Raw genomic sequence first — 57,671 nt, forward strand, 5'->3', positions numbered from 1 at the left:
CGATGGACAGCCTTACACCCAGTTTCTTCAGCGCATTCAGCTTGTCCAGTGTGACACTGGCATCGCTGAACATGATGCTTTCAGTCAGTTCCAGTTCAAGCAGATCCGGGCGCAACCCGGAGTCCTCCAGAGCCTGGTGCACGCTGTCTGTAAAGGACTCACGGCTGAGTTGTGTGGCCGACACATTGACCGCAACGGAGCCCGGGTTGAGCCCCAGCCGGACCCATTCTCTGAGCTGGTTGCATGCCGTGCGCAACACCCATTCCCCCAGCGCGACGATGTGTCCGCTGTCTTCGGCGATCTGAATGAAGTCCTGGGGTGCCAGCAGGCCTCGCTTGGGATGACGCCAGCGGGCGAGCGCTTCCACACCGAGAATCTGCTGGGTGCGACAGGACATCTGAGGCTGGTAGTGCAGCAGGAACTGCCCCTCCTGAATGGCGTCGAAGATTTCGCTGCGCAGTACCAACTGGTAGTCCGGCTGTGAATCGATGTCCGGATGATAGAGTGTATGACTGTTGCGCCCCTCTCGCTTGGCCCGTTCGGCAGCCTGCTCGACGCGCCGCAGTACCTCGTCGGCAGTCAGTTCCGCGTTGGTGACCAGATGTGCGCCGATACTGGCCGAAAGGCGCAGATCCGGTTTTACTGCCAGCCGTTTCATGATCAGTTCATTCAGCGTCAGGCACCAGGCCGACAGGGCTGTTTCATCGGGCACGCCCGGGGCCACCAGCAGGAATTCATCACCGCCCTGGCGACCCAGCGTGGTGGCCGCTCCGAGGTGCTGTCGCAGCCGTTCGGCCAGCGCCAGCAGAATCTGATCGCCAATGACATAGCCCAGTTCGGCGTTGATGGCGCTGAACCGGTCGATGTGAATGTCGACCACGGCCAGGGGTTCTGCCGTCCGGTGGGCGTTGTCCAGTGCTGTCTGCAGCCGATCACGGAGCAGGTAGCGATTGGGCAGGCCGGTCAGGGTGTCATGGGTGGCGCGAAACTGCGCTTCGGAGCGCGCCACGGAGGCCCTGGTCTCGGCTACCTTCTGCAGTGTGATGTCCTCGCAGACGGCAATGAAATGCGAGATTGTTTCAGCCTCGGTCCGGATTGGGGATATGTAGATACGGTTCCAGAACAGATCTCCGTTCTGCCGGTAGTTGCGCAGAACAGCGCGGCAGGAGCAATGCTCTCTCAGGGCTTTCCGCACCAGATCCAGGCTTGGCTGGTCACGGTCATTGCCCTGCAGAAAGCGGCAGTTCCGCCCCAGAACCTGTTCCCGGTTGTAGCCGGTTATGCTCTCGAAGGCCGGATTGACATAGATGATCGGGTCATCCTGTTCCGCATCCGCCAGTGCAATGCAGACAGCAGTACTGGTGGCGTTCAGGGCCCCCTCATACAGTTGCATGCGCGCTTTGACCGACTGTGGCAGGGCGAACTTCCCGGTCGCGCTGTGTTTGCTTGCCTGGATGCGCTTCTTTGTTCCCATGGCTGACAAGGTCTGTGATGACAAAGGATGTCCGCCGGACAGACGCCGGCTCGATGCAGTGCGAAATGGAGCGGTATTATTCCCTGTACCGCTGTCCCATTATGGTCGAGGCGGGAGGGCTTTGCCACATTTGGGAAGTATCTGCAGCTCAGCCGGCGCTCTGGTTGCGTATGCGCCGACGGCGTTCGTCAATGGTGTCCAGATGCTGTTGCCATTGCGCCTCGGTGACAACCCCGCGCTCAACCATCAGGTCGCCATAGGCCTGATGGTTGCCGGCCATGCAGCTGTAGTCTTCCACCTCTTCCGCCCAGTCATCGGTATAGGCGAATTTGTGCAGATAGTTCCAGGACGCCTGATAGTCGCCCTGAGCCAGGTAGAGCTCGCACAGGGCCACCGAGACGAGCGGGTTGGTCGGGTGCTGGCTTTCCAGTTGCAGGTGCACCTGAATGGCGTCGTTCAGTGAAACCGGTGTGTTGTCTTCGTTGCCCCAGCGTCCGCGTCCGGTCAGAGCCAACTGGCGCACTTCCTGAATGGCGGTCAGATAACCGCGCTGGGCCAGATCCAGCAGCTGTGAACGCTGCTGCGCCGGGCTCTGCCGAGTGTCATTGAACTGTTCCGCCAGCCATTGGCTGAGCGGGTGCGCAGAGCTGTTCAGACGGGCGGCCAGACCGGCCATGACGGCATCATCGGTACCGGCTTCATTGAGGGTGGTGGCATTGACGCGGGTCAGGTTCTGCAGTTGCAGGTAGGGATTGCCGGCAAGGTTGCCCAGCAGTTCCTCCAGATTGCTGTCCAGCCCGGCCTGGCCCTGAAACCAGCCGGGCTGGCTGATCAGCAGTGTCTGGGCTGCATGATTACCGGCCAGGGCGCGGTCGAATGCTTCGGCCAACTGGTTGCTGCCCGGTTGCCAGGAAGGTTGCCAGTCGGCAAACAACCAGTGCAGCCAGTTCGGGCTTTCCCGATTTCGGCGCTCTTGGTTCAGATAGGGTTCTTCAACGAAGCCGTACTGCAGGAGGCTGTCATCCAGCACCAGAAAGTCGCGGAAGGCCAGGGTAAGATACTGGGCAAAGTTGTTGCCGCGTCCGGCCAGGGGCTCGATGTGCTGCCAGAAACGATTGAAGTCCATGGCATCGGCCAACACCAGCAGGGCCCTGACCGCCTCTATGTCGTCCGGGTCCTGCAGGCCATAGTACGGGTCCAGCCAGTCGCCCTGTGGTGGTGTCAGCGGCTCCGCAGACGGGTCTTCGGGGGCTGCCGGGGCAGTTGCGGGGGTTTCGGGCAGTGGCGCTGGCAAGAGTTCCGGTGTTGCCGTCGGTGCTGCGGAGCTGGTCGCGGGGGGCTCTGGCAGGGGTTCCGGCGCAGGCATGATGGCCGCAGGCTCGGTTGGTATGATGGTGCTTTGACTGAGCCAGACGGCACCAGCGCCGAGGACGCCAGCCAGGATAGCCAGGATCAGGATGGACCGGGATACCATGCTGCTACTCCTCAATGTGTGCCTGCTCGGACAGCTGGTGCGCAGGGTCACGCAGTGAGCACTAGTGTAAATCCTGCAGATGCAGGGTGCACGCAGGCGGGACACCTTTTACTATGTGCCTGTTGACTCAGTATTTGCAGTCCTTGTGTCAGCCAGCAATGGCGCCAACAGGCGAGAGCCAATTCAGAATTAAAAGAGTTGAACTCATCCGGAGAGTGCAATGATTGCCGGACATAATGACAACACGGTAGTGGAAATACCAACAGGCACCAGCCTGGGAGGCTGGCTTACCATGACAGCAGATGCGGATTCCCTGCCTGCAGGGTACCAGTTTCTGGAGCGGGTAGCCGACGCGGCCCCGGCCGAACAGGCTATCAGGCCTGACCTGCTACCGTTGTGCATGCACGCTGACGGACGTTATCTGTGCGCTCAACTGTCTCCCATGGGGCGAGCCATGTGCTATGGCGAGTGGTCCGAGGTTGCCGGCTGGTCACCCTGGACGCCACACTGGGAAGGTGTTCTGGTTACTCTGTGGGCGCTGGAAGCGTTGAAAGCCGGCGACAAGCCGGTTGATGCGCGCTTCCACTGGATCGGCAATGTATGGACCTCTGTACAGGAGCAGTCAGCAGGTTTGCCAGGCTGGTCGACGTTCTCCCGTCAGCGGGGGCCTGAACCCCTGATGACCCTGCTGGAACGGGGAGTGGCACCCTATCCGGCCATTCTGGCGCTGTCGGCCTGGTTTGATGGGCAGCCATCAGCGGCACCGGATAATCTGGAGCCCCTGCTGGTGCGCGAGCGCTGCCGCCTGTGGCGCAGCGTTGATCCGTCCGAGAATTCTCTGCAGCAGGTGGTTAAGGCGGTTTATGCCGTGCAGGCCATGCGCCGGGGTGAATTCGACTGTCGCCAGCCGGACTCGGACTATGCGCTGAATCTGTCCGCGGTGTTGCAGGACCACTGGCAGCACGTTCCCGAACCTCTGCGGGATGATCATCTGATCAAGGCGGCGCGTGATGGTCGGGCCTCCATTCTGGCCCGCACCTGGGCTGACGAGGCAGCTATCTGTCGGCAACGCCAGCATTATGCCGAGGCCTGTCGGGCCATGAGCCAGGTCTGGTGCGCCGAACCGACGCTGATGTCCGCCCGCCTGCGCGCCCGCTGGCTGCAGGATACCCGACACGCTGACAGCGAATGCTGGCAGACCCTGCTGACCTGGCACGGCTTTGTGCCACCGGAAGAGGCCGGGCAGAACGCCGGCAGTTTGCAGGCACTCACTCTCCAGCTGTAACCGCAGCTTGCACAGGCGCCAGCCAGCCTGGCGCCCGTTGATCATTAATCACCTTTCGCTCTTCTGCCTCCTGCCTGCCCGTATTGCTGTTCAGTCACCGGTTGTGGATGGCAGTTGCAGGCTGATCGGCAGGGTCAGCGTGATGCGCAGACCGCCACCCTCGACGTTTTCGGCTCTCACAGTGCCATTGTGCGCTTCCACGGCCTGGCGCGTGATGGACAGCCCCAGTCCCGAGCCGCCCTGCTGGGTATTGGTGGCACGGAAGAAGGGTTCGAACAGATGCGGCAGATCCTGTGCGGGGACGCCGGTACCGGCATCCTCGACCTGAATGATGACCCATTCGCCCTGCTGGGCGGTATCAATCACCACCTCCGATTCTTCCGGCGTGTATTTGACGGCATTGCGGACAACGTTCTCGATGGCCGAATTCAGCAGCATCTGATCCCCGATAACCCGGACCGGCAGCGCCGATTTCAGGGTGACCTCGCGGTTCTGGGCCCGGGCTTCAAAGTTGGCATCATCGGCGATGGTGCGCAGCATCTTGCCCAGATCGATGGGCTGCATGTCCATGTGCTGGAGCCGGTTTTCCAGCCGCGACAACTGCAGCAACTGGGCAATCATGGCTTCCAGCCGCTGGGCTTCCCGTTCAATGCGATCCAGTTGTGGCGCCGCGCTGTCATCCTCGACGCGCTGGCGGGCGATGCCGAGTGCAATCTGCAACCGGGTCAGCGGTGATCTGAGCTCATGGCTGATATTGGACAACAGCTTCTGCTGCGCCTCGATCAGGCTCTGCAGGCGCTCCGCCATATGGTCGAAGTCCTGGCCAAGCTGACCGATGTCATCGGCGCGTCGTGACACCACTGCCGGCACGCGGGATTCCAGTTTGCCACTGGCCAGTGACCGACTGGTGGTGCGCAGCAGCCGCAGGGGTCGGGACAGGGAATTGGCCAGCCACAGGCTGAGCATGCCGCTGACCAGCAGTGCCAGCAGGGTCCAGGTCAGCCGTTCGTTGATCACTTCCAGCAGGCGGTTGGCCGGAGTGTCGGTGATGGTCTTGATCAGGACACGGTAGGTCTCGCCGCGATGACGCAGCGGCATGGCGCCAATCCAGCGGATGTCTTCCCAGGTCGCTGCCAGGGGGTCACCGGACTCCACCATGGCGCCGATCATGTAGAGTTCGATCTGGTCGGGTTGCGGCGTGCCGAGCAGGCGGAAATTGGGGTCGACGAGATAGAGGTCCAAGCCGAAACGAATGCTGGCATAGCGAATGGCCTGCAGCGGTGTCATGCCCGCTTCAAGATAACCTTCCAGCTCATCGCGCTGGTACACCAACAACTGTTCTTCATCCGGCGTCAGGTCAGTCAGGTCATAGGGTCTGGCCCACTGCTGCAGCACCAGAAAGGACACCATGGAGATCAGCACCAGCGTCAGCCAGAACCAGATGAAGATGCGCCCCGTCAGGGACGCCAGGGGATTCAGCGAGCGGATCCAGGACAGGGGCAGTCTCATGCGGACAGCAGACCGCCTAGTTGGCTACAAACTGGTAGCCAACACCGCGCAAGGTCTTGATGGGCCTGTAGTCCTCTGACAGAGTCATGATCTTCTTGCGTACGTTACTGACGTGCATGTCGATGGAGCGGTCATAGGGCTCCAGCGGCCGACCCAGTACCGTCTGATACAGTTCGTTCTTGGTCACGACCTGGCCGGCACGTTCCATCAGCGTCTGCAATACCTTGAACTCGGTCTGGGTCAGTTCCAGATCCTGCTTGTCGATCAGGGCCTGATAGACCCGGGTGTCCAGGGTCACACGGCCCAGCGTCAGCACCGGTTGCACGGCGGGGCCAGGGCGCTGATGCTCCATTTCGATGCGGCGCAGCAGTGCTCGAATGCGAGCGACCAGTTCGCGGTGGCTGTAGGGCTTGGGCAGATAGTCGTCGGCACCGAGTTCCAATCCCAGCACCTTGTCGAGCTCATCGCCCTTGGCGGTCAGCATCAATACCGGCACCGTATTGGCGTTGCGCATTTCCCGCAGTACATCCAGGCCCGACATGCCGGGCATCATGACATCCAGCAGTATCAGGTCGTAGTCTTTCTCGGCGAGCTTCTGCAGCCCCTCTTCGCCGGAGTAGGCCAGTTCCAGAGAGAACCCTTCGCTGGCCAGAAATTCAACCAGCAGTTCACCTAACTCTTTGTCGTCATCAATGAGCAGGAGTTTGTCGGTCTTCATGCGTGCACACCTTCCAGATTTGCGGCCCAGGCCTGACATCAGGCAATCTTTACAATGGGCGACTGTGGCGATAGTGCAGCAGTGCCCGGTGAATTGTAAAGAGTGGGTTGTGTCAGTGACCCCAGACTTTCACACCCTATACGTAGAGTGGGGCCGGGGAGCCTGTGTATCAATGCAAAGCGGCAAGCGGTCCAGTAAACTGTAGGGCTGCTGTTGGAGTCTGATAATTGGAGCGGGACCGTGTCAGAACAGGATGAAGATGATCTGTTTGCGCAGGAGATGGCCGGCGTGCGGCGGCTGCGCGCAGAACCTACGGTGCGTCTGCAGCGCCAGCCGGCGCCGGAAACGGATGCCGCCCTGGCCCGGCGGCGGGCCGCGGCGGAACGGGATCAGCAGGTGACGGTGGATGGCCTGTCGGAAACGCATATCGAGTGGGTGCAGCCGACCGATGTGCTGAGCTGGCGGGCTGCCGGCGTGGCGCATGGCGTGTTTCGGCGCCTGAAGCAGGGCGACTATATTCTGGACGCCCGTCTGGACCTGCACCGGCATACCGTCGAGCAGGCCAGGCGTGCCTTGATTCGTTTCATTCTGGACTGCCAGACCTATGACGTGCGCGCCGCCATTGTGTTGCATGGCAAGGGCGAGCGCGGCGAACGCAAGGCGGTGATCAAGTCCTATACCCATCACTGGCTGCAGCGCATTCCGGAAGTACTGGCATTTCATTCGGCACAGCCCCGTCATGGCGGTGCCGGTGCACTCTATGTACTGATCAAGAAGAGCGAGAAAAAGAAGCAGGAGAATCGGGAGCGTTACAGAAACCAGTAGCAGGCCCGTGTCGGCAACGACAAGGCACGCCACCAATGGCGTGGTGATCGATACAAGGGCGCTGAAGCAGGGTATACAGAAAGGAAAGCGTACTGGGAAAGTGGTGCCTAGGAGAGGACTTGAACCTCCACGGCCGTAAGGCCACTAGCACCTGAAGCTAGCGTGTCTACCAATTCCACCACCTAGGCACTTCAGGCTGATCTGCCAGGTCACCCCGGCAAACGTGGGGCGTACTTTAGCCGAGGGCCCTGAGGCTGTCAAATATTTTTTTGCAGAAAAAACAACAGACTAAAGAGCTATCCAAGGCAACACCGCAGCAAGGAAGCGGCAGGTCGACAGCGAGGCGGGGTTGAGTAGTGCACTAACGGCCTCAGACCCTCTGCAAGGGCCGGTTCTGGCGCCTTCTGTGCCTGTCAACCGAATGTGCACAACTTTTGTCAGAAAAATCTTCAGGCGGTCGTTGACAACATCGGAAAAACTTACAGAGCCCTCTGTGGCGGGCCTTTCAGCGGGTTGGTCAATAATTCGACCTATCCACAGATTCTGTGGATAAGTCTGTTGGTAAAAATGGTAGAACCGGCTGTAGGCCAGCATCCATGCCGACCTGAACAGATACGCCAAAAATTACACAACGAAGCAATCTGACGGCTGTCGGGGGCCTGCACCAAACCCGTCGGGACTTGGTAACACGGGGCGTTGACCATACCGCAGCGCCTTGTTCTGTAGGCTGTGAGCCTTGCTCACGCATGCGTGGCCAAGGGCCACAGCCTACAAAGGGGAGGCATGAGGCGCCTGTTACCGGTTGAGACGGTGATCAATCAACTCATCCACCACCCCGGGGTCCGCCAGCGTCGAGGTATCGCCCAACTCGCCATAGTCATTGGCGGCGATCTTGCGCAGGATACGGCGCATGATCTTGCCCGAGCGTGTCTTCGGCAGCCCCGGTGTCCACTGGATCAGGTCCGGCGTGGCCAGCGGTCCGATCTCCTTGCGCACCCACTGGATCAGTTCCTTGCTCAGTTCATCGCTGGGCTCCACATCCGCCATTGGTGTGATGTAGACATAGATGCCCTGCCCCTTGAGGTCATGCGGGTAGCCAACCACGGCGGCCTCGGCGACGGACGGGTGGGCTACCAGCGCACTTTCGATCTCGGCCGTGCCCAGGCGGTGGCCGGAGACATTCAGCACATCATCGACGCGGCCGGTGATCCAGTAGTAGCCGTCCTCATCCCGTTTGGCGCCATCACCGGTGAAGTAGACACCGTCATAGGCGCTGAAGTAGGTATCGATAAAGCGCTGGTGGTCTCCGTAAACGGAGCGCATTTGCCCGGGCCAGGAGTCCTTGATCACCAGATTGCCGCTGTTGGCGCCCTTCAGTTCCTCGCCATCCGGCCCAAAGAGCGCCGGCATGATGCCGAAGAAGGGCCGTGTCGCGCTGCCCGGCTTGAGGTCGGTCGCGCCCGGCAGCGGCGTGATCATGATGCCGCCGGTCTCGGTCTGCCACCAGGTATCGACCACCTGGCACTGGCTGTTGCCGAATTCGGTGTAGTACCAGTTCCACGCCTCCGGGTTGATCGGCTCACCGACGCTGCCCAGAATGCGCAGACTGTTGCGTTGGGACGAGGCGGTGGCTTCGCTGCCCTTACCCATCAGGGCGCGGATGGCCGTTGGCGCCGTGTAGAGAATGTTGACCTGGTGCTTGTCCACCACCTCGCCCAGGCGGCCGGCGGTCGGGTAATTGGGCACGCCCTCGAACATCAGCGTGGTGGCTCCGTTGGCCAGCGGGCCATAGAGAATATAGCTGTGGCCGGTCACCCAGCCCACATCGGCGGCACACCAGTAGATGTCGCCGTCCCTGTAGTCAAAGACATACTGGTGGGTCAGCGAGGCATAGACGATATAACCGCCGGTGGTGTGCAGCACGCCCTTGGGCTTGCCGGTGGAGCCGGAGGTATAGAGGATGAACAGCGGGTCTTCGGCGTTCATGCGCTCCGGCTCACAACGGGTCGACTGGCTGTCGGTCAGCTCATGGTACCAGTGGTCGCGCTGGTCGTGCCAGTCGATGTCACCGCCGGTGCGACGGGTGACCACGACGTGCTCGACAATATCGGCGCCCTTGACGGCCAGAGACTTGTCGACATTGGCCTTCAGCGGAATCTTGCGCCCGCCACGCACGCCTTCATCGGCGGTGATCACAACACGGGAGTCGCAGTCGATAATGCGCTGGGCCAGAGCCTCGGGCGAGAAGCCGCCGAAGACCACCGAATGGACGGCGCCGATACGGGCACAGGCCAGCATGGCATAGGCGGCTTCGGGGATCATGGGCATGTAGATGGTCACGCGGTCGCCCTTGCTGACGCCCAGCGATTTCAGGCCGTTGGCCAGTTGGCAGACCCGGTCGTGCAGCGTCTGGTAGGAAATGGCCTGATGATCGCCCGGTTCGTCACCTTCCCAGAGGATGGCGGTCTGTTCGGCACGGTCTTGCAGGTGGCGGTCGATGCAGTTGTGCGCCACGTTGAGTTCGCCGTCGCCATACCAGCGGATATGCAGGTTGTGGCGGTCATAACTGACATCCCGAACCTCGGTAAACGGCTTGAACCAGTCAATGCGCTCGGCCTGCTCGCGCCAGAAATTCTCGTTGTCATCAATGGAACGCTGATACAGGGCTGCGTACTGTTCGTTGTTGATCAGGGCGTTCTGCCGGGCGGTGTCTGGCACCGGATAGACTTTCTGTTCCATCTGTCTCTCCCTACCGTAAGTGGGTCTCTTGTTGTTATCGCCGTACCTGCAGGCCGCGTGGTCAGAAGGCATGCCACAGGCCTGCGGCGACGGAGCGGTCAGTGTAGGGTGACTTGCCGGTATTTAACAGGTCACCTTTTGCTGCTGTCCTCCTCTTCGCTCAGCCGGTCATGCATGGACCTCAGGTTCTGCCGCGCCTCATCGTGGATCAGCAGCGCATCCTGGCCGAGCAGCAGGGTCAGCACATCATCAATCTGCTGTGCAGCATAGATGTTGAACAGGCCGGCTTCCACAGCCTCGATGACTTCATCCTTCAGCATCAGATGACGTGCATTGTCGGCCGGGATAATCACCCCCTGACGCCCGGTCAGACCGCGACTGGCGCAGACCTTGAAGAAGCCTTCGATCTTTTCATTGACCCCGCCCACGGCCTGCACTTCACCGTGCTGGTTCATGGAGCCGGTCACCGCCAGCGACTGCAGGACTGGAATATCGGTGACGGCGGAGATCAGGGCCACCAGTTCGGCACAGGTGGCCGAGTCGCCATCCACATGGCCATAGGACTGTTCCATGGCGATATGCGCATTCAGCGTCAGCGGGATGTCACGGCCATATTGGCGGGCCAGATAGCCGTTGAGAATCATCACGCCCTTGGAATGCACCGCCTGGCCGAGCTGGGCCTCACGCTCGATATCCATGATGCCCTGCGAACCCAGAGACGCGGTGGCGGTAATGCGGGCCGGCGAGCCGAACACAGACTCGCCGATTTCCATGACCGTCAGGCCGTTCACGCAGCCGGCGCGTTCACCGTCGGTGGAGATCTTGACCGTGCCTTCGGCGATTTCCAGAATCATCTGGTCGCTGATACGGCTGCTGCGATACTCCGCCGCGCGCAGCGCCAGCTCCACATGGCGCGCCTCGATCAGGCTGTCGCGCTTCTGCTGGCGCAGGTAATCGGCTTCGGCCACCATCTTGAACAGATGAATGATCTGGGCACTGATGCGTTCCTGGTGCTCGCCCTGGCGCAGTGAAAACTCGATCAGTCGGGCCACGGCATCACGACTGATGGCCGGATAGCCTTTCTCGTCAGCATAGTGCTTGATGCGCAGAATAAGCTGCTGCACCGAGTCGTTGTCGCGCGGAATATAGCTGTCGAAATCGACCAGGATGCGGAACAGTTCATTGAATTCGGGATCCAGCGCCAGCAGTTGATAGTAGATGTCGCGCGAGCCGATCAGGATGATCTTGACCTGCAAGGGCACGGTTTCCGGGCTCAGTGTTACCGCATGCATCAGGCTGGGGTCGATGAATGGCGACTCCATCTTGATCTGGCGGGTTTTCAGTGCCAGCTTGAGCGCGTCCCAGGCAAAGGGTTCCACCAGCAGCTTTTCGGCGTCCATGATCAGGTAGCCGCCATTGGCCTTGTGCAGGCTGCCCGGCTGAATCAACTGGAAATTGGTCACCGACATGCCCTGCTGGGTGGCGTATTCAATGCGCCCGAACAGGTTCTGGTAGGTCGGCAGCAGTTCGTACACCACCGGCACCCCGTTCTGCGGCTCGTTCTGCACCAGCAGGTTGGGCAGCAACTGGCCGTGCAGGGCCTGTTTGCGGTCCGGGTCGGAGACTTTCTCCAACGGGTGGTCTTCCAGAAACACCTCGCTGATCAGGGTCGGCAGTTGCTGTTTGAGCTGGCGCAGGTAGCGCAGCACGGAAATATTGCCGTCATACTTGTATTCCAGCTCGCGCAGCAGCGGCTTGACCGCCTGGGTGATGGTTTCATCATCCAGCTGACGCTGCTTCTCGCTGGTTTCCCGCCGCCACTGGGGCAATTCCAGCAGCGATTCGTTGAGCAGTTCTTCCAGGTCCTGAATGCGGCGCTGGAATTCGCTGCGTTCGCTCTCGGCAAGCTGCGCGAATTCGGTTTCATCGAGCACCTTGCCGTCCACAATGGGCGCCAGGATGATGCTGCCCTGATCCGACAGCAGGGCGATCTCCTGCTGGGAGGCGACCTTGTCCACCTGCATGATGGCGAGGTCGTATTTCTGGTTGAACTCGCGGTCGATGGCAGCGCGTCGGCGCTGGTAGCTGGGGTTCTCGAAGGCATCCGGGAAGGTGCTCATCAGCTCATCGACAAAGGCTTCCATATCCTCCCTGAACACCTTGCCCTGGCCGGCGGCCAGTTGCATGACCAGGGGTTCGCGGGTCTTGTCGAAGTTGTTGATGAAGCAGACATCCAGTGGCGGCGGGCGACGGGTGGCCACCTCGCGTACATAGCTGGAGACCAGTGACTGCCGGCCGGTGCCGGACTCGCCCATCACGAAGAGGTTATAGCCGCTGGCTTCCATGTTGATACCGAACTCCAGCGCTTCCTTGGCGCGCGGCTGGCCGAGAAAACCGGAGGCCCCGTCGAGATCTGCGGTAGTCTCGAAATCGAGGTAGCTCAGGTCCACACGCGAGCTCAACTGGCTGGCGTCAAGGCGAGCTGAGGGGAGAGCGGAGGCGACAGAGGCAGCAGAATCACTGGCCATGGTGTTCGGGTTCCTTGTACTGATGGGCCGCACGGGCCGGAACTGACGGGGTCGGTAGCTCAGACAGCCACTGGACCCTTGATATGAGGATGCGCCTGATAGCCGACGATTTCAAAGTCTTCAAAGCGATAATCGAACAGGGTTTCGGGCCGCCGGCGGATTTCCAGTTGCGGCAACGGATATGGTTCTCGCTTGATCTGCTTGTCAGTTTGCACAGCATGATTGCTATAGATATGCACATCGCCCCCGGTCCAGATGAATTCGCCTACTTCCAGGTCGGCCTGCTGGGCCATCATGTGCGTCAGCAGGGCATAGCTGGCGATATTGAACGGCAGGCCCAGGAAGACATCACAGCTGCGCTGATAGAGCTGACAGCTGAGTTTGCCATTGGCCACATAGAACTGGAACAGACAATGACAGGGCGGCAGGGCCATGCTGGGTACATCGGCCGGATTCCAGGCCACCACCAGCATGCGGCGCGAGTCCGGGCGGTGGCGGATCTGCTCCATTACATCACTGATCTGGTCGATGGTTTCGCCGCGCGGTGTTTCCCAGGCCCGCCACTGCCGGCCATAGACCGGCCCCAGATCGCCGTTCTCGTCGGCCCAGTCGTTCCAGATCGAGACCCCGTTTTCCTGCAGATAGCGCACATTGGTATCGCCGTTCAGAAACCAGAGCAGCTCGTGAATGATCGAGCGCAGATGGATTTTCTTGGTGGTTACCAGCGGGAAACCGGCGCCCAGATCGAAGCGCATTTGATAGCCAAAGATGCTCCGGGTGCCGGTGCCGGTGCGATCGGATTTGTCATGGCCATGGGCTTTGATGTGACGAATCAGATCCAGATACTGTTGCATAATCAGGGTGTCCTGTACTTTCAGCGTTTCTGCTTGCGTTTGGATTTGGCGGGTCCGCGCGCGACGGCGGGCTGCACCCGGTCGTCGATGTTCAGGCGGTAGGCCATGATCAGGAAGATCACGCCCAGAATGACCATGGGCAGCGACAGCAGAATACCCATGGTGAGCCAGTTGCCGGCCAGGTAGCCGATATGCTGATCCGGCTCGCGGAAGAATTCTGCAATACAGCGAAAAATCCCATAGCCGGCCAGAAAGAAACCGGTAACCGCAAAGCGCGGCCGCGGCTTGCTGCTGAACCACAGCAGCAGCACGAACAGCAGCAGGCCCTCACCGGCCACCTGATACAGCTGTGATGGATGGCGTGCGAGTTCGCCCGGTGCCTGCGGAAAAATCATGGCCCAGGGCACGTCACTGGTGCGCCCCCAGAGTTCACCGTTGACAAAGTTGCCCATGCGCACGGCGGCGAAGCCCAGCGGCGCCAGCGGTGCAATGAAATCGGTCACCTGCCAGTAGCTCTTGCCATGGTTGCGCGCAAACAGCAGCAGCCCCAGCGACACGCCGATAAAACCGCCATGGAAGGACATGCCACCCTGGGTCAGGTTGAACAGATAGAGTGGGTTGTTGATGAACTCGCCGAACTGATAAAACAGCACATAGCCGATGCGGCCGCCCAGCAGCGTGCCCAGGATGACATAGTTGAGCATGGCGCTCACCTGATCCGTCGACCAGCCACGCCAGGGTTGATTGCGGGCACGCCAATGACCGAGCCACCAGCCGCCCAGAAAGGCCACCAGGTAGCTGACGCCATACCAGTGCACCTGAATGAAGCCGAGGTCCAGGGCTACCGGGTTGAGATCGTGAACATAGGGCACAGTCAGTCTCCTTTTGTGTAACTGGGCAGCGCCCGGGACAGCGCGGCCCAGCCTGTTGCAATCATGCTGTCATGGCCCTGGCTGCCGTCGATCACTGCCTCGGCATGGCGGCGCGAAGGCGCGACATGGGTGAGAAAACCCGGCCGCACACTGGACTCATACTGAGCCAGCACGCTCTCGGCCGTGCGCCCCCGTTGCCGGATGTCACGGCGCAGGCGCCGCAGCAGGCACAGGTCCGCAGGGGTGTCGACGTATAGCCGCAGGCTCAGCGTATCCCGCAGTGCCGGCACGGTCAGCACAAACAGACCTTCGAGCAGTACCAGCGGAGCCGGTTGCAGGCGCCGGGTCTCGGCTGCCCGGGTATGTTGCCGGTAATCGTAAATGGGCTGCAAAACCGGCTGCCCGGAGGCCAGTTGCCGCAACTGGCTGACCAGCAGCGCATGATCCAGCGCTGCCGGGTCATCATAGTTCTGTCTTTCGCGCGTTGCCGGGCTCAGATGCGATTGATCCCGATAATAGGCATCTTCACCGAGCAGCAGCACCGACTGCGGCCCGTTGGCGGCTTCAAGACCGGCTTTCAGACCCTGTGCCAGGGTGGTCTTGCCCGACCCGGAAGCCCCCGCAATGCCCACCAGGGTGCAGGACGTCGTCATGCTGTCTGTCCGCCCGTGATTCAGATGGCGGTATTAAAACACAGGTGCGCATGGCCGTCATTGCAGGTCTGCATCGGGAGTGCAGCAGAACTCTGATAATGCACTTGCAAATACGAACAATTATTACTAAGTTAATGATGCTGCACTGGATTAGATGCCAGTCGTGGCAGACCCGGCGCTCATGCGCCGACAACAGCGGACAACCAGGGGCAGGGTGTAATCAGCATGGGAACACATCGGTTCGGACTGGATTCATTGGCCAATGGTCTGATGATGGTGCGACAGCGGCGTGATCGCAGTCGCCATCGCCTGCCGCTGACCTACAGCGCCCTGATGATTGTCGGCCTGGCGGCCGGAGCCGGTCTCTCCATGGCTCTGTTCTCCCTGTACTGAACTCGGCGCTGTCAGACGGCCGACCTGCCGCACAAAATGTTATAACACAACATATTTTGATCAATATCTTCCTCTTGTGTCCTTTACCGCAACAAGGGCAGTCGGCCACACAGTCGGTCCACTGCCTTTCTCGGCCCGGCCAGCAAAAGGCCCTGTGGTATCTGCGCCGCAAGTGATGCGGAATTGATGCGCAAGGTGTAATCCGCATAGTCGCTGGCCTCGAATGCGGCGCGCATGTAGGCACAACGAAGCGGCAGTTCCGCAGCGGCAAGAAAGAGGTCGGGCAGATCACCTCCCGGGGCACCGAGGACAGGCAGGGGCACTTTAGTAATACCTTTGAGCTGTACACCATCGGCCGAGACGGTATCGTCGCCTACCAGATCAGGAAAATGCTTGCCAAGGCTCATGCCCAGAACAGCAGCGAAGTTTGCAACAAGGCCGGCCGGCAGATTGTCGGCCAGTACGATAACGGTTTTTGTTGACATGAATGATCCTCCTGTTGGGCTTCAGACTGCCCAAAGAAGGATCATGGGTATTGAACAAAAGTGATCTTTGGGCCAATCAGACTCTGTGCCTTGGGTGGCTTCTCGTCGGCCACGCCAATGCCAATGAATTCGGCCAGGAAGCCATCGATCTTCGCAAGCTTTGAGCGGACCTTCGAGAATGCATTGGACTCAACAGTATCGCCGTGCGCTGACATGACGGAGGCATTTTGTCAGGCCTGCGACTGCAGGTAGTTTTCCAGCCCCATGGTGCGGATATGACCCAGTTGCTGTTCCAGCCAGTGGGTGTGATCCTGCTCGGTGTCGGCAAGCAGCTTGAGCAGGATGTCGCGGGTGACGTAGTCCTGCTCTTTCTCGCACAGCGCTATGGCCTTGCGCAGGGCGGCGGCGTTGTCGTACTCGGTGTCCAGGTCATTCTGCAGCATGTCCGGCACGGTGGCGCCGATGCGGAGTTTGTCCCGGGCGGCCACATCCGGTGTGCCTTCGAGAAACAGAATGCGTTCGATCAGCAGGGTGGCATGGCCGATTTCGTCCTGCCGCTCATGGTCGATTCGCTCGTAGAGTTTCTGCAGGCCCCAGTTTTCATACATCTGGCTGTGCACGAAATACTGGTCGATGGACGTCAGTTCGATGGCCAGCAGCTTGTTCAGTGTGTCGATGACGGTCTTCTTGCCTTGCATGCGAGACTCCTTGAAAGAGGTTGTGTCAGGGCGGGGCGCCTGTTCAGTCGGCCTGGGACTGCAGGTAGTTGGCCAGCCCCATCTTGCCCATCAGCTCTATCTGGGTTTCGGCCCAGTCGTAGTAGTTTTCTTCCGCATCCAGAATATCCTGCAGCAACTGGCGGCTGACGTAGTCGTGCTTCTGCTCACAGAGAGTGATGCCATCCCGAACCGTGGCAATGCAGTCCGTCATCAGGTCGAGATCGCACTGCAGCATTTCCGGCACCACTTCACCGATGCGCAGGCGGCCGAGATGCTGCAGGTTGGGCAGCCCTTCCAGAAACAGAATGCGTTCGATCAGTGCGTCGGCCCGTTTCATGGCCCGGATGGATTCCTTGTAGACAGGCTCATTCAGCCCGGAAAGTCCCCAGTTGCGGCACATGCGGGCGTGGAGGAAGGTCTGGTTGATCAGAACGAGTTCATTGGACAGGACAGAATTGAGAGTCTGTACAATACCGGCTTCGCCTTGCATGGCGGCATCCCTGTTGGTGACGGTTGAATTCGATGCCCGATGTTATAGTTCAGACAGGGCGGGATTTCCAGTAGCGATTGGTCAGGCGGCAGCCGAGGCGGCTGAATAGAACAGATTGCCGGCAGTGGGTTCCGGCAGTGCCGGACGGGCGGCATCAAGCAGGTCTCGCGCATCGCGGGCACACTTGCCGCAGCAGGTGCCGACACCGAACTCGCGCTGCAGATCACGCATGGAGTTGACCTGCCCCTGGCTGACAGCGGTGGTGATCTGCTGATCGGTGATGGCGTTGCAAAGACAGACGTACATGATATGAAGAATCCAGGCCATGCTTTGATTGCATTATCGACGACTGAGAATCATTGTCAATAGCAAGTGCTTGTCATTCGATTTCGTATTGCGTCATGGGTACTGCGCCGCCAGTTTTGTAATAAACCTTCGGATATTTGTGCTTTTTGAAGGGAAAAGCAGTTCCAGTGTCGTTATTTTGAAAGAATATTCCATAAATCGGGTGCGAAAAGGCCTCCTAATCGGTAGAATGCGCGCACAATATGCACAGACAACCGAGGGAGTGTCCCATGTCCGTACTCAAGATGGCCGATCTGGATCTGACCGGTAAGCGCGTCCTGATCCGTCAGGACCTCAATGTGCCGCTGGACAGCGCACGCAACATCACCTCTGATCAGCGCATTCGCGCCTCAGTGCCCACCATCCGGCTGGCTCTGGAAAAAGGCGCCAGGGTTATGGTGACCTCACACCTGGGCCGTCCCGAAGAAGGGCAGTTCGAGGAGAAAGCCTCGCTGGCCCCGGTCGCGGCGCATCTCGGCAAGCTGTTGGGACGGGAAGTGCCGTTGATCCGCGACTGGGTCGATGGTGTGGACATGGGTGATCATGACCTGGTGCTGCTGGAAAATGTGCGCTTCAACGCGGGCGAGAAGAAGAATGACGACAATCTGGCCCGGAAAATGGCCGGCTTGTGTGATGTGTTTGTCATGGATGCCTTCGGTACCGCGCACCGCGCGCAGGCCTCTACCCACGGGGTGGCCAAATATGCGCCCATGGCGGCGGCTGGCCCGTTGCTGGCGGCAGAGCTGGAAGCCCTGGCCAAGGCACTGAAAACCCCGGCCCGCCCCATGGTGGCGGTGGTGGGTGGCGCCAAGGTGTCCAGCAAGCTGACGGTACTGGAAGCCCTGTCGGAAAAGTGCGATGTGCTGGTCGTCGGCGGCGGTATCTCCAATACCTTTGTAGCCTCCGAGGGTTACAATGTCGGCAAGTCGCTGCATGAGAAGGACCTGATCCCCGAGGCCAGGCGCCTGCGCGAGAAGACCGAAGTCATCTTTGCCGAAGACTGCCGCACCACCAAACTGGATTTCGACGACTGGCGGCATGACGCCCCGGTGGAAGAAAAGGCCGCGGATCAGATCGGCGATGACGAGCAGATCATCGACTATGGCCCGAAAACCACCGCGAAAGTGGTCGAGATTCTGAAGCAGGCCAAGACCATTATCTGGAATGGTCCCTGTGGCGTGTTCGAGTTCGATGCCTTTGCACAGGGTACGAAGGACATCGCCCACGCCATCGCCGAGAGCGACGCGTTCTCGATTGCCGGTGGCGGTGACACCCTGGCTGCCATCGACAAGTACGACCTGGCGGACAAGATTTCCTATATCTCGACCGGCGGCGGTGCCTTTCTGGAGTTTGTGGAAGGCAAGACCCTACCCGCCGTTGCCATCCTCGAGGAGCGCGCCAGGGGCCAGGGCTGACCGCCGGCCCGATACAAGACACAACAACGGCCCTGAGCGCACAGGGCCTTTTGGGCCGCGCACCGGCCATGATGTATAATACCGGGCGCGGACATTCGAGCACATGCACACAGGTAGAAACGCTATGACCAAGATTTTTGACGCCGTAAAACCCGGAGTGGTAAGCGGTGAAGACGTGCAAAAGATTTTTGCCATCGCCAAGGAGCACAAGTTTGCTCTGCCCGCAGTCAACTGCGTTGGCACCGACTCCGTCAATGCCACCCTGGAAGCGGCGGCCAAGGTCCGCTCCCCGGTCGTGGTCCAGTTCTCCAACGGCGGCGCGGCCTTTTTCGCCGGCAAGGGGCTGAATCTGGACGGTCAGCAGGCGGCCATTCTGGGCGGCATTGCCGGTGCCAAATACGTGCACACCGTCGCCGAAGCCTATGGCGTGCCGGTGATTCTGCATACCGACCACGCGGCCAAGAAGCTGCTGCCGTGGATTGACGGGCTGCTGGAAGCCGGTGAAAAGCACTATGCCGAAACCGGCAAGCCGCTGTTCAGTTCCCACATGATTGATCTTTCGGAAGAAAGCCTGGAAGAGAACATCGAGATCTGTGGTCAGTATCTGCAGCGCATGGCCAAGCTCGGCATGACGCTGGAGATTGAACTGGGTGTGACCGGCGGCGAGGAAGACGGCGTGGACAACACCGGCGTCGATGCGGCGGATCTGTACACCCAGCCGGAAGATGTGGCCTATGCCTACGAGAAGCTGAACGCCATTGACCACCGCTTCACCATTGCGGCGTCCTTCGGCAATGTGCATGGAGTCTATCAGCCGGGCAACGTCAAGCTGACGCCCGAGATCCTGAAGAACTCGCAGGAATATGTCTCCGACAAGTTCAACCTGCCGCACAACAGCCTCAATTTCGTCTTCCACGGCGGCTCCGGCTCCACCGAAGCCGAGATCGAGGAGTCCATCAGCTATGGTGTCATCAAGATGAACATCGACACCGATACGCAGTGGGCCACCTGGGAAGGCGTGCGCAACTACTACGAGGCCAACAAGGCTTATCTGCAGGGCCAGATCGGCAACCCCGAAGGCGAGCACAAGCCGAACAAGAAGTACTATGACCCGCGCAAATGGCTGCGTGAGGGCCAGACTTCCATGGTCAAGCGTCTGGAAAAAGCCTTCAAGGATCTGAACGCCTACGACGTACTCTGACCCGTCGTCCCCGGGTCTGGCCGCCGTGCCGTGACCCGGGCCCTCGAATGGTCTGTGAAAGCCCCGTCGTTGCTGGCGCCGGGGCTTTTTTGATGGCCCTGAAAACCGCGTTGCCATGATGGAGGAGAGCGCCATCACGGCTGTACGTAAACTGATCGCAGTGTGATAGAATCCGCGCTCCCGCTCCGCGGGGCGACCCCGAAGGTCGACGCCGGCACGGCGATTCTACTCAGCACAGATTCCGGAACCCAGAGATTCATGAGCAAGACGTCACTCGATAAATCGAAGATCAAGATTCTCCTGTTGGAGGGCATTCATTCGTCAGCCGTGGAAGCGTTCGAGAACGCTGGCTATACCTGGATCGAACAGGTGTCGTCGTCGCTGCCGGAAGCAGAGTTGAAAGAACGCATTCGTGATGCCCATTTTCTGGGCATTCGCTCCCGTACCCAGCTCACGCGGGATGTTTTCGAGTCGGCCGAGAAGCTGGTCGCGGTGGGCTGTTTCTGCATCGGCACCAATCAGGTGGATCTGCAGGCGGCCACCGAACGCGGTGTGGTCGTTTTCAATGCCCCCTTCTCCAATACCCGGTCGGTGGCCGAACTGGTACTGGCCCAGGCCACACTGTTGCTGCGCGGCATCCCGGAAAAGAATGCCGCAGCGCACCGTGGGGTCTGGAAGAAGAGTGCCCAGGACTCCTATGAGAGCCGGGGCAAGGTACTGGGCCTGGTGGGCTACGGCAATATCGGCACCCAACTGGGTGTGCTGGCCGAATCACTCGGCATGAGCGTGATCTTCTATGATGTCATCAACAAGCTGCCCATGGGCAATGCACATCAGGTGGGCAGCCTGAAACAGTTGCTGGCGCGCTCTGATGTGGTGTCACTGCACGTGCCGGAAACACCGGCCACCAAGTGGATGATCGGCCCGGCGGAGATCGAGTCCATGAAGGACAAATCGGTGCTGATCAACGCGTCACGGGGCTCGGTGGTGGACCTCGAAGCGCTGGCCGTAGCGGTCGAGAGCGGCAAGTTGCTGGGCGCTGCCATTGATGTCTTCCCCACCGAGCCCCGCAGCAACGACGATGAGTTTGTCAGCCCGTTGCGCGGCCTGGACAATGTGATTCTGACCCCGCACGTGGGCGGCAGTACCATGGAAGCACAGAAGAATATCGGTGCCGAAGTGGCGGAGAAGTTGGCCATGTTCTCGGACAACGGCACCTCCATTTCGGCGGTCAACTTCCCCGAGGTAGCGTTGCCCAAGCACGATGGCAAGCACCGCATTCTGCATATTCACGAGAATGTGCCCGGTGTACTGTCCATGATCAACAGCCAGTTGTCCGACAACGGCATCAACATCAGTGGTCAGTACCTGCAAACCAATGAGAAGGTGGGCTATGTGGTGATCGATGTGGATCAGGAATTCGGCCCGCTGGCGCTTGAAAAGCTCAGCCTCATCAAGGGTACGATCAAGGCTCGTATCCTGTTCTGAGACGCGGCCTGGGCCGCGTCTTTACAAAGTTTTTTGGGCGACGGCAACGACCTTTGTCGCCGTTGCGAATACATTAACAATAAAGAAGCGAGGATGCGCTCATGTTCAATTCACTGCTGCGCCCGGGCCTGATCCTGGGTACCGTGCTGTTGCTGGCTGCCTGTGGCGGCCGCAGCGATCAGGCGGAAGTGCCGCCCTGCTATTACCCCAACACTGACGACAGAGCGCCCGGCTGGGTCTGTGATCAGCCCGTGGACGGGCTTGAACTGAGCGCTGTGGGTTCACACCCGGAATCCGGCGCCGGCATGGATTTCATGCGGCAGCAGGCGGCGGCCAGTGCGCGCGTGCAACTGGCGCAGGCGTTTACCGTGCATGTGCAGAACATGATCAAGCAGTACGCCGAGACCACGGGGTCCGGTGATACGGAAACGGTCGATCTGGTGAATACCTCGGTCAGCCGACTGGTGACGGATGAATATCTGGTCGGTTCGCGCATCTATGACAGCCGGGTGGCCAGTGATGGCACCCTCTACGTGCTGGTGGCCATGGATGACTCGGTCACCGCCCAGGCGACGCAGAATGCACTGCGTACCTCCATCAACAATGACAACGCGCTGTGGCAGCAGTTCCGGGCCGAGCAGGGCTTTGAGGAACTGGATGACGAACTGACCCGGCGTATCTCCCAGGGGCGGTAAGGTCAACACGTGCGCACCGTCAGACATTGCCGCAGGGCAGTCGCCCGTTGCGGCAGGCACTGCCTGTGGCTCCTGTTGCTGGGCCTGAGCGCCTGCTCCACCTATGGTGATCGACAGGCCGAGGCCATCCGCGCGGTCGAGCGAGGGGACTATGAGGTCGCCGAGGCGCGTTTCACTGAAACCCTGCAGGAGCGCGACCGCGACTATCTGCTGTACCTGCTCGAGGTGGGCATGGTGCGTCATCTGGCCGGCGACTATCAGGGCAGCAATGCGCTGTTGCAGCAGGCTGACGAATTGCGCGACACCCTGCCCTGGCGCTCTGGCGCCGAGCGTTTTGGCGAGTTCATGACCAGCCCGGCTCAGGGGCCGTATCGCGGGGCCGGTTACGAATATGCCTACGTCAACTACTTCAAGGCGCTGAACTTTCTGGCTATGGCGCAGGAAACCGGAGACCCGCGCTGGCTGGATGCAGCCCGGGTGGAATCACGGCGGCTGGAAATCATCCTCAACGAGTTTGCCGCTGACGAAGGCGACTATCTGGAACAGGCCACGCAGGAAGACGACACTGCCAGTGCCTTTCTGCGTATTCTGCGTCAGCTGCGGGGTCAGTACCTGGACCCGGAGGATCTGATCTACCGTGATGATGCCTGGGGTCGCTTCCTTACCGGCGTGACCTATGAGAATCTGGGCGAATGGGACAGCGCCCGCGTTGCCTACCAGCAGGCCGCTCGGGCCTACGAGCTCGGTTATGCGGAGCAGTATGATCTGGGCCCCGAACCGGCCCGCCTGGCCTGGGCTTCGGTGGTGCGCATGATGCGCACCGGCGGCGGCTGGGAAGACGAATGGCCGCAGCTGGTGGAAGAACACGAGCTGGACACAGCCGAGATCCGGCCTCTGACCGCAGACGAATCCCTGCTGCTGGTGCTGGAGCACGCCGGGCGGGTGCCGCCGATCGGCGAGATGAACATGATTCTGCATCGACAGCCGGAGGCAGAGTCACTGATGCTGCGCCCGCTGGTCTCGCGTGAAGGCGAGGAGGGTGCCCAGCAACTGGCCTGGTTCACGCTGCATTATGCCGACCATGGGCTGGGCGATTTGCTGTTGCGCTATCAGGCCGGCGGCGTGCTCCAGGTGCTGGACAACCCACTGCACTCGAAGCAGGTGTATCTGGGGCCGCTCTGGGAAGTGGCGCAGGAGGTTGGGCTGCTGGATGGTATCGGTCCGGTCGGGGTGCGGGTGTCCGTGCCCTGGTATCCGCCAGCCGGTCCGGAGCCCGCTGCCAGCCGCCTGCACCTGGGCGATGACCGGCAGCCCGTGCGGCTGACCGTGATGGCGGATCCGGAACAGATCAAGCGGCAGGAGCGTTTGCGCGTGGCGCAGGACGAAATGATGGCGGCTCTGCTGCGGGAAACCGTGCGCAATACCACCAGTTCCGCCGTCAGTGGTGCCGTGAGCAACCACAGCGACGAGGGCCTGGGCCTGCTGATCAACCTGCTGGGGCGGGCCGCGACCACGGCCACGGCCCGGGCAGAAACCCGCCACTGGGCCACGATGCCCAGGCGCGCCCGGATGGCGCTGGTGCGCGTGCAGGCGGAGCCACAGACCCTGCGCCTGGAGCAGTCCGGGCGCACCCAATGGACCCGTGAGATTGACCCCGTGCCAAGGCAGGTCAATCTCTATCTGGTCAGAACCTTTGAACAGCGCTGACGGGTACACCCGTGCCATCAGCGCCCCGACATGAGACCACTGAGGCCATGAGGACTGAAACCATGACCATTCGACACCCATCCAGGCTGACCGGCCTGTTGCTTCTGTTGTTGCTGGTGGTGCTGGCCGCCTGTGGCGGGCCTTCCGTTACCGTCAGCCGGGAAGACCCGGACCAGGAAATTGCGCTGACCGACCGCTGGAACTCCACCGATTCGCGGCTGGTCTCGCAGACCATGATCGAGGATATGGTCACCTTCCCCTGGTACAACCGCTTTGTTGCCGAACATGGCCGCGAGCCGGTGGTGATCGTGCACAGCATCCGCAATCGGTCGCATGAGCATATTCCCGTCAATACCTTCATCAACGATATCCGCCGCGCCATGCTGCAGACCGGTCAACTGGACTTCGTGGCCAGTGGTGAAGAGCGTGACGACATCCGCCAGGAACGCCTGGAGCAGGAGCAGCATGCGCGCGAAGACACCATCCAGGCCATGGGTCAGGAACTGGGCGCCGACTTTGCCCTGACCGGCGAGATCAATTCCTTCGTGGATACACTGGACGGCAACCGGGTCACCAGCTATCAGGTCGACATGCGACTGATCAGCATTCTGGACACCCGGGATGTCTGGCTGGGTACCGAACGCATTCAGAAGTTCCAGCAGCGCCGGTAACGGCTGGTGAACAGGATGCGCGCATTGTCGGCAGCGACCGCCCTGGGTGTTCTGGGGCTGCTGGCGGCCTGTACCTCTACCCCGGTACCGTCTGACACCGAGCGGGTCGGGGAGCGCCCGAGCTGGGTGGTACAGCCGACCCGTTCCGGCCCTGTGGTCTATGGCAGCGGCGGCAGTCCGCTGGACGACAACCTCGCGGCCAGTCAGTCGCGGGCCCGTCAGGCCGCCACCGCGGATCTGATGACCGGCCTGCGCGTGCGCATCATGGCCGAGACCCGCAGCGAGGTTACCGAGGCCGATGGCGCGGTGAGCCGGCTCTACAGCCAGTCGGTCAGCAGTCGGGTGGATGACATCGAGCTGGATGACGTGCAACTGGAAGACACCTGGGAGAGCCCGGACGGCTTTCTCTATGTACTGGTCTCGCTGGATACTGCCCGTGCCGCCGAGCGACTGCGGCAGGCCTGGCGCGATGATCTGCCGGCCATGGCCGAACCCACCGCGAGTGAACTGGATGGCGCCGGACTCTGGGCCCGCTTCACGGCCTGGCAACGGGTGATGACCGTGGTCGGCCGCCAGCAGGCGCGCGACCAGCTGCACCGCCTGTTTGCCGGGCGTGCGGTGGACCCGGATTGGCCCGAACTCTACCAATCCCGTCGGCAGCAGTACACCGCCATTGTCGACGACATCAGTCTGTATCTGGATACGCGGGATGCCACCGGGCAGGACAACAGAACGGTGCTGACCGCTCCCTGGACCGAGCGCGGTCTGGGCTTTGTCGATCAGCCCGCCGCCGCTGACTGGACGCTGCGGCTCTCCACCCGCCGCGAGAACAGGCAGCTCGAGCACGGCCATCAGGTACTGCTTACGGTCAATGCCGAACTGGTCGATGAGCTGGGCCAGATACGCTGGCAGACCAGCACCCAGCGGCGCGGACTGGGCGGTTCCTCCGACCGGGCCCTGCGCCAGGCGCTGAACAGTGCCGCCGAAGATCTTGTGACCGCCTGGATCAACAGCCTTAACCCCTGACCGCAAACCTTTTGCCCGCCGCCATTATTCTCCTCTCCATCGCCGAACCCCAACGTTGCAATCGATTGCTGCACCCCCGGGGTGGGGGTGGATGCAGAGTCCAACCCCACCCTTTTTCCTACCCCCTGTGCCGATGCGGGGAGGAGTACGCACAGGGGGTGCAGGGCAGCGGGTGGAAATCCCTGCCGTTCGGCCTGATTTGTTTGCTCCGATCTGCCGCCCGGGCGTAATTTTGGCGTCGCATTCGGACTCGGGTGTGCAACCCGGTCGTCCGCCACACAATAATAATGCGACAGGATGATTCTCATGAAAAAAGGTCTCGCTACTGCCATTGCTGCCACCAGTGCTGCTCTGGCGATGAATGCCCATGCAGTCTCCGAGGGTGAGCTGCTGATCTGGATCGGTGCCGACAAGGCCTACAATGGCCTGCAGGCCGTGGGTGACCAGTTCGCGGAAGAACTGGGTATCCCTGTTACCGTGGAAGCGCCGGACAACCTGGAAGAACGTTTCCAGCAGGAAGCCGCTGCCGGCCGCGGCCCGGACATCGTGATCTGGGCCCATGACCGCTTTGGCAGCTGGGCCGACTCCGGCTTCATTCAGCCGATTTCGGTGGGTGACGAGGTCCGTGGCCAGATTGATGACAGCTTCTGGACTGCCACCAGCTATGAAGGCACCCAGTACGGCTGGCCGGTCATGGTCGAGGCCGTGGGCCTGATCTACAACCGCGAGCTGGTCGACGCGGCACCGACCACCTGGGACGAGGTGTTTGCGTTGAACGAGTCCCTGAACGGCGCCAATGCCATCCTGTGGGATTATGACAACACCTACTTCACCTATGGCCTGCTGTCCTCTGCCGGCGGTTACTCCTTCGGCATGAACGATGACGGCACCTATGACCCGGCCGATATCGGCTTTGCCAGCGACGGAGCCATCAAGGGTGCGCGGGTACTGCGTGACCTGATTGATCGCGGTGTCATGCCTTCGGGTGCCGACTACGGCGACATGGAAAACGCCTTTGTCTCCGGTGATGTGGCCATGATCATCAATGGCCCCTGGGGCTGGGCCGGCTATGAATCAGCCGGCATCGATTTCGGCGTGGCGCCGATTCCGGCCGTTGAGGGCGAACTCGGCAAGCCGTTTGTGGGTATCCCGGGTGCCGTGGTGAGCGCTTCTTCACCGAACATGGACCTGGTGGAAATCTTCATGGAAGAGTATCTGCTCACCGTCGATGGCCTGCGCACCATGGATACGACAGATCCGAGCCAGACCCTGGGCGTCCCGGCCCACGAAGGCTACCTGCAGGAACTGGTGGACAATGCTGATGACGCGGATCGTCTGCAGGCCACCTTCGACAATGCCGAAATGGGTCATCCCATGCCCAATATCCCGCAGATGGATGCCTTCTGGTCCAATGCGGAAGTAGCGCTGGGCAATATCACGTCCGGTCGCCAGTCGGTGGAAGCAGCCATGCGCGAGGCCGCCGAACGCATGCGCTAGGCGGCGCCGGTCCGCAGCCGGGGCCACGCACGAGTGGGCCCCGGCCGCTGACCACCTGATTTCTCGTCCTCTCACGACTCAACCTGTGGCCAGGAGTATCTGTCATGGCTGATGCCAACGCCATTCCCATTGCACCGGATTCTGCCCGGCAGGGCCCTGCCCGCCGCATAGCGCACTGGCTGTTTACCGGCCTGCTGGGTGTGGGCATGTTCTGGGTTGCCACCCTGATGTTCTTCAACGGCGATCTGGTGTTCGCGGTCGGCATGACCTTTCTCGCCGGCCTGTTGCTGTATCTCTATCTGAATCCGCGCATCTATGTCGGCCGCTATGTGTTTCCCGGGCTGGCAGGGATCGGTATCTTCACGCTGTTCCCGTTGCTGTACAGCGTCTATATCAGTTTCACCAACTATGGTGACGGCCACATGGTGACCCATGAACGGGCCACCCAGTATCACCTCTCCCGCACCTATCTGGATGAGGCGGGCACCTTTGATTTTGAACTGCACCCGGCCGAGGATGAGCGCTACCGCATGGTGCTGCGGCGGGACGGTGACAAGTATATCAGCGCGCCAGTGGCCCTGGCCGCCATCGGCGAAGGCCAGCGTCCGCTGATCGAAACCCGGGCAGTGGCGCCGGGGTCGCTGGCGACCGAGGCCCTGAGCCTGCGTGATGTGCTGGCCAACCGGTCCGGCCTGCAGCGCGTGGTGGTGGAGCTGCCGCACGGCACCGAACTGCGTTACAGCGGCCCGCGCGCCTTCGGCGCTCTGCGCGAGCGCTACCAACAGGATGCCGATGACCCGCATGTGCTGCATGACCAGCAGACCGGCGGCGCCATTACGGCGGATTTCGAGCGCGGCTACTATGTCGATGACGAGGGCAACCGGGTACGGCCGGGCTTCACCACCCATGTCGGCTGGGACAACTATACCCGCATCTTCACCGACCGGGGCATGATGGCGCCCTTCTTCGAGATCTTTGTCTGGACCATCTTCTTCGGCGCCGTGACCGTCTTCGTGGCCTATGGTCTGGGGGTAACCCTGGCCTGCCTGCTGAACTGGAAGCTGATCAGAGGCTCGGTGGTCTATCGTATCCTGATGATCCTGCCCTATGCGGTGCCGGCGTTCATCTCGATCCAGATCTTCCGGGGCCTGTTCAACCAGAATTTCGGTGAAATCAACCTGATACTGGAGGTGCTGTTCGGGCTGCGCCCGGCCTGGTTCACCGAACCGGCGCTGGCGCGCACCATGGTGCTGATCACCAATATCTGGCTGGGTTACCCCTACATGATGATTCTGGCGCTGGGCATGCTGCAGTCGGTGCCGGATGATCTCTATGAGGCCGCCCATATCGAAGGTTCGGGTGTGATCAACAACTTTTTCCGGATCACCCTGCCGCTGATCACCCGGCCCCTGATTCCGTTGCTGATCGCGGCCTTTGCCTTCAACTTCAACAACCTGGTGGTGATTCAGCTGCTGACCGAGGGCGGACCCAATATCGTCGGCTCCAACCCGAACGCCGGGCATACCGACCTGCTGGTCAACTATGCCTTCCGACTGGCGTTTCAGGATGGCACCCAGGAGTTCGGTCTGGCCGCCGCGATCACCACGCTGATCTTCCTGCTGGTGGCCGGTCTGTCCATGCTGTATATCCGTCACGCCAGGATCGAGATGGCACGGTAGGAGAAATTAAAGATGATCAAGACCACATCTGTCAGGGCCCGCGTCTGGGCCACGCATGCCTTCCTGATCGGGTTTTCGGCGCTGGTACTGTTTCCGCTGGCGATGATCATTTCGATCTCGTTTCGCGAAGGCAATTTTGCGCGGGGAAATCTGATACCGCAGAACTTCACGCTGGAGCACTGGACGCTGGCGCTGGGCCAGACCTATGTCGGCACGCGCAACAACGCCACCGTGTTCAGTCCGGAGGCGGAGTCGGTGCGGGCCAGTCTCGGCCTGGGTCGGGTTACCGTGGAGCGTGACGGCAGTTGGGCACTGGATGTGCAGACCTCGGTCAACCCGCAGCACTTTCCGCTCGACAGCCATATCCAGCTGACCAACTTCCAGGCCGGTACCGAGCTGGCGCGCTCGGAGCGCATCGATTTCCGCCTGGTGGCCAACGAGGAGCAGGCCGCGGCGGCGCCGGAGGGCAAGCAGGTGGTGCGGGTCGGCGAGCAGCATCAGGGGCAGATCGACCTGCCCGATGAGTTTGCCCGCATTGGCGGTCTGCGCCTCAACTATGGCGTGGCCTTCCATACGCCGCCGCCGTTCCCGGTGCTGACCTGGCTGTGGAACTCGGTCAAGGTGGCGTTCTCGTCGGCCTTTCTGATTCTCGGCCTGGCCACGATCAGTGCCTATGCCTTTGCGCGCATGCGCTTCAACCACAAGACGACCATTTTGCGCGGCATGCTGATTCTGCAGATGTTCCCGCCGTTTCTGGCCCTGGTGGCGCTGTACAACCTGTTCGACCGTCTGGGCGACTATGTGCCCTGGCTGGGCATAGACACGCATGGCGCCTACATCCTGGCCATGGTGGGCGGTATCTCGCTGATGATCTGGATGATCATCGGTTATTTCAGCACCATCGATGTGTCGCTGGAAGAGGCCGCTGCCATGGATGGCGCTACGCCCTGGCAGACTTTCTACCGCATTCTGCTGCCGCTGAGCGTGCCCATTCTGGCCGTGGTGTTCATCATCTCGTTCATCAATGCCATCAACGAGTTCGCTCTGGCCTCGGCGTTGCTGCGCAGTACGGACAAGCTGACGCTGGCAGTGGGGTCGACCAACTACTTCCATCCGCAGAACACCCTGTGGGGCAATTATGCGGCGGCGGCGGTGTTGTCCGGCCTGCCCATTACCGTGGTGTTTCTGATCATGCAGCGCTTTCTGGTCAGCGGCCTAACAGCCGGTGGCGTCAAGGGGTGAGGGCCGCACCTGTTGTGCCTCCATTGTAGGCGGCGGCCCTTGGCCGCGCATGCGTGAGCAAGCCCCGAAACGTCGGACCGCACAGCCTACATGGATACGGTGGCAGGGTCGGAGTCGCCTGCCGGGTGCATGCCCTGTGAGACCGTTTGCGGCCAGGGACGGCCGCAACCGAGCTGTCATGGATGACGTTTTTTGCGTGTCTCACAGGCATGTGCCTGAGCTTGGCGACATGACGGGCCTGACCCGATCTGCCGTTGTGAGCCTTATTCACAGCCGTTATCTGCGTCAACAAGTGGTAATTAAATTACAAACTGGTATAGTGCGCGCCCCTTGAGACGACTTTGAGCCGACCGGAAACTCCGTGACCACCACGCCGCCCTAGTACACAGCCCCCCTCTGGCTCCTCGAGCCGCTGCAACCCTTTCTCAGAACCCCGGTGCTGATGGATCACTCCGTCCTGCGGAGTCGAGCCCCTGCTGATCTGCGCCTTTGCCAAAGAGACACCCATGCTGCAACGCTATCTTGAAGAATGGACCCGTAATATCCGCGGCGATCTGATCGCCGGCCTTGTCGTCGCCCTGGCGCTGATTCCCGAGGCCATCGCCTTTTCCATTATCGCCGGTGTGGACCCGCGTGTCGGCCTCTATGCCAGCTTCTGTATCGCCGTCATCATCGCCTTTGTCGGTGGTCGGCCGGGCATGATCAGTGCCGCCACCGGCGCCATGGCGCTGCTGATGGTGACCCTGGTACGCGATCACGGGCTGGAATATCTGCTCGCTGCGACCCTGCTGACCGGGGTACTGCAGATCATCGCCGGCTTCCTGAAACTGGGTACGCTGATGCGGTTCGTGTCGCGCTCGGTGGTGACCGGCTTCGTCAATGCGCTGGCCATCCTGATCTTCATGGCCCAGTTGCCGGAGCTGACCGGGGTCACCTGGCCGGTCTATGCCATGACGGCCGCCGGCCTGGGCATCATCTATCTGTTTCCCTACATACCCCTGGTGGGTCGTCTGCTGCCGTCGCCGCTGGTCTGCATCGTCGCGTTGACCGCAGTAGCCATGTTCCTGGGCCTGGATATCCGCACCGTTGGCGATATGGGTGAACTGCCCAGCACCCTGCCGGTGTTCCTGTGGCCGGAAGTACCGCTGAATCTGGACACCCTGCGCATTATCTTCCCCTATGCCGCCGCGCTGACCGTGGTCGGTCTGCTGGAGTCGATGATGACCGAGACCATAGTCGATGATCTGACCGACACCCGCAGCAACCGCAATCAGGAGTGCAAGGGCCAGGGTATCGCCAATATCGGCTCCGGCCTGATGGGCGGCATGGCCGGCTGCGCCATGATCGGTCAGTCGATCATCAATGTGAAATCCGGTGGTCGCGGGCGCCTGTCCAGCCTGGCTGCAGGAGTCTATCTGATGATTCTGATCGTGTTCCTGTCCGACTGGCTGGTGCAGATTCCGATGGCGGCACTGGTGGCGGTCATGATCATGGTATCGATCGGCACCTTCTCCTGGTCCTCACTGCGCGACATGAAGAAGCATCCACTGTCGACCAACATCGTCATGGTAGCCACGGTGTCGGTGGTCGTGGTGACCCACAACCTGGCCATTGGCGTCTTCGTCGGTGTATTGCTGGCCGCCCTGTTCTTTGCCCACAAGGTGGCGCACTTCATGTCGGTCGACAGTGGCCTGACCCAGACCTCCGAGCGGGATGGCGAGCATCGCACCTATACCATCAGGGGGCAGGTGTTCTTTGTGTCGGCGGAGAAGTTTCTGGAATCCTTTGATTTCCGTGAAGCCCTGGATCGTGTCACCATAGACCTGAGTCAGGCGCACTTCTGGGACATCAGCGCTGTCACCGCGCTCGACAAGGCGGTGATTCGCTTCCGCCGCGAGGGTACCGATGTCGAGGTGCTGGGGCTGAATGAAGCCAGTGCCACCATCGTCGACCGCTTTGGCGTGCACGACAAACCCGAGCAGGCTGAAAAGCTGATGTCCGGCCACTAAAACAAGAACAGGGAAATCGAATCATGAGAAAGATCATTGCCGGCATTGATGCCTCAAGTGCCTCAGGCGCAGTCTGTGATGCGGCGGCCTGGGCCAGCCAGCGGCTGGATACCGAAGTCATGGCGCTGCACGTACTGGAAAAGAGTCTTTATCCCACTGAGTCGGACCTCAGCGGCAATCTGGGCCTGGGGGCGCAGGAGCATTTGCTGCAGGAACTGGCAGAGCTGGATCACAAGCGCAGCAAGCTGATGCTGGAGCAGGGAAAGCTGCAGTTGCAGGCGGCCCGTGAGCGGCTGGAAAAGGCCGGAGCCACGTCGGTCAGCACCCGCCAGCGCCATGGCAGTCTGACCGAGACGCTGGTGGATCTGGCGGATGAACTGCGCCTGCTGGTGATCGGCCGCCACGGTGAAGCCCATGCCAATGAAATCGATGCCGTGGGCAGTCAACTGGAAAGCGTGATCCGGGTCGTCCATCAGCCCATCCTGATCACCCAGGACGAGTTCCGCCTGCCGCAGCGCTTTATCCTGGCCTATGATGGCAGTGCCACTGCACAGGCCGCGCTGCAGCGCGTCTCGGAAAGCCCGCTGCTGACCGGCATTCCCTGTGTGCTGGTCTGTGTGGGCAAGCCGGGCAATACCGAAGCTGCGGACCTGGAGCAGGCTGCAGCAACACTGCAGGCAGCGGGCATGCCCACCAAAACCGCGCGGGTGGAAAGCACCGAGGTGGCACAGACATTGTGTGAGCAGGTGAAGTCGCAGCAGGCGGATCTGGTGGTCATGGGGACCCATGGGCATTCCCGCATCCGCAAGTTCTTTGTCGGCAGTACCTCGACGGCGATGCTGCGCCGCAACCCGGTGATGACGCTGCTGCTGCGTTGAGTGCAGGGCCCGCCGCCCGCAAGGGCTTATTCGGTATCTTCGGCCTTCTCGGCTTCGGCGTCGCGATCCAGCGGCCGGACCCACTTGGAAAAGACCAGCCCCAGCTCGAACAGCAGCCACATCGGCACCGCGAGAATGGTCTGCGAGAACACATCCGGCGGTGTGACCAGCATGCCGACGGCAAAGCAGCCGATAAAGATGTAGGGCCGCTTGCGGCGCAGTGATTCCACCGAAGTAATGCCACTGTAGACCAGCAGCACGGTGGCGATGGGAATCTCGAACGCCAGCCCGAAAGCAAAGAACATCTTCAGACTGAAATCCAGAATGGCCGCAATGTCGGGCATGATGTTGACCATGTCCGGGCCGACCGTCGTGAAAAAGCCGAATACCAGTGGCATGACCACGAAGTAGGTAAACAGCACGCCCAGATAGAACAGCACCACGCTGGATATGAACAGCGGCATCATCAGCCGGCGTTCATGCAGATAGAGGGCAGGAGCGACAAAGGCCCAGAGCTGATACAGGATAAAGGGCATGCCCAGCATGACGGCGGCCACAAAGCTCAGCTTGAATGGCACCAGGAAGGGTGACGCCACGCCGGTGGCGATGATCTGCCCGGCCTGCTCTTCAACCAGAATACGCAACGGTGCCGACAGGATGCCGTACAGTTCGTTGGAGAACATGTACAGCACGCCAAACAGAGCCAGCACGATGATGACGCAGCGCAGCAGCCGGGAGCGCAGCTCTTTCAGATGGTCAATCAGCGACTGTGGCACGTCCTGCGGGTTGGTCATGAGCGATCCCCCGGGGGCTGCTGGTCGGTGCTGCTGTCCGCATCGGGTGTTGCCGGCTGCTCCTCGGTCGGCGCAGCATCGTCCGTGCCGGGCTCCGGCGGGCGCCGTTCCGGATGTTCGGCATAGAAGCCGGGGTCGTTTTCCACCGGCTCACGGCGGGATGTCGTGGTGGTACCATCGTTGTTGGTGAACGTCTGGTCCTTGGTGTCTTCCATGATTTTGCGGTTGAGTTCTTCCAGCCGCATCTCCTGTTCGATCTGGCGCTGGAACTTGCCCACAAAACGCCTGGCCTGGCCGATATAACGGCCGACCGTGCGTGCTGCCACCGGCAATCTTTCCGGACCCAGCACGATCAGACCAATGCCGGCGAGCATGGCCAGTTCAAGAAACCCCATATCAAACATGGCTGGACTCAGCTGTCTCCGGAGGACTTGTCTTTCTGCTTGCTGTCAGTGAAGTCGGCATCAGCCTCTTCTTTCTTCTGCAGCAACTGCTTTTCCTCTTCGGATTTCTCGCTCTGGTCTTCGTCCGGGTCTTTCATGCCGTCCTTGAAACCCTTGACGGCGCCACCAATGTCCTTGCCCATATTGCGCAGTTTCTTGGTGCCGAAGATCAGAATCACGATCACCAGAACGATGACCAGTTGAATCGGGCTGATACCCCCAAACATGGTTTTCTCCTCGTATTGTTATTCGGTTCAGAAGCCACGCCAGTCGGCGTCGCGAACATCGCCCAGAATGTGATAGTGCAGATGATAAACTTCCTGGCCGCCGCCGACACCCGTATTAACCACAGTACGGAAGCCCTGGGTGAGGCCGCTCTCGCGCGCGACAATCGGCAGCATGCGGGTGATGTGACCCACCCAGCTCGCGTCTTCTGCGGTCAGTTCGTCAAGGCTTTCGACATGATGATTGGGGATGGCCAGCAGGTGCACGCGGGCCCTGGGGTTGATATCCCGGAATACGGTCATGATGTCATCGCGGTAGACGATGTCGGCCGGTATGTCGCCGGCCACAATCTTGCAGAACAGACAGTCGGTCATGCATCACGCTCCTGAGTGTTCTCCGGCTTGCTGCGGCTGGCCTTCTCTTCCAGGCCCGAGAGCCCGAACCGACGCGACAGTTCATCGGTCACGGCGCTCACCGGCACGTTCTGTTGTGCCAGCATCACCAGAGTATGAAACCACAGATCTGCTGTTTCCGATACCAGATCCGCCTGATGGTCGGGCGTGGCGTCCTTGGCCGCCAGAATGACCTCGGTGCTTTCCTCGCCGACTTTCTCCAGAATCTTGTTGAGGCCGCTGGCATAAAGGGCCGCCACGTAGGAACTGTCTGGTGTTTCAGTCTTGCGCTGGTGCAGCACGACTTCCAGTTGGCGCAGAATATCTTGCATGGCACATCCGTCGAGTCGGTCAGGAAGACCTCAGCAGGTGGCCGAGGGTCAGTAAGCCTGCCACGCCGGCCAGACCCAGGCCGCCGTACAGCAGTAATTCATTGTCGACATGGTCACCCCAGGCGGCCAGACCGGCGCCGATGGCGGTCAGCAGCACGCCGGGGACACTGCTGCGCCGGGGCAGATTGACCTGAAAATCGGTGTTCGTGCGGGGCGGTTCACCCAGAGCCTTGACCATGCGCTCTACATGATACGGCCATTCCGGGGCCCGTTCCAGCAGGAAAGGCATCTGGTCGCGCAGGCTTCTGACCGTACGGCGCAGGCTGATGCGCTCGCGCAGCCATTTCTCCATGAAGGGTTTGGCGGTTTGCCACAGGTCCAGTTCGGGGTAGAGCTGGCGGCCCAGACCCTCGATATTGAGCAGGGTCTTCTGCAGCAGCACCAGTTGGGGCTGCACTTCCATATTGAAGCGTCGCGCCACCTGAAACAGCCGCACCAGCAGCAGGCCGAAGGAGATGTCCTTCAGCGGGCGGGCAAAGATGGGCTCGCACACGGCCCGGATGGCCTGCTCGAAATGATGTACCGGGGTGTCCTTGGGTACCCAGCCCGATTCCACATGCAGGCGGGCGACCTTGTGGTAGTCCCGGTTGAAAAACGCCAGCAGGTTCATGGCCAGATAATGCTGATCTTCCTCGGCCAGGGTGCCGACGATGCCGCAGTCAATGGCGATGTAGCGCGGCCGGGTCGGCTCCTCGGTGCTGACAAAGACGTTCCCGGCATGCATGTCGGCATGAAAGAAGCTGTCCCGGAACACCTGGGTGAAGAAGATCTCCACACCGCGTTCGGCCAGGGCCTTCATGTCGACGCCAGCCGCACGCAACTGGACGATTTCGTCAATGGGCAGGCCGTGGATGCGTTCCATGACCATGACCTTGCGGCTGCAGTAGTCCCAGTAGACATCCGGCACATAGAGCAGATCGGAGCCCTCGAAGTTGCGCTGCAGGTGGGTCGTGTTGGCCGCTTCGCGCAGCAGGTCCAACTCGTCGATAATGGTCTGTTCGAAGTCGCGCACCACCTCGACCGGCCGCAGGCGGCGGGCCTCGGGTACATTGGCCAGCAGGCTGGCAAAGGCGTTCATCCAGGCCAGATCCTTGCGGATTGTCTTTTCGATATCCGGCCGGATGATCTTGACCACCACATCGCTGCCGTCATGCAGGGTGGCCGCATGGACCTGAGCGATGGAAGCGGAAGCCAGTGGCGTGCGATCGAAGGCACGAAAGGCCTCCTCGACCGGCTTGCCCAGCCCCTCCCTGACCACGGCAGCGGCCCGGTCACCCGGGAACGGCGGTACCCGGTCCTGCAGTTCGACCAGCTCATCCGCATATTCGCCGGGGTAGAGGTCGCGGCGGGTAGAGAGTATCTGCCCGAACTTGACGAACACCGGGCCCAGGGACTCGAAAAACCGTCGCAGGCGCACCGGGCCGGGCGTTCTCGGGTTGGGCAGAAAGAAGCGCCCGATGGACAGCCAGCGCACCCACCAGGGCAGGGAAGACCAGGGCACCAGAGTATCGAGGCGGTACCACAGAATCAGCAAGCCGATACGCCACAGTCGCAGCCAATACATCCGGGTCAGTCTCCTTGTTGCCGGTGCGTGCAGTCCTTGCGGAGCTGCATGGCCTGCTGTTCCAGTCGATCCAGGCGGCGGCGCAGGGCCTGTGCATCATCGCGCAACTGATTCGCCTCGCTGCGCGTGACCAGCCAGCCGAGTTCCCGGATCAGGTAGCGTTCGGTGGCGCGTTGCAGCCCGCTCAGACCGCCGTGCACAGCACTGCCGGCCTGGCGCCCGATACGGGCCAGATGGTGCGCCGGCAGGTCGCCGATATGGTCGCCCAGCCAGGCCTCCCAGTCGATGTCCAGGTCTTCCGCCAGCCCCTGCAGCTGCATGAAACTGCGCGTGCTGCCCTCCACCCGGATGGGCAGGCTGGCGAGAGCTGCAGTGCGGTCGTCGCTGCGCAGCAGGGCCAGAAAATCACGGCTGGCCCCCCTGACTTCGGCATCGGGTACCGAATCATCCGGGTGGTCCAGGCGCAGTCGTTGACCGTCGGACTGCACGTCCAGTGACCAGCCCAGATCTTCCAGATGCAGCCGCCAGCATTGCGGACCCAGGATCTGCAGGCGCGCCCGGGCGGCCGGCGCATAGTCGAGCGCCCGATTCAGCGCCGGGTTGCCCAGTTGCAGCAGTGCAGAGGGCAGAGCGGTGTGTCGGCTGTCCGCGCGGTCTGCCATCAATCAGCCCTTGTAACCGATATGCAGGGCGACGATACCACCGGTCAGGTTATGGTATTTGACCCGGTCGAAGCCGGCCTGCAGCATCATGTCGCGCAGGGTGTCCTGATCCGGATGCATGCGAATGGATTCGGCCAGATAGCGATAGCTGTCGGCGTCATCGGCCACCAGCCGACCCATAAAGGGCAGGGCACGAAAAGAATAGAGATCATAGGCCTTCGACAGCAGCTCGGAGCGGGGCTTGGAAAACTCCAGCACCAGCAGCCGGCCGCCCGGTTTCAGCACCCGCTGCATGGAGGCCAGGGCACTGTCCTTGTCGGTCACATTGCGCAGACCGAAGGCGATGCTGACCACATCAAAATGGTCATCGGGAAAGGGCAGGCACTCGGCGTTGGCCTGCACACAGCGCACCCGGTGGCCCAGGCCACGGTCCACCATGCGATCCCGGCCCACGCGCAGCATGGAGGCATTGATGTCGGCCAGCACCACCTCGCCCTCGGAGCCGACCTGGCGTGCGAACCTGGCCGCCAGATCGCCGGTGCCACCGGCGATATCCAGCACCCGGGCGCCACTGCGGACGCCTGCCAGTTCGGTGGTGAAGAACTTCCAGAAGCGATGGATGCCGAATGACATCAGATCATTCATGACATCATAACGTGCGGCCACCGAATGGAAGACATCCGCCACCCGACGGGCTTTCTCGCCTTTGGGCACATCCTGAAAGCCGAAATGAGTGGTGTCGTTGTCGTTCGCCATGCGCGATCTCTGGGTTGGCCGTCAGTCGCCGCATTGTACCTGCCCGCCACAGCGGGATAAACCACTGGTTGTGGGGTTTAGTCGACGGTTGACAGTGCACAGTAGACAGTGGGTTTTAGTAGACAGATGACAGTCGACGGATGACAGTAAGGTATTGACAGCACTTTCGGTTATGGCAACGATCGTACCGTCTACCGTCTACCGTCTACCGTCTACCGTCTACCGTCTACCGTCTACCGTCTACCGTCTACCGTCTACCGTTCAAAGAATAAACCGACTCAGATCGTCGTCGTCCACCAGTTCATCCAGGGCATTGCCGACAAAGGCGGCATCCACGATCACCGGCTTCTTCTCGTACGCGAGTTCGGTGGCCTGGTAGGAGGTTTCTTCCAGCAGGCGTTCAAGCAGGGTATGCAGGCGTCGGGCGCCGATGTTCTCGGTGCGCTCATTGACCCGGAAAGCAACCTCGGCGATCTTGGCGATGCCGTCTTCGGTGAACTGCAGTTCCAGACCTTCGGCACCCATCAGGGCAATGTACTGTTCGGTCAGGCTGTAGTCCGGCCCGGTCAGTATCTGTTCGAAGTCGGCCTGTTTCAGTGCTTCCAGTTCCACCCGGATCGGCAGGCGGCCCTGCAGCTCCGGGATCAGGTCGGAGGGTTTGGAGAAGTGGAAGGCGCCGCTGGCGATGAACAGAATATGGTCGGTCTTGACCATGCCGTACTTGGTGCTGACGGTGCTGCCCTCGATCAGTGGCAGCAGGTCGCGCTGGACGCCTTCGCGGGAGACGTCACCGCCGCCGCGCTGGTCGTTCTTGGCGATCTTGTCGATCTCGTCGAGAAACACGATGCCGTTGTGTTCGACCTGATACAGGGCTTCGGCCTTGGTTTCTTCGTCATTGATCAGCTTGGCCGCCTCTTCGTCGATCAACTGCTTCATGGCATCGCGAATCTTCAGCCGGCGGGTCTGTGTCTTGTGCTGTGACAGGTTGCTGAACATGTTCTGCAACTGGCTGGTCATCTCTTCCATGCCGGGGGGCGCCATGATTTCCACCCCCATGCCGGCCTGGGAGATCTCGATATCGATTTCCTTGTCGTCGAGTTCACCCTCGCGCAGCTTCTTGCGGAACGACTGGCGGGTGGAGGACTCGCCCGAACTCTGGTCCTGTTGCTGGCCGCGCGCCGGTGGCAGCAGCGCATCCAGAATGCGGTCCTCGGCCGCGTCCTCGGCCCGGTGGCGTACCTTTTTCATGGCCTCTTCGCGCACCATCTTGATGCCCATCTCGACCAGGTCACGCACGATAGACTCGACATCACGACCCACATAGCCCACCTCGGTGAACTTGGTGGCTTCGACCTTGACGAACGGGGCCTTGGCCAGCTTGGCCAGGCGGCGGGCAATTTCGGTCTTGCCGACGCCGGTAGGGCCGATCATCAGGATGTTCTTGGGCGAGATCTCGTCGCGCATGGTTTCTTCCAGCTGCATGCGCCGCCAGCGGTTGCGCAACGCCACGGCGACGGCCCGCTTGGCTTCGTGCTGGCCGATGATGTGCTTGTCCAGTTCGGACACGATCTCGCGGGGGGTCATTTGACTCATTTCAGCTTATTCCTTGGTGATGCGTTCAATCACCAGCGAGTGATTGGTATAGACACAGATATCGGCCGCGATGTTCAGGGCGTGTTCGGCCACTTCATAGGCGCCCTTGTCGGTATGCTCGTGCAGGGCACGGGCTGCGGCCAGCGCATAGTTGCCGCCGGAGCCGATGGCGACTATACCGTGCTCGGGTTCTACCACATCACCGGTGCCGCTGATGATCAGAGAGGTGTCCTTGTCGGCCACAATCAGCATGGCCTCCAGACGTCTGAGGGCGCGATCACTGCGCCACTCCTTGGCCAGTTCCACTGCGGACCGGGTCAGGTGCCCGGAGTGCTGCTGCAGGTGGCCTTCGAATTTCTCGAACAGCGTGAAGGCGTCGGCCGTGCCGCCGGCAAAACCGGCGATGACGCGGTCGTGAAACAGACGCCGCACCTTGCGGGCGTTGCCTTTCATTACCGTGTTGCCCAGGCTGACCTGGCCGTCTCCCCCTACCACGACTTCGTTGTCCTTGCGGACCGATACGATGGTGGTCATGCGCCACTCCAGAACAAGTATTCAAACCGAGGAAGTGGCGGTGACAGGAGCAAAATTCAAGAGGCAGCCATTGAGCACTGTGTGGAATTGTTCAGCGGCATCCAAATCAGCTACATTGATCGCACTTGTCCACAGGAGGGTGCACCATGGATTCTGTCTCGATAAAGGCTGCCGCTATTGGCAGCAGGCTGACGGCGCTGGGCCTGGCCCTGAGCCTGTCTCTGACCGCGATGGCGGCAGACTGGCTTTATCTGTCTCCGGCCGGTGGCTGGGTGGAGCAATCGGTCACTGTGGACGCCTACCCCTTTACACTGGAAATACCCGGGCATGCCGATCGCCTCTGGTGGTCACCCGAGGCGGGTGACGGAGATCTGGTGCGTGAACGGTACAGTGAGGTGCCGGTCATGGAACCGGGTACGGATGTGGTGCTGGCCGCTTCGGTGCGGCTGCCGGGCATAGGCCCGCTGGTGGCCGGCGATCGCCTGACCATACGACAGTTCCTCGGTGACCGGGTGGTGGTTTCCGTGGACGACAAGGCCGTGGTGCTGGGACCGGATGTGTACAGCAATCTGTCTTTCCAGGTAACGCCGCTGGGCATGGATCGGGTGCGCTTGCAGGCAGATCGGGACACCCCGGATACGCGCCGGCTGGCCTGGTCATCGTCCCTGCTCAGCGCGGATGTGCGCTACCGACTGCAAATGGCCGGTGACGGTGTGCAGTTGCGTCAGTATCTGCGGGTCAGCAATGACGGTGATCAGGCTCTGAATGCACCTGGTCTGAGCTGGTTCCCGGGTGGTGCGGAAGCCGTCGAGACGCGCACCATGATGATGGAATCAGTGGCGGTCGATAGCCGGACCGAAGTCGCATCCGGTCCGGTGGCGGCGCTGACTGTTGATGAAAGTGTCCGCCTGCCGGCGCGTACCGAAAGCTGGTTGCTGATTTCGGAGCAGCCGGTGTCAGCGTCGCATCACTACAGCCTGAACTGGGATACCCGTCAGGGTGAACAGACCGCGCGTGCTGCCGAGTGGCGGGTGCGCCTGCAGTCGGAAGCCGACCTGCCAAGACTGGCGGGCGCGGTGGAGCTGGGCTGGTTTGACGAGCGGCTGGCGGCCATCGACAGCTACTATCGGCGCGCGGAGGCGCGCCGGGCGGAACTGTCCCTGGGGCGCAACAATCAGGTTACCCTGAATGCGCAGCCAGGGTCTGCCGGCGAGGCCGAACTGGCAATCCATAACCATCTGGATGCCGAGATCGAGGTGGCGTTGCAGATTACTCATCAACCGAACCGGCAGGTACCACCATTGACCGAGCGGCGCACGGTGTCGGTGCCGCCGGGGGTTGTACGGCTGGAAGTCCGTTTCGACGACAGCAGCCTGCAGGTGCGTTAGGGCGTGTGGTTGCGCACCAGCCCCTGCATGCCGAGGCTGTCGAGCCGGTCGCCAATGCGCTGGGTTTCCTGCGTGCTGTCGACCGGGCCTACCAGAACGCGGTAGAAGATGCCGCGCTCACCCAGGTCAGCCTGGGTGACGTGAGCACTGGTCAGGCCTTCCAGAATCAACTGGGCGCGGAGGTTGTTGGCATCGGTCTCGGCGGAGAACGAGGCCACCTGAATGATGAACTGGCCCGGAGACTCTGTGCTGCTGTCCGCCGGGGCGTCGGGAATACGGTCTGACAGCAGGTCGGTGGCGGCCTCTTCGATCACTTCGCGCTGGCGCAGCGCCACCACTTCGTCGGGCACGAACACATCGGTCTGCTGCAGCAGGGTGTAGAACTCCAGTTGCGCCTGGCGGCTGACCGAAGGTGTTTCTGCCGGCGGCGCCGTTGAAGACGGCGCCGGTTCGGTGGTGGACTGCGACGGCGCAGGGAACAGGCCCGACAGGCTGGGCAGTTCGATCTGCATCGGCTCGCCGTCCTCCGGCAACTGGCTCAGAAAGAACAGGCCGCCGACAAACAGCACCACCACAGAGGTGGTGAACAGCCATACCCAGCGCGGCACCCGGGACTGCTGAGGGGCCCGGCCTGGTTGTGGTTTCTGGGCGTAATCGCGAGGCACGCGCGGCTATCTCCTGTCGTTGTTACATGCTGTCGGGCGCACTGACACCCAGCAGGTGCAGGCCATTGGCGATCACCTGTTGCACGGCCAGTGCCAGCGTCAGGCGCGCATTGCGCAGTTCATCTTCCCGGACCAGTACACGGGTTCCGTTGTACCAGGCATGGAAGGCGCCGGCCAGATCGCGCAGGTAATTGGCCATCTGGTGCGGCTCGTAGCTGAGGGCCGCATTGCGCAGCACTTCCGGATACTGGGCCAACTGCTTCAGGATGTCCTTCTCTGCATCTTCCGTCAGCAGTTCGATGTTGTCCAGACCATTCGCCCGGTCCAGCGGCTGGCCGTCTTCTTCCAGCTTGCGCAGCACGCTGGCGACGCGGGCATGGGCGTACTGCACATAGTAGACCGGGTTGTCCTTGCTCTGTGATTTGGCCAGTTCCAGGTCGAAATCCATCTGCTGGTCGACCTTGCGCGTCACATAGATGAAACGGGCCGCATCATTGCCGACCTCCGCGCGCAGTTCGCGCAGCGTGACAAAGCTGCCGCTGCGGGTCGACATGGCGAGCTTCTCGCTGCCCCGGTAGAGGTTGGCAAACTGCACCATGGGAATAATCAGGTTGTCCGGGTCGTAACCCAGGGCCTGCATGGCGGCCCTGACCCGGGCGATATAGCCATGGTGGTCGGCACCCCAGATGTTGATGACCTTGCTGAAACCGCGCGCGAACTTGTTCTCGTGGTAGGCCACATCGGATGCGAAATAGGTGGTCTGGCCATTGTCGCGCTTGAGCACGCGGTCCTTGTCATCACCAAAGTCGGTGCTGCGGAACCACAGGGCGCCGTCCTTCTCATAGACATGACCCCTGTCCTGCAGCTTGCGGATGGCCTGTTCGACCTGGGATTCGCCCTCGGTCAGGCTGCGCTCCGAGAACCACAGCTGATAGTCGATACCGAATTCGTGCAGGTCCTGCTCGATATCGGAGCGAATGCCTTCCAGGGCCTCGCCGAAGAAGCGTTCATAGCGCTCCGTGCCCAGTTGGCGGCGGGCGGCGGCAATCAGGTCGTCGATATGCTGTTCCTTGTCACCGCCGGCGCTGGCGTCCGGTCGTACGTCGGCAAACAGCTCGGCTGCAGGCAGGCGGAACTGCTCGCCGTCGGCGGCGAGAATGGCGCGCGCAATGTCGATGATGTAGTCGCCGCGATAACCGTTGTCGGGGAAGGAGGGGCTTTCGCCGCACAGTTCCAGGTAGCGCAGGTAAACCGAGGTAGCCAGGATGTCCATCTGCCGCCCGGCATCATTGACATAGTATTCCCGATGCACCTCGAAGCCGACTGCGGCCAGCAGGTCCGACACCGTGGCGCCATAGGCCGCGCCCCGGCCATGACCCACATGCAGGGGGCCAGTCGGGTTGGCGGATACGAACTCCACCTGAATCTTTTCGCCCTGGCCGATGTTCTGGCGGCCGAACTGCTGGCCTTCCGCGAACAGGCGCTCCAGCAGCAGACGGCTGGTTTCCTCGGACAGGAAAAAATTGATGAAGCCGGGGCCGGCGATCTCGACATCGCGTACCAGCGGGCTGTCTGGCAGGGCCGCCACCAGACGCTCGGCAATCTGGCGCGGCGCCTGCCGGCAGGGCTTGGCGAGCGTCATGGCCAGATTGGTTGCCAGATCTCCATGCGCCTTGTCCCGGGTGTTTTCCAGCATGATTCGGGGTTCGACATCGGCAGGGATGAACCCTTCCGCCTGAAGGGACTGGACAGCCTGGGCGAGCAGTTCGCTGACGGCGCTTTTCATGGACAAGCGGCTCCTGAGTATGGATGGCAAGGGCGGGTATTATCCTGATTTTGGCGGGGGGATGTAAGGGTTTTAGTCGACGGTTGACAGTGCACAGCAGGGATTAGTCGACAGAAGACAGTAGACGGTCGACAGTGAGGGTTTGACAACCCTTGGAGGTCGTTTAACGAGTCTACCGTCTACCGTCTACCGTCTACTAAGTTCAAAATTCTATCGGATCGACGTCGACCCCCCAGCTCAGCCGACTGGGTATCTTCATGCCGCGTGCTATTGTCAGCACGGCGCTGTCGAGAGCCTGGTGCAGCGGTGCGCGGCGGGTGGCCTTGAGCAGCCAGAGCATGCGGTACTGGCCGGCACGGCGGCTCATCATGGCGGGCATGGGGCCGACCGCCTGCACGCCGTCTGGCAGCGCCAGGATGCGGCTCAGTTCATGCAGAAACCCCCAGGCGGTTTCCTCTTCCGGGTGGTCGGCACGCAGCAGGGCCAGATGCGAGAAGGGTGGCATGTCGGCCTGCTGACGCTCGTCCAGCAGGCGCTGCGCCAGGGTCGAATAGTCGTCCCGCAGAAACTGGTTGAGCAGGGGGTGTTCCGGCAGTCGCGTCTGCAGCAGGATTTCGGCTCTGGCGCGCCGCCGTCCGGCGCGGCCGGATACCTGGGTGAGCAGCTGCGCCGTGCGCTCGAAGGCCCGGAAGTCGGCACTGAACAGGCCGCTGTCGGCATCGAGAATGCCGGTCAGCGTGACATTGGGGTAGTCATGTCCCTTGGCCAGCATCTGGGTGCCGAGCAGGATACCCGACTGCCCGGCCTGCACTTCACTGTTGATCCGGGCCCAGTCGTCCTGATTGCGGATACGGTCGCGGTCGATACGCCAGATGGTGGTGTCCGGCCAGCGCTGCTGCAGATACTGCTCCAGACCGGCCGTGCCCAGGCCCAGCGGCACCAGGCGGGTTTCACCGCAGTGCTCGCAGGGATAGGGCGGGCGGTGCGACCAGCCGCAGTGGTGACACAGCAGCCGCGCCGGGTTTTCGTGATAGGTGACATAGGCCGAGCAATTGGGACAATGCTGAATGGTGCCGCAGGCCTCGCAGATCATGCTGGGTGCGATACCGCGCCGGTTCAGGAACAGCATCACCTGTCGGCCGTGCTGCAGATGGTCGTCCATGCGCTCGACCAGCGGCGCACTGAGGCCGTGGGCCACGGGATGTCGGTTGAGGTCCAGCAGGCTGCGCGCGACCTCGCCCTGGTCACTGCGTCGTGGCAGATCATGCCGCTGATAGCGCCCGGTCACGGCATTCTGCAGGGTTTCCAGCGCCGGTGTGGCGCTGCCGAGCAGAATCGGACAGGCAGCCTGGTGGGCGCGCCACAGCGCCACATCGCGTGCATGATAGCGCACGCCGTCCTGCTGCTTGTAGGAGCCGTCGTGCTCCTCGTCGACAATGATCAGGCCCAGGTCGGCAAAGGGCGCCAGTACAGAAGAGCGTGTACCCAGTACCAGAGGCACCTTGTTGGCGGCGAGGTCGCGCCACACCCGCAGTCGGGCGGCGTCACCCATGCCGCTGTGCAGTTGTTCGACCGGCATGCCCAGACGCTGACTGAAGCGTGCCACCATCTGCGGCGTCAGGCCGATTTCGGGCAGTAGAATCAGGCACTGTCGGCCCTGCTGCAGAATCTGCCGACACCACTCTATATAGAGTTCGGTCTTGCCACTGCCGGTGACGCCGAGCAGCAGTTGCGGTGCCCGGCCAGCCTGCAGTTCGGTCAGCACCGACTGCTGGGCGGCGCTCAGGGTGAGGTTGGACTCGGGCGCGGGCCGGGGGCGAACGTGGCTTTCCTGCTGCCAGGCTGCGAGTTCATCCCGCACCAGCGAGTCGGCACTGGCCTTGCTGATATCCAGGGCCTTCAATTCATCACGGCTAAGCGTGCTGTGCTGCTGCAACTGACGCACCAGTTGCTGGCGCTTGGCCCCCTTGAGCTGATCGGGCGCCAGAGCCCGTCCGCGTTCGGTCAGTGTCAGACTGTGGGGCGAGCGGGTGGCGGGCAGGGCCAGGCCCGGACGCGCGGCGGCTGGCAGGCACAATTCATAGGCTTCGCCGATGGGGGCGTGATAGTAGCGGGCCATCCATTCGGCCAGCGCACACAGCGACTCCGGCAGCAGTGGCTCGGTGTCCGGCACCTGCTGAATGGGTTTCAGGCGCAGGTTGGTCGGCACGCTGTCCGCGCTGCCGGTGATGATACCGCCTGCCTGTCGGTTGCCGAATGCGACCCGGACCCTCTGCCCGCGCGCCAGGCCAGGAGGACCGGTGTAGGTGAAGGTCTGGTGCAGCGGGCAGAACACGGCGACAGCGTAGGGCACGCAATCCGATGCATCCATTGGTTGTGCTTTACTCTGGTTCTGGTAAGATTTGCCGCCCCATGAAGAGCGCTCCGATTGTGCCCGATGCATGATTGGAGTTCAAAACAAACCGTGCGGTGCCCGGGTAGGTGTCCAGACAAACGACCCACGCCGGGTAGCGGCACGTGAAAAACAGAGGTTTTCCATGCAAGCAAGCATTCATCCCAAATATGAAGAGCTGGTGGCCAAGTGCTCCTGCGGCAATGTTATCACCACCCGCTCCACCCGTGGCGGTACCATGCAGCTGGACGTTTGCTCTGCCTGCCATCCGTTCTATACCGGCAAGCAGAAACTGGTTGATACCGGTGGCCGTGTAGACCGCTTCAAGAAGCGGTTCGGCAACCGTGGTGCCATCACCACCAAGTAAGCAGGTACAGAAACAGAAACGCCCTTCGGGGCGTTTTTTGTTTCAGCCGCGCTTACACTGAGTTATCTTAAGGTGCACCTTTAATCGGGTCTTTGAGTCACTCCCCAGGATTCGGAACGCAACCATGTCACAATCAGAATTCAAGAAAGACGCCCTTCGTTACCATGCAGAGCCCCGTCCCGGCAAGCTGAGTATCGAGATTTCCACCGCTGCTGAAACCCAGCGCGATCTGTCACTGGCCTACAGCCCCGGCGTAGCCGAACCCGTGCGTGCTATCGCTGCCGACCCCGAGGCCGCCTACCAGTACACCACGAAGGGCAATCTGGTTGGTGTCATCTCCAATGGCTCGGCGATTCTGGGTCTGGGCAATCTCGGTGCCCTGGCCAGCAAGCCCGTGATGGAAGGCAAGGCCCTGCTGTTCAAGCGGTTCGCCAATATTGATTCCATTGATATTGAAGTCGATACGCAGGATGTGGACGAGTTCGTGCAGACGGTCGAGCGTATCGCGCTGACCTTTGGCGGTATCAACCTGGAAGATATCAAGGCCCCCGAATGCTTTGAAATCGAGCGTCAATTGATTGAACGCTGCAACATCCCGGTGTTCCACGACGACCAGCATGGTACGGCCATTGTGACCGTGGCCGGCATGCTCAATGCGCTGGAGATTGCCAACAAGCCTATTGGCGAGGCGCGTCTGGTCTGTCTGGGTGCTGGCGCGGCGGCCATTTCCTGCTGCCGTCTGCTGAAAGCTGCCGGCATGAAACCGGAGAACATCCTGATGCTGGACCGCAAGGGTGTAATATCCAGGGGGCGCGACGGCCTCAACAAGTACAAGGAAGAGTTTGCCGTCGAGACGGACCGACGCACCCTGGCCGACGCGGTCAAGGATGCCGACATCTTCCTGGGCCTGTCCGGGCCGGACCTGTTCTCGGCCGACCTGCTGAAGACCATGGCGCCGCAGCCCATCGTATTCGCCTGCTCCAACCCCGATCCGGAGATTCTGCCGGAAGTGGCGCGGGAAGCGCGCCCCGACGTGATCATGGCGACAGGTCGTTCCGACTACCCAAATCAGGTCAACAATGTACTCGGCTTCCCGTTCATCTTCCGGGGCGCGCTCGATGTGCGGGCGTCAGCCATCAACGAGGAAATGAAGCTGGCAGCGGCCAAGGCCATTGGCGAACTGGCGCGGCTGCCGGTGCCGGAAGAAATTCTGCAGGCCTATGACGTGAAGGAAATGAGCTTCGGGCCGGAATACATCATTCCCAAGCCGATTGACGGGCGTTTGCTGAATACCGTAGCCGGGGCTGTGGCCCGTGCGGCCGTGGACAGCGGCGTCGCCCATGCACCACTGCCGGATCAGTACAAGGCGACGATCTGAAGTTTTAGTCGACAGATGACAGTAGACGGTCGACAGTTGTTTGTAGTCGAAAGTTGACAGTAGACAGTGGGTTTTAGTCGACGGTCGACATTGGGTTGTAGTCGACAGATGACGGTCGACAGTAGACAGTGGGGTTTAGTCGACAGAAGACAGTAGACGGTCGACAGTGAGGGTTTGACAGCCTTCTGTGGTTTGGAACGATTCTACCGTCTACCGTCTACCGTCTACCGTCTACCGTCTACTCAGAACAACCGGTTCGAACCATCCCCCGAACCCGTGCCGCCGCTGCCTGAAGCACCGCCATTGCCGGAGCCGGTCACGCTTTCCGTGGGCACCAGATCGGAGCGGAACACTTCAAATACGGCGCCATTGTAACCCGGTGGCGCCAGCTTGCCTGACTCGGGATCAATACGGACCTGCGCGATGCCCGAGGGCCGTGACCAGGGCGAATCCGGTGTGCCGGCCAGCGCTTCACTCATGAAATCGATCCAGATCGGCAGCGCCGCCCGTCCCCCGAACTCATTGAAACCAAGCGACGTATTGTCGTCCCGGCCCACCCAGGCGGCCGCCACCAGATTGGGATTGAAACCGGCAAACCAGGCATCGGCACCGTTGTTGGTGGTACCGGTCTTGCCGGCAATATCGCTGCGCCCCAGGCTTTGGGCCGCTGTACCGGTACCCCGTGTAATGCCCTGGCGCAGCATGTCGACCATCAGATAATGGGTCTGGGCGCTGAGGATGCGCTCGGCCAGACCCGGGGTTTCCGGGTCGCAATCGCGACAGGCCCTGACCCGCGGAGACTCGTAGACAATATTGCCATTGGGGTCTTCGATGCGGTCGACCAGATAGGGGTCGACCCGGAAGCCGCCGTTGGCGAACGCCGCGTAGCCGCGGGTCACCTCAAGCGGGGTGTAGGACGAGTTGCCGAGCACCATGCCGAGGTTGCGATCCAGCCGTGCCGGATCAAAGCCGAAATTGCTGACATAGTTGGACGCATAGGTGACCCCGATATCATTCAGCAGACGTACGCTGGCCACATTGATGGACCGATACAGGGCTTCCCGCATCGGGATATAGCCCAGATAGCGATCACTGGAGTTGCGCGGCCGCCAGACCTCTTCCAGCGTCGCATCCTGCATGCTGATGGGCGCGTCATTCACCAGGGTGGAGGGTGAAAGGCCGGCATCCAGCGCGGCGGCATAGACGAAGGGCTTGAAGGTGGAGCCAGGCTGCCGATTGGCCTGCGTGACCCGGTTGAAGCGGCTGAGGAAGAAGTCGAAGCCGCCCACCATGGCCTTGATGCCACCATCATTGGGGTCCATGGCGATAAAGCCGCTCTGGGCCTCGGGAATCTGCGTCAGGCGCCAGTTGCCATTGTCGCCCCGGCGTACCCGAATCACATCGCCTTCCGTCAGCACATCACTGGGGCCGGAGATGCGCGGGCCATAGTTGTCGATGCTGCGCCGCTCGCGGGCCCAGGTCATGCCTTCCAGAGGGATTTCGATCCAGCCGCTGTAGCGCCCCCAGGCCAGCACATGTGGCAGGACAGTCGGTTCCGCTGCAGAGTCTTCATCTGCTGCGAGGTCCTGGCCGTCTTCCACATGGATGACCAGGGCTGGCTCCAGACCGCCGAAGAAGCCATGCTGACTGATCAGGCGCTGGTAGAGTTCGGTATCTTCTCGGTCGTGTTCTGTCGGCAGTTCGTGATTGGCCTCGGGGCCGACATAGCCATGGCGTTCCGAGTAGTTCAGCAGATGGCGCACCACCGCCCGATTGGCCGCATCCTGCTGTCGGGCGTCAATGGAGGTATAAACCTTGTAGCCGGCATTGATGGCGTCCTCACCGAACAGGCGTACCACTTCGAGCCGGGCCTGTTCGGCCACATAGGGTGCACTGACCGCAATGCGGGCGGAATTGCGTTCCGCCGTGTTGGGCGCGGCAATGGCGCGCTGATACTCGGTGTCGGTGATGAAGTCCAGGTTGTACATCCGGTTGAGCACGGTATCGCGCCGGCTCATGGCGCGCTCGGGGAAGGCCAGCGGATTGGCGCCCGAAGGCCGCTGGTGCAGACCCGCCAGCATGGCCAGTTCGGGCAGTTCCAGCTCGCTGATGTCGCGCCCGTAATAGACCTGCGCCGCAGCCTGTATGCCGTAGGCGCGATGACCCAGATACATCTGGTTGGAATACAGTTCCAGAATCTCGGCCTTGGTCAGGACCTGCTCCATGCGGAAGGCCAGGATGATCTCGGTAAACTTGCGGGTAAAGGTCTTGTCCGGGTTGAGGAAGAAGGAGCGCGCCACCTGCTGGGTCAGCGTGCTGCCGCCGGAGCCCGGGCGCCCGGTGGTAATGAACTCCAGCGCTGCACTGCCGAATCGCATCGGATCGACGCCGATATGATCTTCAAAGCGATGGTCCTCGATGGCCATCAAAGCTTTGACATACAGCTCCGGAATTTCTTCAAATTGTAACGGCGTACGCCTTTGCTCGCCGATTTCGGCCATCAACTGGCCGTCAGCGGAATAAATGCTGAGGGGTGTCTGCAATTCGACATCCTTCAGTACTTCCACCGGCGGAATGGTAGGCGCCAGATAAAGGTAGATGGCAGCGCAGACTGTCACAAAACCGGTAAAGGCTGTGAGGCCGGCCCAAAGCAGAATATGCCATCCCCGTTTAATCAGAATCATGGTCTAGAACACCCGCAGTTTGATAACCGTTTCGCAAAAAAAAACATTATACGCCAAGTTGGTAGGTGTGATAGTTGTCAAAACACTTCCGGTGCTTTCTAATGGGTTACTCAGTTTGTGCGCCATTTCTTTGACGCTCCCGGGTTCGCCCGACAGCTAACAGGTACCGTGATTCGTGGTTGGCATCGCCAGAAAAAAGAACAAGAACATGCTCGGTGTGGATATCAGTTCTACGTCGGTCAAGATTCTGGAATTGAGCCGCTCTGGCCAACAGTATCGGGTGGAGGGCTATGCTGTGGAGCCGCTGCCCGAAAATGCCGTTGTGGAAAAGCATATTAACGATGTGGAAGCTGTGGGCAACACCGTATCCCGGGCTTTACAAAAAATACGCACCCGAGTCAAATCCGCCGCCTGTGCTGTCTCCGGCTCGTCGGTAATCACCAAGACGCTGGAAGTGAACCGCAGCCTGTCGCAGGACGACATCGAAGAACAGATTCGGCTTGATGCCAGCCAATACATACCATTTCCGCTGGAAGAAGTGGCGATGGACTTTGACGTCCTCGGCCCGGTCGCCCGCAACAATACACAGGTGGAAGTGCAACTGGCGGCCAGCAAGAAGGATATTGTGGAAGATCGCCAACTGGCGCTGGAAGCGGCCGGCCTCAGCGCCGAGGTGATTGATGTCGAAATCTATGCCCTGTTGCGCACCTTCAGCGAGCTGCTGCCGCGCATGGGTGACACTCTCAACAAGACCGGCTCGCTGCAGGATCTGACCATCGCCGTGATGGACATCGGTCATACCATGACCACGCTCACGGTCATGAGCGATGATCGCATCGTGTACACCCGCGAGCAGGTGTTTGGTGGCAAGCAACTGACCGAAGAGATCATGCGGCGGTATGGCGTAACGCTGGCGGAGGCCGGCCTGGCCAAGAAGCAGGGTGGTCTGCCGGATGACTATCAGGCCGAAGTGCTGGAACCATTCAAGGACGCGGCGGTGCAGCAGATAGCGCGTTCGCTGCAGTTCTTCTTTGCGTCGACGGAGTTCAATGACGTCGATTTCATCTTTCTGGCGGGCGGCACCTCGGCCATCCCCGGCCTAGCAGACATAGTGCAGGACAAGATCGGCACGCCGACTCTGGTGGCCAACCCGTTTGCCAGCATGAGCCTGGCCAACCGGGTGAATGCGGCCAACCTGAGTAATGATGCACCGTCACTGCTGGTGGCCTGCGGCCTGGCGCTGAGGAGCTTTGCATGATTACCATCAACCTGCTGCCCTGGCGCGAAGCGGAGCGGCAGCGCCGAAAGGCCCAGTTTGTGCGCGTTCTGATCGGCAGTGCTGTGCTGGCCGGGCTGATGGTCTATGCCGGGCACTATTTTCTGGGCCTTGAGCTGGAAAACCAGCAGGCGCGCAACCAGTTCATCCAGGAACGCCTGCAGGTGATGGACGAGAATATCCGCGAGATCGAAACCCTGCGTTCCGAGCGCGCCGAACTGATCGAGCGCATGCAGGTCATTCAGCAGTTGCAGGGTGACCGACCGATTATCGTGCATGTGTTCGACGAGATCGCCCGCGTCATGCCGGACGAAGTCTATTTCACCTCGTTGCAGAGTCAGGGCAATACGCTGCGCATCGTCGGCATGTCCCGCACCACCACCCAGATTTCCCAGTTGATGCGCAACTTCGAAAGCTCCGACTGGTTCACCAACCCGGTGCTTGGGTCGGTGACGTCCCAGGGCAGCGGGGCCACTGCAGCCAATCGTTTTCAACTGACCGTGACCCGCACCCGGCCTGATGCAGAGGAGGGTGAGGGATGAGCCTGAAAGATTCTCTGCAGCAACTGCAGGATTTCGATTTCAACAATATCGAATGGGAGCGCATGGGGGTCTGGCCGGCGCCGGTCAAGGTCCTGTTCGTGCTGCTGATCATGGGTGCCATCCTGACCATTGGCTATTTCCTGCTGCTCAAGCCGGCGCAGGAGAACCTGCAACGCGTGCAGGCAGAGGAGAGCCGGCTGATGGATGACTATGAAAGCAAGGCGTTCCAGGTGGCCAATCTGGAGGAATACAGAGAACAGCTGCAGAGCATGCGCGAAACCTTCGAGACCGTGCTGCGCCAGTTGCCGGATGATACCGAGATTCCCGACCTGCTGGTGGACATCAATGACACCGCCGAGTTCAGCGGCCTGACCGTGAATGAACTGAGCATCGACAGCCCGGAGCCCGAAGAGCTGTTCATCGAGCAACCGCTGAACCTGGAGGCCGTGGGCGGTTATCACGAGATCGGCGCCTTCGTCTCCGGCATGTCTGCTCTGCCCCGTATCGTGACCCTGCACAACTTTTCCCTGGAACCGACGGGTGATCAGGGTTCAGCCGGTCCGCGCCTGCGCCTGCGCATCGATGTCAAAACCTACCAGTATCGTGATGCGGCGGAGGACAGATGATGCGACGCAGCTTTCCTCTGGCAGGCATGATGATGATCGGAGTATTGCTGGCCGGCTGTGATACCGGACGGGATTTCTCGGATATCCGGGCGCGCATGGCAGAACTGGATGAGCGGCCGAGTGGCCGGGTGCCGGATGTGCCCGAGTATGAAGCACAGGAGCTGTTCTTCTACAGCGCCGCCGATCTGCGCAGTCCGTTCCAGTCCTTTATTGAAGAGCAGCAGCGGGAAGCCGAACAGGAAGAGGACACCGGCGTCGACCCGCCGGATGAAGACCGCGAACGCGAGCCGCTCGAAGCCTATGGCCTGGATGAGCTGCGCATGGTCGGTCACATCCAGCGCGAGGGCGAGAGCATCCGGGCTCTGGTCACGGCGCCGGGCGGCACCCTGTACCAGGTGCAGTCCGGCCAGTATATGGGCAGAAATTATGGGCGCGTGGTGGTAATCACATCACGCCGAATCGATCTGGTGGAAACCGTCCCCAGCGGGCGGGGTGGTTGGCTGGAGCGGCCACAGTCGCTCAGTCTCGCCGAATAGGCAATGGGAACAGAATGATGAAAATCACAACAGCCTGCACATCAATGGGTCGCGTCCTGGGCAGCGCACTGGCGGCGCTGGTGCTGGCGCCACTGAGCTGGTCGGTCGACCTGACCGACATCAGTTTCGTGGGGCTGGATGGCGGGCGCGCGGAAATCACGCTGCAGTTTGACGGCCCGGCACCTCAGCCTACCTCCTACGAGATACAGCAACCGGCACGGATTTCAATAGACCTGCCGGATACCGTCAGTGCCCTGCCCGAACGCTACTACACCATCGGCCTGGGCAACACCCGGGCGGCCACGGTACTGACTTCCGGCGACCGGACCCGAGTGGTACTGAACCTGAATCGCCTTGAAACCCATGATATTGAACGTACGGACGAACGCACGCTGGTGGTGCGGGTGGGTGGCCCGCGCGGGGTTTCCCAGGTGGCGCAGGAAGGTCGTGCCTCCGGCCAGGTGCAGGACCTCGACTTCCGGCGCAATGAGGACGGCGAAGCCCAGGTGCGTATCCAGATGTCCGACAATCGGGCCAATGTCGATATCTCGCGCTCCTCCGGGCGCATTCTGGTCGATATCCCGGAGTACGAACTGCCGAGCGAACTGGCCCGGCGCCTTGATGTGCTCGACTTTTCCACGGCAGTGCGCTACATCACGGCCCGTCAGCTGGGTGACGGCACTCGCATAGAGATCGAGCCCGAGCCCAACTTCGATTATGCCGCCTTCCAGACCGGCAACACCCTGGCCATCAACGTCAAGGAGCTGACAGCTGACGAACAGGTTGCTGCCGAAGACGAGTTTCCCTTCACCGGCGAGCGCATTTCCTTCAACTTCCAGGATGTCGAACTGCGGCGGGTGCTGCAGATCATCGCCGATACCGCCGGCAAGAGTCTGGTTGTAGCGGACAATGTCGGGGGCAATATCACCATCCTGCTCGACAATGTGCCGTGGGATCAGGCGCTCGATATTATCCTGACCGCACGCAATCTGGACCAGCGCGCTCAGGGCGACGTGCTGCTGATTGCACCGGCGCAGGAAATCGCCGAGCAGGAGCAGCAGCGGCTGGCCAACCAGCAGGCCATGGAAGAACTGGCACCGCTGGAAACCGAGTTCGTGCAGATCAACTACACCACGGCCAGCAATGTGCTGTCGTTCATTCGTGACGACGAAAACCTGCTGTCCTCACGCGGCGCGGCGACCATCGACTCGCGCACCAACAGCCTGATGATTCGTGATACCGCGCCCAACCTGATGCGTATTCGGGAAGCCATAGATTTCATCGACATCCCGGTGCGCCAGGTCATGCTGGAAAGCCGTATCGTTGTGGCCCAGTCCTCCTTTACCAATGACATGGGCATTCGCTGGGGCGGTGGCGCGCTGGCGCGCGGCGGTGCCACCAGCGGTTATATCACCACCGGTGGTATGGGTGGCGCGCAGGATTTCCGCCAGATCGGCTCCCAGTGGAGCGAGTTCTATGATGATCTGGGCCAGGGCGGCCAGGGTACACCGCCGTCCTATCAGAGTGTGGCGGTGCCGACCAACACCAGCATTCAGGCCATTCCGCAGCCGCTCAATTCGAATGCGGCGGCCTTCACGGTTGGCTTTGCGGCGCTTGACTATGCGCTGGACCTGGAGCTGTCGGCGCTGGAAAGCCGGGGCCAGGCCGAAATTGTCTCGCAGCCGAAACTGATTACCTCGGACGGCAACGAGGCCGAGATAGCCTCGGGTACAACCATCCCCTTCCCCGGTGCTGATGGCGGCACCGAATTCGTGGATGCGGTACTGTCCATGACGGCAACCCCACAGATTACCCCGGACAACCGGGTCATGCTGCAACTGGAAGTGATTCAGGATTCGCCTGCCGGCGGCGGCTCGGGTAATATCAACACCAACACTCTGCGGACTCAGGTGCTGGTGGATGATGGCGAGACACTGGTGCTGGGTGGCGTATATCGGGTGGAAGATGTGGAAGAAGTGACCCAGATTCCCGTGCTGGGGGATCTGCCGATACTGGGCCGCTTCTTCCGCAGTACCTCACAGCTTGAACTGAAAAACGAGCTGCTGATCTTCATCACACCACGACTGATTGAAGACCGGGTGGCCGGGAACTGAGACATTTTGGCACTGAGTAGTCTGTTTCTTGTCGGCCCCATGGGGGCCGGCAAGAGTACCCTCGGCCGCATGCTGGCCGATCTGCTGGACAAGACATTTGTGGACTCGGATCGGGTGATTGAAGAGCGAGCCGGGGCAGATATTCCCTGGATCTTCGATCTGGAAGGCGAGCCGGGTTTTCGCGTGCGCGAGATACAGGTTATAGATGAACTGACCCGGCAGCCCGATCTGGTACTGGCGACCGGTGGCGGCGCCGTTGTGCGGCCGGAAAACCGTGCCGCTCTGGCCGGTCGCGGCATCGTGGTGTACCTGCGCACCAGCGTGCCCACACAACTGGCCCGTACCAGCAAGGATCGCAATCGTCCCCTGTTGCAGAAACCCGACCCCAGGCAGATACTGACCGACCTGCTGGCGGCGCGTGAGCCGCATTACACTGCCATTGCCGACCTGACCGTTGATACCGATCACATTCATCCGCGCGCACTGGCTGAACAGATCGTGCAGTATTATCTGGAGCATCATGAAAACGCTTAGCCTTGACCTGCCTGCGCACCACTATGACATCCATATCGGTGCGGGCCTGCTGGCGCAGGCCGAACTGCTGGCGCCGCATTTGTCGCCAGAGGTACTTGTTGTTACCAACGAAACCATCGCGCCGCTCTATCTGGCGCGTCTTGAGGCTGCGCTGGTCAAACCGGATGCGAACCGCCGCATTGAAAGCGTGGTGCTGCCGGATGGCGAGCAGCACAAGCATCTGCGCACTCTGGATCAGGTGTTCACCCGCCTGCTGGAACTGAACTACTCGCGGCGCTGTACGCTGCTCGCGCTGGGTGGTGGTGTGATAGGCGACATGACCGGTTTTGCGGCCGCCTGCTACCAGCGTGGCGTCAACTATATCCAGTTGCCCACCACACTGCTGTCCCAGGTGGATTCCTCGGTGGGTGGCAAGACCGGGGTCAATCATGCGCTAGGCAAGAACATGATCGGCGCCTTCAAGCAGCCCGAACTGGTACTGATCGACACCGATACGCTGAGCACCCTGCCCGATCGCGAATACGCTGCGGGCCTGGCCGAAGTGCTCAAATACGGCCTGATTGCCGATGCCGGCTTTTTCGACTGGCTGGAACAACACTGGTCCGATCTGCTGGCCCGTCGCAGTGACGTGGTCAGTGAAGCCATCTACCGCTCCTGTGCACTCAAGGCCGAAGTGGTGGCCGAGGACGAAACCGAGCAGGGACGGCGCGCCATTCTCAATCTGGGCCACACCTTCGGCCACGCCATCGAGACCTGGACCGGCTATGGTGCCTGGTTGCACGGTGAAGCCGTGGCCACCGGCTTGCTGATGGCAACGGATCTGTCGCAACGCCTGGGCCATGTCGATGTGGCACTGGTTGAACGTGTGCGGACGCTGCTGCTGCAGGCCGAACTGCCGGTGCGCTCACCGACCGGAATGGCCCGCGACAACTATCTGCAGTTGATGGCGCGCGACAAGAAAGTGGAGTCCGGTGTGCTGCGCCTGGTGTTGTTAAACACGCTGGGCCATGCGATAGTGACCAGCGATTTCGCCGTTCAGGCTCTGTACGAGACGATCGACCATTTCAAGAGCTGAGTTGATGCCAGAACAGCCATCCTATGTCACCTACTACGGGCTGAAAAACGACCCGTTCGGCGGTCTGGTCGAGCACCCCTTC

The 57,671-nt window shown here is 61.1% G+C and carries 53 protein-coding genes and 1 tRNA gene (2 of these 54 only partly in view); 26 read left to right on the forward strand and 28 right to left on the reverse strand.

Going from position 1 to position 57,671, the window contains the following annotated elements; genetic code table 11:
* Positions 1-1,474: the 5' portion of an EAL domain-containing protein gene (locus E4656_RS09250; RefSeq protein ID WP_135482946.1), read on the reverse strand. Its footprint begins 707 nt before the window's first position; 1,474 of the gene's 2,181 nt are visible here — the first part of the coding sequence; its start codon is at positions 1,472-1,474; its stop codon lies beyond the left edge, outside the window.
* 148 nt (positions 1,475-1,622) lie between these two features.
* Positions 1,623-2,948: a hypothetical protein gene (locus E4656_RS09255; protein WP_135482947.1), complete on the reverse strand. Its 1,326-nt coding sequence runs from the start codon at positions 2,946-2,948 to the stop codon at positions 1,623-1,625.
* Positions 2,949-3,168: 220 nt separating this feature from the next.
* Here E4656_RS09255 and E4656_RS09260 point away from each other — a divergent pair, with 220 nt between their 5' ends.
* Positions 3,169-4,233, forward strand: a complete 1,065-nt coding sequence (locus E4656_RS09260) for a hypothetical protein (protein ID WP_135482948.1) — start codon at positions 3,169-3,171, stop codon at positions 4,231-4,233.
* Between the two features lie 90 nt (positions 4,234-4,323).
* On the opposite strand, the gene E4656_RS09265 is transcribed toward E4656_RS09260, so the two are convergent.
* Both E4656_RS09265 and E4656_RS09270 read right to left on the reverse strand, forming a co-directional pair.
* A complete protein-coding gene (locus E4656_RS09265) occupies positions 4,324-5,742 on the reverse strand; it encodes an ATP-binding protein (RefSeq protein WP_135482949.1) in 1,419 nt (472 codons plus the stop codon).
* 16 nt (positions 5,743-5,758) lie between these two features.
* A complete protein-coding gene (locus tag E4656_RS09270) occupies positions 5,759-6,460 on the reverse strand; it encodes a response regulator transcription factor (protein WP_135482950.1) in 702 nt (233 codons plus the stop codon).
* Positions 6,461-6,700: 240 nt separating this feature from the next.
* On the opposite strand from E4656_RS09270, the gene smrA reads away from it, so the two are divergent.
* Positions 6,701-7,285 (forward strand): DNA endonuclease SmrA, encoded by a 585-nt coding sequence (gene smrA / locus E4656_RS09275; RefSeq protein WP_135482951.1) that lies wholly within the window; start codon positions 6,701-6,703, stop codon positions 7,283-7,285.
* Between the two features lie 101 nt (positions 7,286-7,386).
* On the opposite strand, the gene E4656_RS09280 is transcribed toward smrA, so the two are convergent.
* The 6 genes from E4656_RS09280 to udk all read right to left on the reverse strand — a co-directional run bounded on the left by E4656_RS09280 (position 7,387) and on the right by udk (position 14,931).
* Positions 7,387-7,473: transfer RNA gene (locus E4656_RS09280), tRNA-Leu, on the reverse strand.
* 607 nt (positions 7,474-8,080) lie between these two features.
* Positions 8,081-10,024, reverse strand: a complete 1,944-nt coding sequence (gene acs, locus E4656_RS09285) for an acetate--CoA ligase (RefSeq protein ID WP_135482952.1) — start codon at positions 10,022-10,024, stop codon at positions 8,081-8,083.
* A gap of 131 nt (positions 10,025-10,155) precedes the next feature.
* On the reverse strand, positions 10,156-12,552 hold the full coding sequence (locus E4656_RS09290) for a Lon protease family protein (protein ID WP_135482953.1): 2,397 nt from the start codon (positions 12,550-12,552) through the stop codon (positions 10,156-10,158).
* Between the two features lie 59 nt (positions 12,553-12,611).
* Positions 12,612-13,406 carry a thymidylate synthase gene (gene thyA, locus E4656_RS09295; RefSeq protein WP_135482954.1) on the reverse strand — a complete coding sequence of 265 codons (795 nt, stop codon included), beginning with the start codon at positions 13,404-13,406 and terminating at the stop codon, positions 12,612-12,614.
* Between the two features lie 20 nt (positions 13,407-13,426).
* Positions 13,427-14,278: a prolipoprotein diacylglyceryl transferase gene (gene lgt, locus E4656_RS09300; protein WP_135482955.1), complete on the reverse strand. Its 852-nt coding sequence runs from the start codon at positions 14,276-14,278 to the stop codon at positions 13,427-13,429.
* A gap of 2 nt (positions 14,279-14,280) precedes the next feature.
* Positions 14,281-14,931: a uridine kinase gene (gene udk / locus E4656_RS09305; protein WP_135482956.1), complete on the reverse strand. Its 651-nt coding sequence runs from the start codon at positions 14,929-14,931 to the stop codon at positions 14,281-14,283.
* 225 nt (positions 14,932-15,156) lie between these two features.
* Between udk and E4656_RS20230 the strand changes: the two genes are divergently transcribed.
* Positions 15,157-15,324 (forward strand): hypothetical protein, encoded by a 168-nt coding sequence (locus tag E4656_RS20230; RefSeq protein ID WP_167856005.1) that lies wholly within the window; start codon positions 15,157-15,159, stop codon positions 15,322-15,324.
* Positions 15,325-15,407: 83 nt separating this feature from the next.
* On the opposite strand, the gene E4656_RS09310 is transcribed toward E4656_RS20230, so the two are convergent.
* The 4 genes from E4656_RS09310 to E4656_RS09325 all read right to left on the reverse strand — a co-directional run bounded on the left by E4656_RS09310 (position 15,408) and on the right by E4656_RS09325 (position 17,345).
* Entirely contained in the window at positions 15,408-15,809 is a 402-nt protein-coding gene (locus E4656_RS09310) for a DUF2000 domain-containing protein (RefSeq protein WP_135482957.1), read from the reverse strand.
* 230 nt (positions 15,810-16,039) lie between these two features.
* Positions 16,040-16,507, reverse strand: coding sequence for a bacterioferritin (gene bfr / locus E4656_RS09315; protein WP_135482958.1), 468 nt, complete (start codon positions 16,505-16,507; stop codon positions 16,040-16,042).
* A 43-nt stretch (positions 16,508-16,550) separates the two neighbouring features.
* Positions 16,551-17,018: a bacterioferritin gene (gene bfr / locus E4656_RS09320; protein WP_135482959.1), complete on the reverse strand. Its 468-nt coding sequence runs from the start codon at positions 17,016-17,018 to the stop codon at positions 16,551-16,553.
* Between the two features lie 81 nt (positions 17,019-17,099).
* On the reverse strand, positions 17,100-17,345 hold the full coding sequence (locus E4656_RS09325) for a bacterioferritin-associated ferredoxin (RefSeq protein ID WP_240753950.1): 246 nt from the start codon (positions 17,343-17,345) through the stop codon (positions 17,100-17,102).
* 248 nt (positions 17,346-17,593) lie between these two features.
* Between E4656_RS09325 and E4656_RS09330 the strand changes: the two genes are divergently transcribed.
* From E4656_RS09330 to E4656_RS09385, 12 genes are all read left to right on the forward strand, one after another.
* Positions 17,594-18,778: a phosphoglycerate kinase gene (locus tag E4656_RS09330; protein ID WP_135482960.1), complete on the forward strand. Its 1,185-nt coding sequence runs from the start codon at positions 17,594-17,596 to the stop codon at positions 18,776-18,778.
* 124 nt (positions 18,779-18,902) lie between these two features.
* A complete protein-coding gene (gene fbaA / locus E4656_RS09335) occupies positions 18,903-19,979 on the forward strand; it encodes a class II fructose-bisphosphate aldolase (protein WP_135482961.1) in 1,077 nt (358 codons plus the stop codon).
* Positions 19,980-20,237: 258 nt separating this feature from the next.
* Positions 20,238-21,467 (forward strand): phosphoglycerate dehydrogenase, encoded by a 1,230-nt coding sequence (gene serA / locus E4656_RS09340; RefSeq protein ID WP_135482962.1) that lies wholly within the window; start codon positions 20,238-20,240, stop codon positions 21,465-21,467.
* Between the two features lie 101 nt (positions 21,468-21,568).
* Positions 21,569-22,162, forward strand: a complete 594-nt coding sequence (locus E4656_RS09345) for an LPP20 family lipoprotein (RefSeq protein WP_135482963.1) — start codon at positions 21,569-21,571, stop codon at positions 22,160-22,162.
* A gap of 9 nt (positions 22,163-22,171) precedes the next feature.
* The gene (locus tag E4656_RS09350; protein ID WP_135482964.1) at positions 22,172-23,869 is read left to right on the forward strand and encodes a COG3014 family protein; all 1,698 of its coding nucleotides are present in this window, start codon (positions 22,172-22,174) and stop codon (positions 23,867-23,869) included.
* A gap of 62 nt (positions 23,870-23,931) precedes the next feature.
* Positions 23,932-24,540: a penicillin-binding protein activator LpoB gene (locus tag E4656_RS09355; protein WP_135482965.1), complete on the forward strand. Its 609-nt coding sequence runs from the start codon at positions 23,932-23,934 to the stop codon at positions 24,538-24,540.
* Between the two features lie 24 nt (positions 24,541-24,564).
* Entirely contained in the window at positions 24,565-25,566 is a 1,002-nt protein-coding gene (locus tag E4656_RS09360; protein WP_167856006.1) for an LPP20 family lipoprotein, read from the forward strand.
* A gap of 306 nt (positions 25,567-25,872) precedes the next feature.
* On the forward strand, positions 25,873-27,063 hold the full coding sequence (gene malE, locus E4656_RS09365; RefSeq protein WP_135482967.1) for a maltose/maltodextrin ABC transporter substrate-binding protein MalE: 1,191 nt from the start codon (positions 25,873-25,875) through the stop codon (positions 27,061-27,063).
* A gap of 104 nt (positions 27,064-27,167) precedes the next feature.
* Positions 27,168-28,742, forward strand: a complete 1,575-nt coding sequence (gene malF / locus E4656_RS09370; protein ID WP_135482968.1) for a maltose ABC transporter permease MalF — start codon at positions 27,168-27,170, stop codon at positions 28,740-28,742.
* Between the two features lie 12 nt (positions 28,743-28,754).
* Positions 28,755-29,984, forward strand: a complete 1,230-nt coding sequence (malG, locus tag E4656_RS09375) for a maltose ABC transporter permease MalG (RefSeq protein ID WP_240753951.1) — start codon at positions 28,755-28,757, stop codon at positions 29,982-29,984.
* Between the two features lie 506 nt (positions 29,985-30,490).
* Complete coding sequence (locus E4656_RS09380) at positions 30,491-31,993, forward strand: SulP family inorganic anion transporter (protein WP_135482969.1); 1,503 nt, start codon at positions 30,491-30,493, stop codon at positions 31,991-31,993.
* A gap of 23 nt (positions 31,994-32,016) precedes the next feature.
* The gene (locus tag E4656_RS09385) at positions 32,017-32,871 is read left to right on the forward strand and encodes a universal stress protein (protein WP_135482970.1); all 855 of its coding nucleotides are present in this window, start codon (positions 32,017-32,019) and stop codon (positions 32,869-32,871) included.
* 26 nt (positions 32,872-32,897) lie between these two features.
* On the opposite strand, the gene tatC is transcribed toward E4656_RS09385, so the two are convergent.
* The 10 genes from tatC to hslV all read right to left on the reverse strand — a co-directional run bounded on the left by tatC (position 32,898) and on the right by hslV (position 40,226).
* Positions 32,898-33,665: a twin-arginine translocase subunit TatC gene (gene tatC / locus E4656_RS09390; protein WP_135482971.1), complete on the reverse strand. Its 768-nt coding sequence runs from the start codon at positions 33,663-33,665 to the stop codon at positions 32,898-32,900.
* Positions 33,662-34,069, reverse strand: a complete 408-nt coding sequence (gene tatB / locus E4656_RS09395) for a Sec-independent protein translocase protein TatB (RefSeq protein WP_135482972.1) — start codon at positions 34,067-34,069, stop codon at positions 33,662-33,664. The genes tatC and tatB overlap by 4 nt, the downstream gene beginning before the upstream one ends.
* An 8-nt stretch (positions 34,070-34,077) precedes the next feature.
* Complete coding sequence (gene tatA, locus E4656_RS09400) at positions 34,078-34,335, reverse strand: Sec-independent protein translocase subunit TatA (protein ID WP_135482973.1); 258 nt, start codon at positions 34,333-34,335, stop codon at positions 34,078-34,080.
* Positions 34,336-34,362: 27 nt separating this feature from the next.
* Positions 34,363-34,707, reverse strand: coding sequence for a histidine triad nucleotide-binding protein (locus E4656_RS09405; protein ID WP_135482974.1), 345 nt, complete (start codon positions 34,705-34,707; stop codon positions 34,363-34,365).
* Positions 34,704-35,057: a phosphoribosyl-ATP diphosphatase gene (locus E4656_RS09410; RefSeq protein WP_135482975.1), complete on the reverse strand. Its 354-nt coding sequence runs from the start codon at positions 35,055-35,057 to the stop codon at positions 34,704-34,706. Before E4656_RS09410 ends, E4656_RS09405 begins: the two co-directional genes overlap by 4 nt.
* A gap of 19 nt (positions 35,058-35,076) precedes the next feature.
* A complete protein-coding gene (gene ubiB, locus E4656_RS09415; protein WP_135482976.1) occupies positions 35,077-36,681 on the reverse strand; it encodes a ubiquinone biosynthesis regulatory protein kinase UbiB in 1,605 nt (534 codons plus the stop codon).
* A gap of 5 nt (positions 36,682-36,686) precedes the next feature.
* Complete coding sequence (locus tag E4656_RS09420) at positions 36,687-37,343, reverse strand: ubiquinone biosynthesis accessory factor UbiJ (protein WP_135482977.1); 657 nt, start codon at positions 37,341-37,343, stop codon at positions 36,687-36,689.
* A gap of 3 nt (positions 37,344-37,346) precedes the next feature.
* On the reverse strand, positions 37,347-38,099 hold the full coding sequence (gene ubiE / locus E4656_RS09425) for a bifunctional demethylmenaquinone methyltransferase/2-methoxy-6-polyprenyl-1,4-benzoquinol methylase UbiE (protein WP_135482978.1): 753 nt from the start codon (positions 38,097-38,099) through the stop codon (positions 37,347-37,349).
* A 261-nt stretch (positions 38,100-38,360) separates the two neighbouring features.
* Positions 38,361-39,692, reverse strand: coding sequence for an ATP-dependent protease ATPase subunit HslU (gene hslU, locus E4656_RS09430; RefSeq protein WP_135482979.1), 1,332 nt, complete (start codon positions 39,690-39,692; stop codon positions 38,361-38,363).
* A gap of 6 nt (positions 39,693-39,698) precedes the next feature.
* Positions 39,699-40,226 carry an ATP-dependent protease subunit HslV gene (gene hslV / locus E4656_RS09435; RefSeq protein WP_135482980.1) on the reverse strand — a complete coding sequence of 176 codons (528 nt, stop codon included), beginning with the start codon at positions 40,224-40,226 and terminating at the stop codon, positions 39,699-39,701.
* Between the two features lie 146 nt (positions 40,227-40,372).
* On the opposite strand from hslV, the gene E4656_RS09440 reads away from it, so the two are divergent.
* Positions 40,373-41,614, forward strand: a complete 1,242-nt coding sequence (locus tag E4656_RS09440) for a hypothetical protein (protein WP_135482981.1) — start codon at positions 40,373-40,375, stop codon at positions 41,612-41,614.
* Here the strand turns inward: E4656_RS09440 and E4656_RS09445 are convergent.
* The 3 genes from E4656_RS09445 to E4656_RS09455 all read right to left on the reverse strand — a co-directional run bounded on the left by E4656_RS09445 (position 41,611) and on the right by E4656_RS09455 (position 46,436).
* On the reverse strand, positions 41,611-42,279 hold the full coding sequence (locus tag E4656_RS09445) for an SPOR domain-containing protein (RefSeq protein WP_135482982.1): 669 nt from the start codon (positions 42,277-42,279) through the stop codon (positions 41,611-41,613). The two genes, E4656_RS09440 and E4656_RS09445, sit on opposite strands and share 4 nt — an antisense overlap.
* A gap of 22 nt (positions 42,280-42,301) precedes the next feature.
* Complete coding sequence (argS, locus tag E4656_RS09450; protein WP_135482983.1) at positions 42,302-44,065, reverse strand: arginine--tRNA ligase; 1,764 nt, start codon at positions 44,063-44,065, stop codon at positions 42,302-42,304.
* 202 nt (positions 44,066-44,267) lie between these two features.
* A complete protein-coding gene (locus E4656_RS09455) occupies positions 44,268-46,436 on the reverse strand; it encodes a primosomal protein N' (protein ID WP_167856007.1) in 2,169 nt (722 codons plus the stop codon).
* A 166-nt stretch (positions 46,437-46,602) separates the two neighbouring features.
* Between E4656_RS09455 and rpmE the strand changes: the two genes are divergently transcribed.
* A complete protein-coding gene (gene rpmE / locus E4656_RS09460) occupies positions 46,603-46,824 on the forward strand; it encodes a 50S ribosomal protein L31 (protein WP_135482985.1) in 222 nt (73 codons plus the stop codon).
* Between the two features lie 124 nt (positions 46,825-46,948).
* Positions 46,949-48,202 carry a malic enzyme-like NAD(P)-binding protein gene (locus tag E4656_RS09465; RefSeq protein ID WP_135482986.1) on the forward strand — a complete coding sequence of 418 codons (1,254 nt, stop codon included), beginning with the start codon at positions 46,949-46,951 and terminating at the stop codon, positions 48,200-48,202.
* 242 nt (positions 48,203-48,444) lie between these two features.
* Here E4656_RS09465 and E4656_RS09470 read toward each other — a convergent pair whose 3' ends face one another.
* On the reverse strand, positions 48,445-50,886 hold the full coding sequence (locus E4656_RS09470; protein WP_135482987.1) for a penicillin-binding protein 1A: 2,442 nt from the start codon (positions 50,884-50,886) through the stop codon (positions 48,445-48,447).
* Between the two features lie 208 nt (positions 50,887-51,094).
* On the opposite strand from E4656_RS09470, the gene E4656_RS09475 reads away from it, so the two are divergent.
* The 8 genes in view from E4656_RS09475 to E4656_RS09510 are tightly spaced (at most 17 nt apart) and all read left to right on the forward strand, a layout consistent with a single transcriptional unit that may run on beyond the window.
* Entirely contained in the window at positions 51,095-52,144 is a 1,050-nt protein-coding gene (locus E4656_RS09475) for a pilus assembly protein PilM (RefSeq protein WP_135483351.1), read from the forward strand.
* The gene (locus tag E4656_RS09480; RefSeq protein ID WP_135482988.1) at positions 52,141-52,704 is read left to right on the forward strand and encodes a PilN domain-containing protein; all 564 of its coding nucleotides are present in this window, start codon (positions 52,141-52,143) and stop codon (positions 52,702-52,704) included. Before E4656_RS09475 ends, E4656_RS09480 begins: the two co-directional genes overlap by 4 nt.
* A complete protein-coding gene (locus tag E4656_RS09485; RefSeq protein ID WP_135482989.1) occupies positions 52,701-53,330 on the forward strand; it encodes a type IV pilus inner membrane component PilO in 630 nt (209 codons plus the stop codon). The genes E4656_RS09480 and E4656_RS09485 overlap by 4 nt, the downstream gene beginning before the upstream one ends.
* The gene (locus E4656_RS09490; RefSeq protein WP_135482990.1) at positions 53,327-53,866 is read left to right on the forward strand and encodes a pilus assembly protein PilP; all 540 of its coding nucleotides are present in this window, start codon (positions 53,327-53,329) and stop codon (positions 53,864-53,866) included. Before E4656_RS09485 ends, E4656_RS09490 begins: the two co-directional genes overlap by 4 nt.
* A gap of 17 nt (positions 53,867-53,883) precedes the next feature.
* The gene (locus tag E4656_RS09495; protein WP_167856009.1) at positions 53,884-55,980 is read left to right on the forward strand and encodes a type IV pilus secretin PilQ; all 2,097 of its coding nucleotides are present in this window, start codon (positions 53,884-53,886) and stop codon (positions 55,978-55,980) included.
* A 6-nt stretch (positions 55,981-55,986) separates the two neighbouring features.
* Complete coding sequence (aroK, locus tag E4656_RS09500) at positions 55,987-56,514, forward strand: shikimate kinase AroK (RefSeq protein ID WP_338090023.1); 528 nt, start codon at positions 55,987-55,989, stop codon at positions 56,512-56,514.
* Positions 56,501-57,589 carry a 3-dehydroquinate synthase gene (aroB, locus tag E4656_RS09505; protein ID WP_135482993.1) on the forward strand — a complete coding sequence of 363 codons (1,089 nt, stop codon included), beginning with the start codon at positions 56,501-56,503 and terminating at the stop codon, positions 57,587-57,589. Before aroK ends, aroB begins: the two co-directional genes overlap by 14 nt.
* 4 nt (positions 57,590-57,593) lie before the next feature.
* Positions 57,594-57,671, forward strand: partial view of an SPOR domain-containing protein gene (locus E4656_RS09510; protein ID WP_135482994.1) — the 5' portion only. Its footprint extends 1,392 nt past the window's final position; the window shows 78 of its 1,470 coding nt (coding positions 1-78); it begins with the start codon at positions 57,594-57,596; the stop codon falls past the right edge of the window.

The organism is Natronospirillum operosum (genome assembly GCF_004768465.1).
GTDB lineage: Bacteria > Pseudomonadota > Gammaproteobacteria > Pseudomonadales > Natronospirillaceae > Natronospirillum > Natronospirillum operosum.

Coding starts and splice junctions, on each gene's coding strand:
- E4656_RS09355 (WP_135482965.1), top strand. CDS start 23,932: ATGACCATTCGACACCCATCCAGGCTGACCGGCCTGTTGCTTCTGTTG.
- E4656_RS09470 (WP_135482987.1), bottom strand. CDS start 50,886: ATGATTCTGATTAAACGGGGATGGCATATTCTGCTTTGGGCCGGCCTC.
- E4656_RS09495 (WP_167856009.1), top strand. CDS start 53,884: ATGAAAATCACAACAGCCTGCACATCAATGGGTCGCGTCCTGGGCAGC.
- E4656_RS09310 (WP_135482957.1), bottom strand. CDS start 15,809: ATGTCAACAAAAACCGTTATCGTACTGGCCGACAATCTGCCGGCCGGC.
- E4656_RS09455 (WP_167856007.1), bottom strand. CDS start 46,436: ATGGATGCATCGGATTGCGTGCCCTACGCTGTCGCCGTGTTCTGCCCG.
- malF (WP_135482968.1), top strand. CDS start 27,168: ATGGCTGATGCCAACGCCATTCCCATTGCACCGGATTCTGCCCGGCAG.
- rpmE (WP_135482985.1), top strand. CDS start 46,603: ATGCAAGCAAGCATTCATCCCAAATATGAAGAGCTGGTGGCCAAGTGC.
- E4656_RS09290 (WP_135482953.1), bottom strand. CDS start 12,552: ATGGCCAGTGATTCTGCTGCCTCTGTCGCCTCCGCTCTCCCCTCAGCT.
- E4656_RS09485 (WP_135482989.1), top strand. CDS start 52,701: ATGAGCCTGAAAGATTCTCTGCAGCAACTGCAGGATTTCGATTTCAAC.
- fbaA (WP_135482961.1), top strand. CDS start 18,903: ATGACCAAGATTTTTGACGCCGTAAAACCCGGAGTGGTAAGCGGTGAA.
- E4656_RS09270 (WP_135482950.1), bottom strand. CDS start 6,460: ATGAAGACCGACAAACTCCTGCTCATTGATGACGACAAAGAGTTAGGT.
- ubiB (WP_135482976.1), bottom strand. CDS start 36,681: ATGTATTGGCTGCGACTGTGGCGTATCGGCTTGCTGATTCTGTGGTAC.
- udk (WP_135482956.1), bottom strand. CDS start 14,931: ATGACGACGTCCTGCACCCTGGTGGGCATTGCGGGGGCTTCCGGGTCG.
- acs (WP_135482952.1), bottom strand. CDS start 10,024: ATGGAACAGAAAGTCTATCCGGTGCCAGACACCGCCCGGCAGAACGCC.
- E4656_RS09405 (WP_135482974.1), bottom strand. CDS start 34,707: ATGACCGACTGTCTGTTCTGCAAGATTGTGGCCGGCGACATACCGGCC.
- malE (WP_135482967.1), top strand. CDS start 25,873: ATGAAAAAAGGTCTCGCTACTGCCATTGCTGCCACCAGTGCTGCTCTG.
- E4656_RS09465 (WP_135482986.1), top strand. CDS start 46,949: ATGTCACAATCAGAATTCAAGAAAGACGCCCTTCGTTACCATGCAGAG.
- serA (WP_135482962.1), top strand. CDS start 20,238: ATGAGCAAGACGTCACTCGATAAATCGAAGATCAAGATTCTCCTGTTG.
- E4656_RS20230 (WP_167856005.1), top strand. CDS start 15,157: ATGGGAACACATCGGTTCGGACTGGATTCATTGGCCAATGGTCTGATG.
- E4656_RS09330 (WP_135482960.1), top strand. CDS start 17,594: ATGTCCGTACTCAAGATGGCCGATCTGGATCTGACCGGTAAGCGCGTC.
- E4656_RS09440 (WP_135482981.1), top strand. CDS start 40,373: ATGGATTCTGTCTCGATAAAGGCTGCCGCTATTGGCAGCAGGCTGACG.
- E4656_RS09420 (WP_135482977.1), bottom strand. CDS start 37,343: ATGGCAGACCGCGCGGACAGCCGACACACCGCTCTGCCCTCTGCACTG.
- hslU (WP_135482979.1), bottom strand. CDS start 39,692: ATGAGTCAAATGACCCCCCGCGAGATCGTGTCCGAACTGGACAAGCAC.
- aroB (WP_135482993.1), top strand. CDS start 56,501: ATGAAAACGCTTAGCCTTGACCTGCCTGCGCACCACTATGACATCCAT.
- E4656_RS09475 (WP_135483351.1), top strand. CDS start 51,095: ATGCTCGGTGTGGATATCAGTTCTACGTCGGTCAAGATTCTGGAATTG.
- thyA (WP_135482954.1), bottom strand. CDS start 13,406: ATGCAACAGTATCTGGATCTGATTCGTCACATCAAAGCCCATGGCCAT.
- argS (WP_135482983.1), bottom strand. CDS start 44,065: ATGAAAAGCGCCGTCAGCGAACTGCTCGCCCAGGCTGTCCAGTCCCTT.
- ubiE (WP_135482978.1), bottom strand. CDS start 38,099: ATGGCGAACGACAACGACACCACTCATTTCGGCTTTCAGGATGTGCCC.
- E4656_RS09480 (WP_135482988.1), top strand. CDS start 52,141: ATGATTACCATCAACCTGCTGCCCTGGCGCGAAGCGGAGCGGCAGCGC.
- E4656_RS09410 (WP_135482975.1), bottom strand. CDS start 35,057: ATGCAAGATATTCTGCGCCAACTGGAAGTCGTGCTGCACCAGCGCAAG.
- E4656_RS09380 (WP_135482969.1), top strand. CDS start 30,491: ATGCTGCAACGCTATCTTGAAGAATGGACCCGTAATATCCGCGGCGAT.
- E4656_RS09255 (WP_135482947.1), bottom strand. CDS start 2,948: ATGGTATCCCGGTCCATCCTGATCCTGGCTATCCTGGCTGGCGTCCTC.
- tatB (WP_135482972.1), bottom strand. CDS start 34,069: ATGTTTGATATGGGGTTTCTTGAACTGGCCATGCTCGCCGGCATTGGT.
- tatC (WP_135482971.1), bottom strand. CDS start 33,665: ATGACCAACCCGCAGGACGTGCCACAGTCGCTGATTGACCATCTGAAA.
- E4656_RS09265 (WP_135482949.1), bottom strand. CDS start 5,742: ATGAGACTGCCCCTGTCCTGGATCCGCTCGCTGAATCCCCTGGCGTCC.
- E4656_RS09345 (WP_135482963.1), top strand. CDS start 21,569: ATGTTCAATTCACTGCTGCGCCCGGGCCTGATCCTGGGTACCGTGCTG.
- tatA (WP_135482973.1), bottom strand. CDS start 34,335: ATGTTTGGGGGTATCAGCCCGATTCAACTGGTCATCGTTCTGGTGATC.
- E4656_RS09260 (WP_135482948.1), top strand. CDS start 3,169: ATGATTGCCGGACATAATGACAACACGGTAGTGGAAATACCAACAGGC.
- bfr (WP_135482959.1), bottom strand. CDS start 17,018: ATGCAAGGCGAAGCCGGTATTGTACAGACTCTCAATTCTGTCCTGTCC.
- E4656_RS09325 (WP_240753950.1), bottom strand. CDS start 17,345: ATGGCCTGGATTCTTCATATCATGTACGTCTGTCTTTGCAACGCCATC.
- E4656_RS09385 (WP_135482970.1), top strand. CDS start 32,017: ATGAGAAAGATCATTGCCGGCATTGATGCCTCAAGTGCCTCAGGCGCA.
- bfr (WP_135482958.1), bottom strand. CDS start 16,507: ATGCAAGGCAAGAAGACCGTCATCGACACACTGAACAAGCTGCTGGCC.
- hslV (WP_135482980.1), bottom strand. CDS start 40,226: ATGACCACCATCGTATCGGTCCGCAAGGACAACGAAGTCGTGGTAGGG.
- malG (WP_240753951.1), top strand. CDS start 28,755: ATGATCAAGACCACATCTGTCAGGGCCCGCGTCTGGGCCACGCATGCC.
- E4656_RS09490 (WP_135482990.1), top strand. CDS start 53,327: ATGATGCGACGCAGCTTTCCTCTGGCAGGCATGATGATGATCGGAGTA.